Here is a 57,671-nt window from a genome sequence, read left to right as displayed (position 1 = left end):
GTTGTATTCAAAATTTCTTCTAATCTAGATACTTGTTGAGCATTAAAATAAATGCCCATATCATCAACTACCAAGGATATTGGAACCACAAGATTTGAACCTAACCCTACAGAACGAACAAATCCATCCTCCATTCTTAAGACCGGTAAGCCTTGCTTTTCTGCAAAACTAATCAAATCTTCACTACCTTGACTCCAAATAAGTAATTTAGCATGGTCTTGAATATCCTTTTTTTTCTGCAATGCTTTTAATGATGAAGTAAAGTGCAAGTTAGTTTTAGGAAAATTAAAAAAAGGTTTAATGACAGCTCTTTTCCACAAAGACATTCCTACACAATATAAATTACCGCTTAATTTTTGACTTATACTTTTAGCTAAGCTCAGATACTCAATAACATCAAAAATCGATCCCTTTTGACCTGAATAAGGTGAAAGATATCGACTATATTGTAAATATGCTGCAGCAAACATCTGTAAAATAGATCTATCTTCTCGTCTATTTTGTTCTTTTAAATCAACAATATTAGGATTTCTATCATCAGTATTTCCCCATCCTGCATACCAAGGAATACCAAATGTGATGACTTCTTTGCCTAACATTAACCCCTCAAATCCCATTTGAGAAGTGACACAATAAACTTTATTAACTTGTTCAAGTAATGTAATAGGGTTGATATCTTCCGTTATAATTCTTACTTGATTTTGATAGTCACTTAATTTCGTCAAATACCCTTTTTTCTTCCCACTTAACACATCTGGATGTGTTTTAACCCAAACTTCGCAATGAGGATTCTCTTTAATTGCAGCATCTAACATTTGATTAAAATTATTTTCATCAGCTTGACCATATTTTACAGCCATATCACCATAAGTCTGATCAATAACAAGTACAGCAGATATATTTTCTTTTTTTTCTATAATATTATTATCTAACGTTTGATTATATTTGGATAATTTATTTTGAATAATAAGCATTAATGCTTTTTCTGCTTCTTTTAATAAATAAGAATCAATCGTATTATCTAATATTAATTTTTCTAATCGAGAGGGTTTAGTTGTATCATAATAAATACCAATATCATCACAAATTATTGAAAAAGGTGGATAACCCTCAACACCTAATCCCAATGATCTTAAAAACCCATCTTCTATGGCAATATAAGGAATATTATTATTTTTAGCGTAATTTCTTGCTTTTTCAGAAGATGGTCTCAGTCCCCATCCAACGATTGCTGTAACATCATCTTTTTTAGATAAAAAAGACTTCAATTTAATTCCCTTATATTCAGGTAACAAATTGATTATATTAGGTATTTTTTTTATACCTCGAGAAAATGTTAAAGCGTAATCAGTCATAAAATAATCGAGATTTTTTATTGTAAAATAATAAGAATATTACAAAGTACAAGTAATAATAAGGCTATTCAGTATATAATATTTATCAAAGCTATACGAGATAAACATAATCCACATGATAATAGCCATAATATTACACCAATTTTTTATTATGTTGTTCTCTTATAAGTAAGATTCATATTATAAATTATTAAAATCATAAGAAAGATGAATAGAAGAGAACTTTACAAATTTTTGCAAAAGTTAGAGAGGATCTTACCGCTTAATGTATAAAGGATTTTTATGGAAAAGAATAGTTGTATTAAACCTATTCTAGATAGGATAGAGCTCGAATTATCCATTTTAAAAACATTTATCCTTAATAAAAATAAGGGTATTAAATTCTGGTTGAGAGATTTAACCTCAAGCACTGCTTTTCATTGCAAGAAATTCCCTAATTGGTTAAAAGTTTTATTATCTGGAGTACTATCGCTAATAATACTGTCACAATTGAACTTTATTGTACAGATTATTGGAGATAAAACAGTTACAGATAAAACTGGATTTTGGACACTTTTTTCAATTCTAGTTTCCTCTCCCGTTGCTTTTACTATTTGGCACTTTCGTGATCAAAATGCCACTCAACAAATTGAAAATGCTCGTAAAGATACTAACCTGAAAGAATTCCAAAAACTGGCAGAATGGGTAAGTGGTGCTCACCTGATTGAAGACAAATTTATTGAAAAAACTCCAAGCACTAGCACTGCTCATCAAGAAAAGGAAATAGAAATAACACGAGAATATACAGATATTCCTCGAGGTCTTTCTATTCCTACTTACAGCAAAAAAGATGGTGCTGTTGGGCTACAAATTGCAGCGGTTTATAACTTACTGCCATTTTATCGTGGTGAATATGGTGAAAGCTTTAAAAAACCTGCATTGAATTTATTAACTTCGGCTTGGTTAGCTTTACAACAAAAGGAATTAGAAAAATTATCAGTAATTCATCTTCAAGAGGATGAAAGTAATCTATGCCAAATAATAGCAAAACTTCAAAATAATGCGCGGTCACCACTTGGTATAGCTATTACCCGAGTATTACTTTCTCTAAACCTCAACGGTGAATTATGTTTACTTGAACATCCAGAAATTTTTCCTAATTTAGTACTAGCTGGTATGGATTTTCACTTAGAAGGACTAGATAAAAAAGTGCTAGATTTATTTCAATCAAACTTTAATTATAAAAGCATTAATTTAGTTGGAGCTACTCTTGTAAAAGCTAATCTTCAAGGGGCTTTACTAATGGGAGCTCAATTGCAATATGCTGATCTTGATAATGCTAACTTTAAAAAATCTACACTTATTGGTGTAAATCTAAAAATGGCTAGTCTACAAAATACTAATTTTCAAAATTCTGATCTGAGATGGAGTCAGTTCGAAAAAGATGAATATGATTTAGAATATACTAAATTTTTGGAAACCGCTGACTTTACGGGAGCCAAAAACCTCGATAAAGCCATTGGCTTACCACCAGAAATTATTGCGAAATATGGTAAACCTAAGACAAACTAATCAAATCCAAAGCCTAGCTCATTGCTAGGCTTTGCTCTTCTTCATCAACTATTGCAAATCAATGTCACAATCTCACCGCTTGTATCATATTATTCAACAACAAAAATTAATTTGTATTTAAAAAATAAATAATTAATCAAAAAATACCCAATAAGAGAATTTCAATATTTTAGTTTCGATGTAGAGGGACTAAAAAAGCAGGAAATGATTTTGATGGTATCACCTTATTTTATTTGCCTAATCCAAATAATCTAACCTCAACCATTATGTCTTCAGCAATTTTACATGATTGGGTTGAGCAAACACCTGATACGCATATTTTCTAATCGATGAAGCTTATGCAAAATATGTTATCGCTCCAAACTTTGAGAGTGCAGTTCAATGGGTAAAGCAAGGCTTATACGATAATTTAATCGTTGCCTGTATTTTCTTTAAAATATTTGCACTCACGGAAATGCATGTAGATAAAGAATAGATAAAAAATAAGCCTAGAAGATATTTCTAGGCTTGACTTTATTGTTTATTCGCTATTAGGCTTGTTCAATAGAAAGGTCTTTAACTGGTGTATCTGCGGTTACTTTCTTAACCGATTCAATCCCTTTTTGGCAAGATTGCTTTGTTTTATAACCTTCACCACCTGTTGCGATGATCATATGATTTGCTGCTTTTAATCTCCAGCGAAATTCGCCTCTTGCATCTTTGTATATTTCGAAATACATAAAATGTCCCTCTAATATAGAATATAATAAATAACGTTAAGACTTTGCTTAACAAGGTTAAAGATTACTCAAAAATCATCTAGTAAATCAAGCTATTTATCAATATTTTAGTCAATTATTACAAATCAATCACACAATCTAACCGCTTGTATTACTTCCCAATACAAAACGAGCTAAAGATATTGCCAAGTAGATCGTCGGAGGTAAATTGCCCTGTGATTTCGCTTAATGCATTTTGCACGAGGCGTAATTCTTCCGCCAAAAGTTCGCCGGCATGGAATTGGGTTAATTGAATATGCCCTCGTGCTAAATGTTCAGCGGCAGTATCTAGTGCAACAAGGTGGCGACGGCGAGCAAGGAATCCACCCTCCGTTGAGCTTTGGTAGCCCATTGATTTTTTAAGATGATCACGCAGTAAATCCACACCGACTTTTGTTTGAGCCGATAAGCGAATCATACTAAATTCTGGCATTTCTGTTAGCCCTTCCGTTTCACCTGTCAAATCCACTTTATTGCGAATAACGGTTACAGGAATATTTTTTGGAAGTCGAGCTAAAAAATCTGCCCACTCTTGTTGAAAATTATCGGCTTGCGATTCTGCACTGTCGATCATCAGCAACACGTGATCCGCTTGTTCGATCTCATCCCACGCACGTTTGATCCCGATCTTTTCCACTTCATCACTGGCTTCTCGCAAACCTGCCGTGTCAATAATATGCAAAGGCATTCCATCAATATGAATATGTTCGTGCAACACATCACGGGTTGTCCCTGCAATATCGGTCACGATTGCTGCCTCACGCCCTGCTAACGCATTAAGTAGGCTTGATTTGCCGGCGTTTGGTTTACCTGCAATTACCACTTTCATCCCTTCACGCAAAATTGAGCCTTGTTTCGCTTCCTTTCTTACGCCATCAAGCTGACCGATAATTTCATTCAATTTACGCTCAATTTTACCATCTGCGAGGAAATCAATTTCTTCATCAGGGAAATCGATCGAGGCTTCAACGTAGGTGCGTAGGTAGATCACAGAATCAACCAATTCATTCACCTTATGGGAAAACTCTCCTTGTAATGATTTTAAGGCAGAGCGAGCCGCTTGTTCAGAAGTTGCATCAATTAAGTCTGCAATCGCTTCCGCTTGTGCTAAATCCAATTTATCATTTAAAAAGGCTTGTTCAGAAAATTCACCTGCACGTGCAATACGAATGCCTTTAATTTTTAAAATACGGTTGAGTAGAATATCTAAAATAACTTGCCCACCGTGTCCTTGTAGTTCAAGCACATCTTCCCCTGTAAACGAGTTCGGGGCTTTAAAATAGAGGGCAATACCTTGGTCTAAAACGGTTCCATCTTCATCTTTAAAAGGTAAATAATCCGCCATTCTCACTTTTGGCACTTTGCCTAATACCGCTTTTGCCGCTTCTGTCGCTAATGGACCTGATACACGTAAAATCCCGATTCCACCACGTCCGATCGGCGTAGCTTGTGCAACAATAGTTTCTGTTGTCATACTTATTATTCTCTTCAAAAAATTTGTATTATTGTACCTTATGTTATAAATCTATGTCACAAACTATACGAAGTATTACTTTTTAAAAAATTAACAATTGTTAAAAATTATATTATATTATTTCTTTCTAGTGAATACTTCATTAACTATTGAAAATATACTATTTATCACCATATAGGTGCATAATGTTGCCAACGTTAAAAGCAAGGTAGTGTATTTCGCTACTGTAAACTAACAAGTTTAGGAGATGATTATGACGAATATAGTAAAAAATGATGTGGTTGTTGCTCAACCTCGTAAAATTGAATTCTTATATGCAGGTGTAGAAACTCAAGATGGTGCAGGTGTAAAATTGACTCGTGTATTAACTCACCAATTGCAAGAACGTTTAGATCCATATTTGATGTTAGATAACTTCAAGAGTGATAACCCTGATGATTACATTGCTGGTTTCCCAAGCCATCCACACCGTGGATTCGAAACGATCACTTATATGATCACTGGTCGTATGCGTCACAGAGATAGTGCAGGTCACGAAGGCTTATTACAAAATGGCGGTGTGCAATGGATGACAGCTGCAAGAGGTGTTATTCACTCAGAAATCCCAGAGCAAGAAGATGGTGAAATGGATGGTTTCCAACTTTGGTTGAACTTACCTGCTAAAGATAAAATGAAAGATCCTTGGTATAGAGATTTCCAAAGTGCAGATTTACCTAAATTTGAAACGGAAAATGGTACGAAAGTAACTGTGATTGCAGGTGAATCTAATGGCGTTCAAGGCGCGGTTACTCGTGAAATTACTGAACCTAACTATTTAGATATTCACTTACCAGCAGGCGCAACATTTAGCCATAAAATTCCTGCAAACCACAATGGATTTATTTTCGTATACCAAGGAAGTGTAAATGTTGCAGGTCAAAATGTACCAATCAAAAATATGGCTATCTTAAAAAATGATGCAAATTCTGATGGTATTGTTGTTGAAGCAGACAAAAACCAAGATACTAAATTGATTCTTGTGACTGGTCGCCCATTAAAAGAACCTATCGTTCAATATGGTCCGTTCGTAATGAACAGTGAACAAGAAATCATCCAAGCGATGAGAGACTATCAAAGAGGTCAATTTGGTGAAAATGCGGCTTAATTAGATAAGTACCGTAGTTTGAAAAAAGAGTAAAGTGCAAGGATGCGTTTTACTCTTTTTTTATAAATAACGTTGAATTGAGAAAATAATAATGGCAGTAGGAAATATTTTTATTTTAATGGGTGTATCCAGTACAGGAAAAACAACGATTGGTACAGCTATTTCTCATCAATTAAATATTAAACTTATTGATGGTGACGATCTTCATCCTAGAGCAAATATCGTAAAAATGGGGAATGGAATACCACTAGATGATGCGGACAGATTACCATGGTTAGAGCGTATTAATGATGCAGCTTTTAGCTTAGAACAAAAAAATGAAGATGGCATTATTATCTGCTCAGCACTTAAAAAGCACTATCGAGATTTAATTCGCAAAGGTAACAAGAACATTACCTTTATCTTCTTACACGGCGAATTTGATTTAGTTTTAGAACGCATGAAACAACGTAAAGGACATTTCATGAAAACAGATATGCTCAAGAGTCAATTTGACACATTAGAAATCCCACAAGATGATGAAAAAGATGTGATCTTTATTGATATTAATGCATCTTTTGAACAAGTTACAGAGAATTGTCGCAAAATAATTCAACAAAAAAGACTTGATCTTAATAGTTGATAATTTCCCTTATCCCTACTAAGTATAAAGCGGTCAGATTATGCAAAACAATTGCATGATCTGACCGCTTGTTTATCCAATAACTTTAGCTATTCTTCTTGCTTTTTAGGTTGGAAGCCTGAAGGGATACCTTCCATATGTGGAAGATTATGTGCAATACCTTTATGGCAATCTATACAAGTTTTATTTTCTTGCCCTGCCATAGCATGCATTTTAGCTGCCACCCCTTTTTGTTGAGTGAAATCCATATCCGCAAAATTATGACAATTACGACACTCTTGAGAATTATTAGCTTGCATTCTTTCCCACTCTCGTTTCGCCATTTCTAAGCGATGTTCTTCAAATTTCTGTTTAGTATCCACTTTACCTGTCAAGTGTGCTAGAACCTCTGTTGAGGCTTGTATTTTACGCTTCCACTTTGGTAAAAATTCGTGTGGAACATGACAATCTGAACAAATAGCTTTAACGCCACTACGGTTAGAAAAATGCACAGATGCTTGATATTCAGGTACAACATCATTCATATGACAGCTTGAACAAAACTCCTCAGTATTTGTTTGTTCTAGAGCAACATTAAATCCACCCCAAAATAGTATTCCACCAATTGCTGAAATTAAAATAAGAAAACCAATTCCCATTCGACTTGGTCTTTTAAACCACGTCCAAAAACGCTTGAGTAACCGTAACATTATTTACCTCCGAATGACTTCGTTGGTTCAAATTCATTTTCAATGATTGGATCAACATCTGCTTGTGGAACATGACATTGTAAGCAAAAATAACGGCGTGGAGCGGTATCAGCTGAAACATTACCATCACGATCAGTAAAGTGTGTTGGGCTAATACGAGGTGCGCCAGTAACACGATAATTTTCGATACCGTGACAATTTAAACATTGATTGGTATTTTTTGTGACTTGATACCCTCTGATGCTATGAGGCACCATTGGAGGTTGGTTTACATAATTTAAGCCGATTCTTTCGTTATCTTTTGGCATATTATGGAAAGCAGGGGCTACCGCTTCTATACTATCCTCAAAGTCTGAAGGTACTTCCGTACTAGCAAAGATAACACTTGAAACCGCAACTAATAATAGGGCGATATATTTTTTCATTTTTCACTCCACTAAGCTTTTTAACTTAAAATTATGATTGATTTACAATAGGAATTTCTTTTTTAAATCTCGTTGTAAAACTAAAAACATTTTCTGCACAGACATCAATGCAACGTCCGCAACTAATACAATCTTTTGATAACACCAACTGGCTATCTTCTGGTTTTCCGTTCAAAGGTAAACGTAATACTTGGGGCTCTGGGCAAACATGGAAGCAATCCATACAGCGATCACACAACTTACGATCAACCACACCAACTTTCACAATGCTTTTTGATCCAATAACCGCATAGATTGCGCCAATTGGGCATAAATGCCCACACCAACCATGCTCAACAATTAATAAATCAAACAAGAAAATGGCCATCACAAGCCATAGGGTTGCACCTATTCCAAAAACAAAAATACGCCCAACAGCTGCAACAGGATTGATCCATTCCCACAATAGAGTACCTGATATCGCACTTCCTATGAGAATCATTACCAATAAACCATAGCGCAAATTACGAGGCAATTTTGCCGACTGACGAATTCCTAATTTACGACGAAACCAAGCTGCACAATCAGTAATAATATTGACTGGACAAACCCAACTACAAAAGGCTTTACTTGCTAATAACGCATAAATTAGTCCAACAATTCCCGCCCCCAATAATGTTTTCCATTCAGGTAAATAACCTGTTGCTAGACTTTCTGCAGTAATCAATGGATCACTCAATGGAACAAGATCAAATAATATACTTGAGCTGTAATTTCCTTTTAAAATCCAAATATTCCATGTTGGTCCAGACAAAAACATTAAGATAATACTTAATTGGCAAAGTCTACGCAAAATGAGAAATCGATAAGCTCGCCACCACCCTAATTTCTCTCTTGCTTCAATACCTGCATATTTAGGGGAATTAGCCATTATTGCAATCCCTCCGGTAAACGAGTTGGTAAAGTCAAAATGCCATCAGGATTTGATTCATCAAGTAACGAATGTCCTTCTTTCTCTTTTTCTTGCCAGCCAAAACGATAATGCTTACCTAACATACCTTTTGCTAAGTCCATTGGTAATACTTTAATTGCAGCTTCTTCTAACACGCAAGCCTCTTCACATTTGCCACAACCGGTACAAGCATCTGAATGCACAGTTGGAATAAACTTAGCATGTTTTCCAGAACGTTCATTACGTTGTAATTCAAGGGTAATCGCTTTATCAATCAATGGACAAACACGGTAGCAAACATCACATCTTAACCCTTGCCAATTCAAGCAAGTTTCTTGATCAAGTAGGACAGAAAGCCCCATCCTTGCATCATCAATATTGGTTAAATGAGGATCTAACGCACCACTTGGGCATGCCTTAACACAAGGAATATCAGGACACATTTCACAAGGTTTATCTCGTGCAATAAAATAAGGTGTTCCTGCTTCCATGGGGGAAAGTAACGATGCCAAATGCAACATATCGTAAGGACAAGCCTGCACACATTGCCCACACCGAACACAAGCAGAAGTAAATTCTTTATCGTCTGCTAATGCCCCTGGTGGACGTAATGCAACACCTTGTCTTGCAAGAGTTTGATGTTGTTGTAAGGCTAAAATAATCCCTACACCACAAACGCCTCCTGCTGTCCTTGTTACACTTTTTAAAAATTGACGACGGTTTGGATCAAGCTTCAATCGTTTTCCTTATTTACAAAATTATTCGGGAATCTGACCGCTTATTAACTATGTGGCAAATATATTTGCCACACAAACTGACTAAGCTTTCTCAACCTTAACGGCACATTTTTTGAAATCGGTTTCTTTAGAAATTGGATCTGTTGCGTCTAACGTTAATTTATTAGCTAACTGTCCTGCATCAAAGAACGTGGTAAAGATTAAACCTTCAGGGACTTTATTACGTCCACGAGTATCAATATGAGAAATCATTTCTCCACGACGGCTTGAGACCTTCACTTTATCGCCATGACGCAATCCTCGTTTCTTCGCATCAGTCGGATGCATCCACACCAAGTTATTAGGGAATGAACGGTGCAATTCTGGAACACGGCGAGTCATTGATCCTGTATGCCAATGTTCTAATACACGCCCTGTGGATAGCCATAAATCATATTCTTCATCAGGTGCTTCTGCTGGGGCTTCATAAGGTACAGCAAGAATGATTGCTTTCTTATCTGGATTACCGTAAAAAGCCACCTCTTCACCCTCTTTAACGTAAGGATCATAGCCCTCACGATAACGCCATAAGGTTTCTTTATTTTCAACAACAGGCCAACGCAAACCTCTTGCTTTGTGATATGACTCGAAATCAGCTAAATCATGTCCATGTCCACGTCCAAATGATGCGTATTCCTCAAATAATCCCTTTTGGATATAGAACCCAAAATCTTCGGCTTCATCATTGATATAACCTGCTTTATCTGTTGGCACTTGGAATTGATCCACTTGACCATTACGATATAACACATCATATAAAGTTTTGCCTTTATATTCAGGATTTGCTGCTAATACTTCTTCCGGCCACATTTCATCTGTGGTGAAATATTTAGAAAATTCTACCAACTGCCATAAATCTGATTTTGCTTCACCAGGAGCTTTCACTTGTTGATACCAAAACTGAGTACGACGTTCAGCATTACCATAAGCTCCTTCTTTTTCCACCCACATTGCTGTCGGTAAAATTAAATCAGCAGTTAAAGCTGAGACTGTTGGATACGGATCTGAAACTACAATAAAGTTACGTTCATCTCTCCAACCAGGTAATCGTTCTTCATTGATGTTTGGGCCTGCTTGCATATTGTTATTACACATGATCCAATATGCATTAAGAGTACCATCTTTTAAAGCACGATCTTGTGCAACTGCATGAAGCCCAACTTTAGTTTGAATCACACCACTTGGTAATTTCCATAATTTTTCTGCCGTTTCAACATGTTTTGGATTAGTGACAACTAAATCAGCTGGTAAACGATGAGCAAAAGTCCCAACTTCACGTGCTGTACCACATGCTGATGGTTGGCCGGTCAGAGAGAAAGGACCACAGCCAGGTTGAGAAATTTTGCCTGTTAATAAGTGAATATTGTAGATAAGGTGATTTGCCCACACCCCACGGGTATGTTGGTTGAATCCCATTGTCCAAAATGACACAATCTTAAGATTAGGATCAGCATACATTTTTGCTAATGATTCAAGCTGATCAACTGGTACACCTGATATTTCATGTGTTTTTTCAAGTGTATAAGGGGCCACTAATTTCTTAAATTCTTCAAAATCACTATCATACATTTTGCCAGCACTTTTTGCATTTTGAGCAGCTTGTTCTAGTGGATGACTATCACGCAATCCATAACCGATATCAGTTTCACCGCGTTTAAAATTCGTATGTTTTTGAATAAAGTCATGATCGATTGCATCATGCTGAATAAGATAATTAGCAATATAATTTAAAATCGCAAGGTCAGCTTGTGGCTTAAATAAAATACCTAAATCTGCTAATTCAAATGAACGGTGTTCGTAGGTTGAAAGTACCGCTACTTTTGAATCTTGTTTGGATAAACGACGATCAGAAATGCGTGACCATAGAATAGGATGCATTTCTGCCATATTTGATCCCCAAAGAACAAAAGCATCAGCATTTTCAATATCATCATAACAGCCCATCGGCTCATCAATACCGAAAGTACGTAAAAAGGCTACTGCTGCTGATGCCATACAATGACGAGCATTTGGATCGATATTATTTGAACGTAATCCAGCTTTAAATAATTTAGATTTAGCTATACCCTCAAAGATAGTTGATTGTCCTGAAGTAAACATTCCTACGCCATTAGGTCCTTGTTCTTTAATTGCTTTCTTAAACTTTTCAGCCATAATATTGAAAGCTTTATCCCAAGAAACTGGCGTAAAATCACCATTCTTATCATATTTACCGTCTTTCATTCGCAACATAGGCGCAGTTAAACGGTCTTTACCATACATAATTTTAGGTAGAAAATACCCTTTGATACAGTTTAATCCACGATTTACTTCTGCATCAGGATCCCCCTGTGAAGCAACAATACGTCCATTTTGAGTGCCAACAAGGACACTACATCCTGTTCCACAAAAGCGACACGGTGCCTTGTCCCATTTAATTGTATTCTCATCAGCATAAGCATTTCTGACAGGAATACTCATACCCGCAGCAGCGGCAGCAGCGACGACCGCATTCGCCTTAATGAATTCTCGGCGATTTAGTTTCATAATGTTCCCCACTAATAATAGGTAAATAAAAAATAATTAATGTTTTTCATCTTGATGGCTATAAATTAAAGAAACAACAATCACACCATCAATATCCTTAATACTCTCCATTTGCTCAACCAACTGAGGTTGAAAATCAGACTCTATTACAACAATTAACTTACCTTCTTCTGGTTTTTCCCCGTGAATTTCAGTATTTGGCATAGATAATAATGTAGCCTTGATCGAATCTAATTTTTCTGGCTTAGCCTGTACAACCAAACTACACAAATACCAATTCCCTGCTATTTTCGAGTGGTTAAGTTTGTCTGATACATTTCTCATAAATATAAAATCGTAATCACTTGAATCGAGCAACTTGATAAATAAGCTCCACAGCCATTACAAAGCTCCAAATTTAATAAAGGTTTGGCAACTTCTCCAATTGTTCATTTAAAATGGATAGGTCGTTGCTCACAACTATCCTCACAAAATACACACTCTTTTTTCCTTGTATTCTTACATCTTCTGTTTTTAGTGAGTATTAAAAAATACCCACATAAAAAATTTGGTCGTAGAATAGAATGTTCAAATTTATTGATCACAATAATTTAGGAAAATATGTGGTTAATTTGTATCCATTGTAACAATCCAATGGCAAGATAGATATGAAATACAAGGGGTTTAATTAGGCATTATTTGATAGGTATCAATAAATAAGCGGTTAGATTTAAACCTAACCGCTTATTTTTCTAAAAATTTTAATTTAGAAATTAACGTTGACGCGCTTTAAAACGAGGATTTGATTTACAAATTACGTATAATTTACCTTTACGACGTACAATTTTGCAATCAGGGTGACGAGTTTTAGCTGTTTTTAACGAATTTAAAATTTTCATTTGTTCCTCTACTTACTATTATTTTTTAGCTTTGATAGCCATGCCTTTAAAGCGTTCATTAAATTTACTTGCACGACCTTCATTATTCGTTTCACGACGTTTACCAGTGTAAACAGGGTGTGAAGCTGATGATGTATCTAATGGAAATAATGGGTATTCTTTACCATCTTCCCATACCATTGTTTTTGTCGTTTTTGCACAAGAACGAATAACCCAACCTTGTTGCACACTGCTGTCATAGAATAAAATTTCACGATAATTCTCAGGGTGAATTCCCTTTTTCATAAGTCCTCCGACTAAATAAATTCTGTAGCTAATAACCATAAATTAAAAGTGGACGTTATTTTGCCTGATAATTGATTTTATTTCTATCATTTTTTTATAACCTATGTCTTATTTTTAATCAAAAAACATCTGTAATAGAAAAAATGAATCATTTTAATCGATATTGTTACGGAAAAAATGTGGTAATCTTACGCAATCAGATATCTAACGATGAGAAAAAACTATGACTCAACAACCTTTTTTAATCGCACCTTCTATTCTTTCTGCAGATCTTGCAAGACTTGGTGATGATGTAAAGCAAGTTATTTCAGATGGGGCTGATGTCATCCATTTTGATGTAATGGATAACCATTATGTGCCTAATTTAACGTTTGGTCCTGCTGTTTGCCAATCATTACGAAACTACGGAATTACTGCTCCTATTGATGTGCATTTGATGGTTAAACCTGTTGATCGCATTATTCCTGATTTTGCTAAAGCTGGCGCCAGTGTCATTACTTTTCACCCAGAAGCAACTGAGCATATTGATCGTTCATTACAACTTATCCGTGAACATGGATGTAAATGTGGATTAGTGTTTAATCCAGCTACGCCATTAAGTTATCTTGACTATGTGATGGATAAAATCGATGTCATTTTACTGATGTCAGTAAATCCAGGTTTTGGTGGACAATCCTTCTTACCTTCGACTTTAACCAAGTTACAAGAGGCAAGACGCCGTATTGATGAAAGTGGATACAATATTCGTTTAGAAGTTGATGGTGGAGTTAAGATTAACAATATCGCGGAAATAGCTAAAGCGGGAGCCGATATGTTTGTTGCGGGATCTGCTATTTTTGATCAGCCTGACTATAAACTGGTAATTGATCAAATGCGTGCTGAACTTGCTTCTGTATAAGAATCAGGCTTTTACAAGCGGTTAGATCGACCTACTTTTTTTAAAAAATCCCCTAAGTTAGAAAGTTAACATCAGGGGATCTTTTATTGCTATATATTTATATGCTCAAAATATTGATTCATTTCAAAAGCTGGTTTTTGATCTTCTGATTTTCCAATAATTTTTGCAGGCACTCCTGCTGCAGTTGCATATTCAGGAATAGGATGTAATACAACGGAGTTGGCTCCAATTTTTGAATAACGTCCAATTTCAATATTACCTAAAATTTTCGCCCCGGATCCTATCATCACGCCTTCTCGAATTTTAGGATGACGATCACCATTCTCTTTCCCTGTGCCACCTAATGTAACGCCTTGAAGAATTGATACATCATTTTCAATAACCGAAGTTTCTCCAACAACAATACCTGTTGCATGATCAAGCATGATGCCACAACCAATTTTAGCAGCAGGATGAATATCCACATCAAAAGCAACTGAAATTTCATTTTGTAAATAAACAGCAAGTGCTTTTCTATTCTGATTCCATAAATAGTGTGTAACTCTATAGCTTTGTAAAGCATGAAAACCTTTTAAATACAGTAATGGAGTGCTCCATTTATCTACCGCAGGATCTCGAGTGCGAACAGCTTCAATATCACAAGCAGCACTATATATAATTTGTTCATCTGCATTGTAAGCTTCTTCTATAATTTCTTTTAAAGCAATCGCTGGCATAATTGGGTTAGATAATTTATTTGCTAGAATATAACTTAATGCTTCACCTAAATTATGATGTTTTAAAATTGTCGCATGGAAAAAACTCGCAAGCATTGGTTCACTTTCTACTAATAATTCAGCTTCCTTACGAATTGATGTCCAAATTTTTAAGAGCCTTTTTTCGCTCACTCTATTCTCCTTTCCGCTCACGACCGAGTAAATCTTTAACGACGTCACTTGCCTGCTTTCCACAAAATAACATTTTGTGGATCTGTTCGACAATTGGCATTTCTACCCCTTGCTTTTGAGCAAGCAAATAAGCTTCTTTGGTATTATAAAAACCTTCAACCACCTGTCCTATTTCTTCCATAGCATATTGAGTTGTTTTACCTTCCCCCAGCATTAAACCAAATCTACGATTACGAGATTGGTTATCTGTACAAGTTAAAACAAGATCACCAAGTCCTGCCATTCCCATAAATGTTGTTGGATTTGCACCCATTGCAACACCTAAACGACTAATTTCAGCTAAGCCTCGGGTAATCAATGCAGTTCTAGCATTAGCTCCAAATCCCATCCCATCAGAAATTCCTGCACCTATAGCAATCACATTCTTGATAGCTCCGCCTAACTGCACACCGATCATATCTGAATTTAAATACACACGGAAAGCTTTATCACAATGGATTCTTTGTTGCATCTCATCTGCAAATTGAGGATTATCAGAAGCAAGTGAAATCGCTGTTGGCATACCTTTAGCTAACTCTTTAGCAAAGGTTGGTCCTGAAAGTACAGCAAGCGGATGGTTATTACCTAAAATTTGCAAAGCAACTTCCTGAAGTAAACGCCCAGTATCTCTTTCTAGGCCTTTCGTTGCCCACATAATGCGATGTTCTGAAGTTAGATAAGGTTTAATATTATATAGAACCTCTGTAAAAACATGACTGGGTACCGCAATCAAAAGATCCTTTGCACAAGTTATTATTTCTTTTAAGTCATGCTTAATTTCTAAGGCTTCAGGGAATTGGATATCAGGAAGAAATTCTTGATTCTTTCTTTGCTCTTTTAGGATAGTCATTTTATGAGGATTATGTCCCCATAGGTAGGTTTTGTATCCATTGCGAGAAAGTGCAATTGCTAAAGACGTTCCGTAAGAACCGGCACCCAGAATTGAAATTGGTGCGGTATAAATGCTATTCATTTCTAGTCCTTATCCAAAACTAAAAAAATAGGTATGCAACTGCATACCTATTTCATATTGAAATAAATTAGTTTGCGAGAGGTGCTGGAGATTGTTCTTTCTCAGCTTCTGCTTTTTGTTGACGTTCTAAATAGTCAAAGAACAATGCATCAAAATTAACTGGAGAAAGGTTTAACGCTGGGAATGTTCCTCGATTCACTAAACTTGAAATTAACTCTCTAGCATAAGGGAATAATACCTCTGGGCATTTTGATGCCAAACAGTGAGCTAATTGCATATTATCTAAACCTTTGATAGTAAATACACCTGCTTGTTTGATTTCACAAATGAAAGCAACATCTTTGCTATCTTCCATTGTTGTTTCAACATTGATATGTAAAACAACTTCATATGTATCATCATTAACTTGTACAGTTTGAGTATCTAATTCAAAACCCAACTGAGGTTTCCACTCTTGAGTAAAAATAGTTGGTAAATTTGGTGCTTCGAATGAAATATCTTTAACATAGATACGTTGAATTTGCATTTCAAAAGGAACTTGTTCCTCTGCAGGTACTTCAACTTTGTTTTCTTCTTCAGCCATAATAAATCCTTAATAAATTATTTGTGTTTTTTAACTAATGGCAGATTTGCAGTACGCCAGCCTGCAATACCTTCTTTTAAGGCGTAAACTTTATTAAAACCTTGTTTAGCCAATACACTTGCGATAGATTGGGCAGTCATACCATTTCCATCGACAACAACAAGTGGTGTTTCTTTATATTTATCAATAGTGTGGGTTTTATTTTGTTTAATATCGCTTGGAAATAAATGCACACTTTCGATAATATGACCTGATCTGAATTCATCTTCAGAACGTACATCTAAGACAACAGCGTCTTCTTTATTGATAAGCTGAGTAATTTGAGCGTTATCAACGACTTTAATTTTACTCGTTGCACTTTTATAAAAATTAAAAATCACTGCAACAAATAAAGCAACCCATGCAACAACCATAACAACATGATTAGTAGCAAACTGTTGCACTTGTTGAACAAACGTTAGCTCTTCCATAATATAATTCCAGTAAAGATAAAAAACAAAAGAGGTAGAAAAATTACTACCTTACGTTGAAATATAGGGTAAGTGAAACTTACCCTACTTCTTTACTCTAAATTAACCTTGTTGTTGAGCAACCATAATTTCATCAAAAGATGAAGCTTTTTCTGTTACTTTAGCTTTCGCCAATACAGCATCAACAGCTTGTTCTTCTAATACAACATTACGAACATTATCTGTTAATTTAGGGTTTTTCGCATAGTATGCAACCACTTCTTCAGGTTGTTCATACGCTGAAGCTAATTCTGCGATAGTCTCTTTTACTCGATCTTCATCAACTTTAAGCTCATTAGATGAAATAACTGTTGAAAGTAATAAGCCAACTTGAACACGGCGTTTTGCTTCACCCTCAAATAACTCTGCGGGTAATTGTGCAGCCATTTCAGGTTTACCACCGAAACGTTGAATTGCTTGTTGACGAAGAACTTCAACTTCTTCAGTAACCGCAGAGGCAGGCACTTCAATATCATTCTCTTTAATTAATCCATTGATTACTTGGTTTTTAATACGTGCTGTTACCGCATTTTTTAATTCACGTTGCATATTTTTCTTAATTTCAGCACGTAATGTTGCAACATCTTTACCTGCACCAAATTTTTTAACAAAATCTTCTGTTAATTCTGGTAATACCATGTTTTCAACTTTTTTCAATGTAATTGCAAATTTAGCCGCTTTGCCTTTTAAGCTTTCTGATTGGTAATCTTCAGGGAAGGTAACATCAACATCAAATTGTTCACCTGCTTTATGACCAACAATACCATCTTCAAAACCAGGGATCATACGGCCTTGACCCATTAATAATACGAAGTCTGATGCTTTACCACCTTCAAACTCTTCACCATCTACTGTACCAACAAAATCAATAGTTACACGATCATCCGCTTTTGCTGCTTCTTGTGATTCAGACCATGTTGCTTGTTGTTTACGTAATACATCAACCATTTTGTCTAAATCCGCTTCTGTAATCTCAACAACTGGTTTTTCCACTTCAATATTTTCTAACCCTTTTAATTCTACTTCTGGGAATACTTCAAATACTGCGGTAAATTTAAAATCTTGACCAGGTTGGTAATTTTCTGGTGTAAATGTAGGACGACCTGCAATGTTTAACTTCTCACTAATAACAACATCAAAGAAACCACGTTGCATTTCTTCTGAAAGTGCATCTTGACGAGCTGATAAACCAAAACGTTGTTCAATAATGCTATGAGGCACTTTACCTTTACGGAAACCGTCGATACGTGCATTTTTAGCATAACCTTTTAATTGTTCACGGTATGTACCCTCAACTTTATCAGCAGATACAGTAATTGTTGCGCGGCGTTCTAAGCCTTGAGTTGTTTCAATAGAAAAAGACATTCTTAAACCTCAAATAAATTTAAAAGAATTCGGTATATAATATACAGATAAAAACATAGGACGAAATTGTAACGTTCTATCAATAAGATGTCGAGAGATAAGCATAATATTAAGAACGATTTATTGTTGAATTTATAACGAGCGGTAACTTTATACTTTCTTTTTGCAAATTAACCAACAATATGTTGTAAACCAAAATTTACAAAAAAGCCTCCAACAATAAGCCAAATGCAAATAATTCCTCCCAATAAAAATGGTCTAAATCCTGCATGTCTGATCGCACTGAAGCGAGTAGTTAATCCCAATGCAGCCATTGCCATCATTAAAAATATAGTATCAACATCTACTAAAAATGAGACAACTGATTGTGGCAAAAAAGAGAAAGAATTAAAAATAGCAACCACAATAAACCAAACAGCAAACCATGGAATATTAATTTTTTGTTTTTGATGAGTACTTTGACTCTCAGTTTTTTGTAATGAATAAGACAATAAAATGAGGAAAGGAGCAAGCATCATTACACGAATCATCTTAGTAATCACAGAGGTATCAGCAACAGTAGCATTAATATTACTTCCCGCCGCATAAACTTGAGCTACTTCATGAACAGAGGAACCAATATAAATACCAAATTGATGATCAGAAAGGTAATGATTAAGCACTGGATACATAATTGGATATAAGAACATACAAACCGTACCAAATATCACAATAAGAGCAATGGCAACAGAAACTTTGTGAGATTCCGATTTTAAGACCGGAGAAGTTGCCATAATAGCCGCTGCACCACAAATACTACATCCTGCGGCGGTAAGTTGCACAATTTGCTTATCAATTTTCAACCAACGAACACCTACCCAACAGGTAATAAAGAAAGTTGCAGTTAGCATAATAGCATCAACGATAATCGCATTTACACCAACAGAATTAATATCTTGTAAAGTGATTCGAAAACCGTATAACACGATACCGGAACGGAGTAAAAAACCTTTAGAAAGGTTAATTCCTTGAATAGTTTGGGCTTCTATCTTAGGGTAAATGGTATTCCCTAATAACATTCCAAATAAAATAGCAATGGTTAATGCACTTAGATTTAAATTTATCGCAATTGAGCTGTTTGAGGCAACAAAAGAAATAGCAGTTATTAAACCTACTATAATTAACCCAAATATAGTATTTTTAGTCAACATAAAGACCTCAAAAAAAAGGTATAACAGGAGTGCCTATTATACCTTTTTTTGAACAAACTTTAACTAAAAACGATATGTTGCATTTGCTCCGAAAGTGTTCGCATTAACACGATCACCATCAAATTTAGTACGGCTTCTTAAGTATTCTGCTCCCACTTCAAAATTTGAAGAAACAGCATATTTCACACCTATACCTAGTCCCAATCCATTGCCAGTATCTTCTTTATGAGACGAATACGTCCTATCTCTAACGACTTCTTTCACATCGCTTTCTAATTTTGCTACATTATAACTCACTTTCACATATGGAAGTAAATCAGGCAATACACGATAACCTTGTAGATAACTGAGGTTTGCTCTCCATTTCTCATCAAGACGAGCGTAGTTATCACCATTTCTTCTGTCTAATAACTTAGATTTATTAAATTTAATTTTCCCTTCTGCTAATCCAATAAAATTGTTGCCAAAATCAAAGCCATAATCTGCAACAATACCGACTCCCGTCGCTCTTTTAGCATCTTCGTATTTTGTTGTCGTTAAATCCAAACCAACACCAAAGCCTGTAAAAGTTGTGCCAACTGGTGCTGCAAATACAGATGTAGAAACTAAACCCGCAAGTAGTGTTAAACCTAATTTTTTCATTGTAAATCTCCTAAGTGGACAAAATTCAAATGAAGTCTACCCATAAGATTTAACTAATACAAGTCGGATCTTCACAAGATTGAATAATATTTTATAAACCAACTATTTTTTCCTTTTTTTAGCGATTTTCTTAACATTTTCTTTCTTTGCTTCTTTAAATACAGGTTTTGATTTTTTCCTGTTTTTCTTAGCGGTTTTTCCAGCTGATTTAGGCTTACGCAAATTGGTAATCAAATCAAAATCAATTTTTTTATCATCTAGATTAACACTCATGACCTGTACCTTAACAGGATCACCAAGGCGATAAATATTGCCATTTTTTCCAACTAAGCGTTGGCGATCACTATCAAAGTGATAATAACCATTATCCAAGTGAGAAATATGTACTAAACCATCAATCAACAAATCATTTAATTTTACGAATAATCCAAAGCCGGTGACGCTTGAAATCACACCATCAAAAACTTCGCCGATATGATCTTGCATATATTCACATTTCAACCAATCCGCTACATCTCTTGTCGCATCATCTGCTCTGCGTTCCGTTGCTGAACATTTTTCGCCAAACTGATCCATATCATCAAGTTTATAGTGATAACCACCACCGTCCGTATACTGACGAGTATTGCCTTTTCCTTTTTCAATTAAATACTTAATCGCTCGATGAACTAATAAATCAGGATAACGACGAATTGGCGAGGTAAAATGAGCATACTCCGTTAAGGCTAAGCCAAAATGCCCTTCATTATCGGGCGAGTAAATCGCTTGTTTTAATGATCGCAATAACATAGTTTGAATCAAGGTTTTATCGGGACGTTCTCTAACAATATCCAATAATTTGGCATAATCTTTTGGCGTTGGTTTTAATCCACCGTCTAAAAACAGTCCACATTCCTTCAAAAAGGTTTTGAAACTTGTTAATTTTTCTTCACTCGGTTGTGCGTGAACACGATATAACGAAGGTTCATTAGCCTTTTCGATAAATCGAGCCGAGGCAATATTGGCTAAAATCATACATTCTTCAATGATTTTATGTGCATCATTACGAATCACAGGCTCAATTCTTTCAATTCTACCTTGAGGATTGAAAATAAATTGATTCTCTATGGTTTCAAATTCAATCGCACCACGTTGCTGGCGAGCTTTAACTAATACTTTATACATATTATGTAGCTCATTTAAATGCGGAACTAATGGTTCATAACGTTCTTGTAATTCTTCATTACCTTCAAGAATTTGCCATACTTTTGTATAAGTTAAACGAGCGTGAGAATTCATCACGGCTTCGTAAAATTCGTACTCCTCCAACTGTCCTTTCGCCGATATACGCATTTCTGCCACAAGGCACAATCTATCAACCTGAGGATTGAGTGAACAAAGCCCATTTGAAAGTACTTCTGGCAACATTGGCACAACACGATTTGGGAAGTAAACAGAATTACCACGCTGTTGAGCTTCTAAATCAAGGGCAGTCTTTGGTCGCACGTAGTAACTTACGTCAGCAATCGCTACCCATAAACGCCAGCCATTTTCCTCTTTCTGACAGAATACGGCATCATCAAAATCTCTCGCACTTTCGCCATCAATGGTGACAAGCGGTAAGTTCCGCAGATCAATTCGCCCTTTTTTTGCTTCTTCTGGTACTTCTTCATTAAATTGGCGAATCTGTTTTTCTACACCTTCACTCCAAACGTGAGGAATATCGTGGTTTCTTAATGCAATTTCAATTTCCATCCCTGGTGCTAAATTATCCCCAAGAATTTCGGTAATAAATCCAACAGGACGCTTAAAATCAGCCTTACGAGGTTGTAATTCAACCACGACAACTTGCCCCATTCTCGCACCGAGGCGATGCTCTTCTGGAATTAAAATATCTTGCTGTAAACGGCTATCATCGGGTACGACATAATTAATCCCTGATTCTGTAAAAAAGCGTCCGACAACTTGTTTTTTACGCGCTTCAAGTACTCGCACAATACGCACTTCTTTACGTCCTCGGCGGTCTTTTCCGTTTGGTTGAGCTAAAACAAAATCGCCGTGCATAACACGCAACATTTGTCCATTCGGGATAAACCAATCGTCATCGCCCTCAACTTGTAGAAAGCCATAACCATCACGATGACCAATTACGCTCCCTTTCAATAAATCCATTTTTTCAGGTAACGCATAGCGACGACGTTTGGTAAACACCAACTGTCCATCATTTTCCATTGCACGTAAACGACGACGAATTGCCTCTTTACGCTCATCATCTTCAATCTGAAACTGAGCAAGCAATTCTTCTTTACTCATTGGCGCATCATATTCACGGATGGTTTGTAAAATAAAATCTCGACTTGGAACTGGATTTTCGTATTTTTCTTTTTCTTGTTGATAATTTGGATCTTGTATCATAGTGCTTCTTATTTGGAATAATATAAATATTATAATCTTGTAGTTAAAATAAAGTTAGATAGGGTATAACGGATGGGTACGTGACAGATAAACTAACATTGCTATTGTGTAGAACATTACATTTAAAATAAACCAATGCTCATAATTATTGCAACATAATAGCACACTTTTCCTTATTCCTAGAAATTTGCAAAATTTATTTAAAAAATGACCGCTTACCCATAAAGAAATCTGGACGTCTAGATTGCGATTTTTATCAATTTTAATTAGAATACACAGGAATTTCATTTTTTATGATGAGGAAACGATTAATGGTAGATTGGAGTGGTGAATATATTAGTCCCTATGCAGAGCATGGGAAGAAAAGCGAACAAGTCAAAAAAATTACAGTTTCTATCCCAATTAAAGTATTAGAAATTTTGACCAATGAACGCACTCGTCGTCAAATTCATAACCTTCGTCATGCAACAAACAGTGAATTATTGTGTGAGGCATTTTTACATGCATTTACTGGGCAACCTTTGCCAACCGACGAAGAGTTGATGAAATCAAGACCCGAAGAAGATGCTGAATAATCTTCAGCAAATAATTAGATTCATATATAGCAATAATAGCAAGTCTGTTTTAACCTCATTTTTATGAGGTTATTTTTTTAAGGAGAAAAAGTGAAACATCACCAACAAATTAAACGAGAAGTGCGTTGGGCTTTGTGGCTGACATTCATATACCTTATTGGCTGGGTTGGGTTTGCTTACTTTTTACCCTCTGAACGAGGATTACTGGGATTTCCTATTTGGTTTGAATTTAGTTGTATCTATTTATCTATCCTGTTTGTATTACTCACCATAGTTGTTATTAAAAATGTTTATAAAAATATTGATTTAGAGGACAAAGAATAAAATGAATATCTCAATCCTACTTCCTCTGATTGCCTATTTGTGTTTTGTTTTCGGTGTCGCTTTCTATGCTTATCGTAAACGACAACAAGGTAATTTTTTATCTGAGTATTATGTGGGTGGACGCTCTATGTCGGGATTTGTCCTCGCAATGACAATATCTGCCACTTACGTCGGAGCAAGTAGCTTTATTGGTGGGCCAGGAGCTGCTTACAAATATGGTTTGGGTTGGGTACTACTCGCTATGATACAGGTTCCTGCAGTAGTTCTATCCCTTGGTATTCTAGGTAAAAAATTTGCGATCATTGCCCGCAAAACAAACAGTATCACAATCAATGATATGCTATTTGCTCGTTATAAAAGCCCTGTGGTTGTCTGGCTATCGAGTTTAGCACTTTTGCTTTCGTTCTTTGCCATGATCGTTGTGCAATTTATTGGGGCGGGCAGATTACTTGAAACTACTCTCGGTATCTCTTATACCAGTGCTATTCTAATTTTTGCAGTAACTGTCGGAATTTACACCTTTATCGGTGGATTTAGAGCCGTTGTGTTAACTGACACCATACAAGGTTTAGTCATGCTAGTGGGTACGATATTACTACTGGGGGGGGTGATTTATGCAGCGGGTGGTGTTGAGAATGCAATTAATCAATTACAAAGCATCAATCCCCAACTTATTGAACCTTATGGTATAGATGAAAGACCATTAGACCTAACTTTTATGGCTTCATTTTGGGTGCTTGTCTGTTTTGGACTGATTGGGCTTCCTTCTTTAGCTGTGAGAAGTATGGCATATAAAGATAGTAAATCGTTACATAATGGGATGATTATAGGCACTATCGTAGTTGCAATCCTTATGCTTGGAATGCATCTTTCTGGTGCATTAGGCAGAGCCGTTGTGCCTGACTTAAAAGTTGTGGATCAAGTTATTCCAACCTTAATGTTAGAAGTTCTACCAACTGTGGTTGCGGGTATTTTCCTTGCTGCGCCAATGGCAGCAATTATGTCTTCCATTGATTCAATGCTAATTCAATCCTCTTCAACAATGATTAAGGATCTATACTTAGCTATCCGTCCTCAAGCGGCAAAAAATGAATCACGGATTAAATTCTTTTCAACACTAACTACTCTTTTACTCACGCTCTTTGCCCTTATTCTCGCATTCAATCCACCTGATATGTTGATTTGGTTAAATCTCTTATCACTTGGTGGACTAGAATCAACGTTCTTATGGGTTATCGTATTAGGCTTATATTGGGACAAAGCAAATGCAACAGGGGCGATTTGCTCAATGATTGCAGGGCTAGTGAGTTATGTTTTGATGGCAAGTTTTGGTATCAAATTCTTTAGTTTCCACACCATTGTGCCAGCATTACTTATTGGATTAGTTGGTTTCTTAATTGGAAATTTGTTTGGTAAGAAAAAAGATTAAGCAATATAAAAAATAGAGGCAACATAGTCAAAACTGTGTTGCCTCTATTTATTTTTTAAATTTATCTTGCTCTATTATTTATCGATATCCATCTTTTCTTCAGGTACAAGTGACACTAAACGACAATTCTTTGGCGTATGCTCAGAATCAATAATAGAAATAATATTATTTTCATCTACAGTATAAAGTGGTAAAAATTGCTTATTGTCCTCTTGGTACTTTTCAAATGTATAGTTATCTGTCAAGTTAGTTACTTTTATCCGAGCATTTTTAGAGATTAAACTCGCCAATTTTGCGTAAGTAACACCGTCACCAAATAACAAGTTTGAACGATAAGTGTGTTTATTGTTACGTTCAGTTTGATTATTATCCTCACTAAAACGTATCCGATAGATATTATTTTCATTAAATTCATGACGATAGTGAATTTCTGATAGCGTATTGAGTTCCTTATCTGTGCTAATTGCGAATAAATACCCAATACCAATTAAATCTAAGTAATTATCTGCATGTGTTGAAATTGGACTACCATAATAAGTACGTAAACCTAGCATCCTTGCTTTTGAAATTTCACTATAATTAGTGTTTGCCACAATAACATCAATATTTAGATCTTTTAATGATTTTGCGATAGTTAAAGCAACAGGGCTACTTCCAACAATAAGCACTCCATTATCAGCCACTTTACGCACGCCAAGCAATCCAGCCATAGCTTTAGAGCCTAGACCTTGAATCAGTACTGTTCCAATAATAATCAAGAAAACAAGAGGAATAAGTAGTTCACTCCCTTTTATATCATAGTCTTGCAATTGGATTGCAAATAATGAAGAAATAGCTGCTGCAACAATACCTCTAGGGCCAATCCAGCTTATCATCGCTTTTTCATTACAGGTTAAATTAGAACCAATAGATGATACCCAGACGGCAAATGGACGAACGATGAACATTGCAATAAAGAGTAACGCAATGCCAGAGAATCCAACACTCAATAAACTATTGAGATCCATTCGGGCAGCAAGCACGATAAATAATACTGAAATCAATAAAACTGTGAGTGATTCTTTAAACTCTAAAATGTGATCTTTAGGAAAGGCTTTCCAGTTTGCTAACGCTACACCGAGTACAGTTACCGTTAAAAGACCAGATTCATGGGCAAAGTGGTTGGAAATAGAAAATAAAAGCAACACATAGGCTAATACAAACACATTGCGTAAAAAGTCAGGGATAAAATGACGTTTAATCAAATTAGCAAGCACCCAAGCACCAGCCATACCTAATACGCCTGCAATCGCAATAATTTTTGCGAAGGTACCGATTTCACTCGCTTCACCGCCAGAAATAATATATTCATAAACTAAAACGACGGCAATTGCACCCATTGGGTCAATAATAATCCCTTCCCATTTTAGAATATTAGAAATATTATCATTAGGACGTACGCTACGCAGTAATGGCACAATCACCGTTGGCCCAGTTACACAAACCAGTGAACCGAATAGTAAAGCTATACGCCAATCCACATCGAAAAGGAAATAAGTAGCGATAGAAATCAAGACAATGGTAATCGCCATTCCCACAGAAACAAGTAACTGAACGACTCGCCCATGTTGTTTGATTTCATCAAACTCTAGGGTTAAAGCCCCTTCAAAAAGGATAATCGCTACCCCCAATGAAATAAACGGGAACAATAAATCCCCTAAGATTGCATCAGGATCAAGCCAGTTGAAAACTGGTCCGATTAAAATCCCAATTAATAACAAAAATAAAATAGAGGGTTGTTTTAAGTACCAAGCAAGCCATTGAGCTGCAATACCTAATCCCACAACCGCAGATAACATTAACGCGGTATCCATAAACATACTCCTATAAAATGCATATTGAGGAAATATAAAATAACGGCGAATACTATCACTCAATGTCCAAAGTACAAACAAAATTTATAGGTAAGTTCCTTATACGGTAATTTCCAGCAGATTGCCATCAGGATCAGCTACGACACTTTCATAATAACCATCGCCTGTTGTACGTGGACCATTCAAGCAAGGGTAACCATCGGCTTGCAAGCGTTGAGTCAATGCATCAACCTCTTGTTTACTGCCGACACTAAAAGCAAGATGGATATAGCCTTCATTCATCCCCCTATCTGCACGAGGCGTTAATTCTAGACGTGTCATTAATTCCAAACGGACGTCATGATCAGGAAAAGAAAGAAAATAGGATTGCAAACCAGTACGCGGATTATGATAGCGTTGATTAGCACTCGCACCGAAATAGCGTTCATAAAACGTTCGACTTTGTTCAAGATCGCGAACATACATTGCAATGTGGTTGATTTTTATCATCATAACTCCATAAAAATTTATCTCATTTGATACAATTTTACCACATTTTGAGCAGTTGAAATTAGATTGACTTCAGCTTGATTCAAGGTCTGCTCCAACGTTCCTACTTGACGAATAATAGGGAACACGGCATCAATACCATACTTATAAACGACCTCATAATCATCTCTTAGCGACCCCACAATAGCGATTGTGGGTTTGTTGTATCGTTTCGCAATTTTCGCTATACCAATTGGGGTTTTACCATGAATACTTTGTGCATCCATTCTTCCCTCTCCTGTGATCACTAGATCCGTATTTGCAATTTTTTCTGCTAAACTGACCGCTTCAATCACAATATCGACACCTGCTTTTAGTTCGACGTGAGGTAGTAATTGCAACCCACCCCCCATTCCGCCAGCGGCACCTGCTCCAGCTTTATCTCGGATATTGACCGATAACTCTTTTTCCACGATCTTAGAAAAATGTAAGAGCGCATTATCTAAAATAGTGACCATTTCTGCTGTCGCCCCTTTTTGTGGACCAAAAACAGCAGAGGCTCCATATTCACCACACAACGGATTATCGACATCACAAGCCACTTCAATTTTGATAGATTGAAGCCGTGAATCTAAATGAGATAGATCAACATGAGCAATGTTAGCTAATTGTTCTCCGCCCCAAGCAATCTCCTTTCCTTCAATATCTAGAAATTTAGCACCAAGAGCTTGCAACATTCCAACACCACCATCATTTGTTGCACTCCCGCCAATCCCTAGCAAGATTTTCTCTACACCTAAATCAAGAGCATATCGAATCAATTCTCCTGTGCCATAACTTGTTGTTTTCAAGGGATTACGTTGTTGAATTGGTACAAGATGCAATCCTGATGCCGCTGCCATTTCAATAATGGCAACTTTTCTATCACCTGACACACCCAAAAATCCAGTAATTTCCTGACCTAAAGGATCGGTAACATTTACCGGTAATAACTGACCTGATAAGGCATCAACTAAAGACTGTACTGTTCCCTCTCCGCCATCAGCCATAGGAACTTTAATACATTCAGCATTGGGTATCACTTTTTTGATGCCTTTCTCAATAGCATTAGCAACTTCAAGAGCAGTCAAACTTTCTTTAAAAGAATCTGGGGCAATAATTATTTTCAATTTAAATGTTCCTTGATATAGAATTTATACTCTTCCAGCCATAAAAAAACGTACACAAAACATACCTATAATTGTTGCAGTAATGCCACCTAAAGTATGTAGGCTAAATACACTTAGGGCATTAAGCCATTTTTCTTGTAAGAGTTTTTCACTGACTTCTGCAGAGAAAGAGGAAAAGGTAGTAAAACTACCTAAAAATCCTGTGATAAAAAGCAATTTTTGGCTTTCCTGTAAATTTAAACCGAGAGCAATCCCGATCAAAAAACACCCCAGCATATTTGCAAAAAATGTACCGAATCCGACCGCTTGTAACAAAGGATTAAGCCATACACCCAATTGCCAACGAGAAACTGCGCCAAGTACAGCACCAAGAGAAACTAATAATAAATTTGTCATATTAAATTAAAAATAAATGTGGAATAAGATTCATCACTAACATCGTTAAAACCGATTGTAACAAACGTGATGAGCCGAAAATAAATCCTCGATTTTTACCATTATCAAATTTTACTAATAAATTTGCCATTGCAGTCAATGAATAAACCTCGATTAATGTAAAAATCACCAAATAAAGATAAGCAGAAAAAAGTGAAACATAGTGTAACGTAGTAAACCAAGGTACGATAATACTGATAGCTAAGACAGGACTAATCTTCATTAACTGTTTAGCAGTTAAATTAATATGTTTTGAAAATGATGATTGTAAGATTACTGTCATTAACCCATTGATAAACAATGCTATTGGAATTTGTTCCGGTGCATTAAGTTTATTATCAAACAGATAAGGGAATATCACAAAAAATGAAGATGCAATACTTAATGGAATAAATAACATCAAATGCACAAAGACAAATTCTTTTGTGATTATTTCTTGAACCTGTTTCCAACGAAATTTAACTAAATTATTCACATTCTCCATTTGATAAAATGGTTTCGCCATAAATGCAAAAAGTGTTGCCTCTACGCAAAAACATAACCATATTAATGTGGAAATCTGTTCAAAATAAATAAAAGGCAGTGTCAGTAATGGTGCAACCATTGTGGACAAACTTGTTACTTTTAAAAACTTACCTTGTAATCGAGTTTTAGCGCTATATTCCCCGTCCGCTAAAGTAAGTAAAAAAGCCCTCGCATTGGTTGAAAATAAACAACTTCCTAAACCAAAACTCACCGTCGCAAACAGTAAAATACTATAACGATCAGCGGATAAAAAGAAAATATAGGCAATAACATCTAATAAGCACCCCAAAAGCATGATTTTAGCTAAACCATAACGGTCACCTAAAATTCCTCCCAAAATCGCAAGTGCTTGGTTACAAAAAAATAGTAACGATAAAGAAAATGTAATTTGCGTATTTGATAGTCCTTTTTGTTGTAAATAAACAAAAAAGACACTCTGTACTGAAAAAAAAGCTAAGGCAGAAATAAACCTCCGCCATAATAGTAAGTTTTCTAAGGACATAGATAAATATTAAGAAGAATGATCAATCAAATATAGCAAGATTCAATGAGTAAAAAATTTATGAAAACTTACCGCTTGTAATTCAGTCAGCCTTTAAATCTTTTTGGCGGATACCTAATAAAAATAGAACACCAAAATATATTACCGCTGCCATTACAATCAACCACAATAGCCAATGGATTTTTCCCCAAATAGAAAGGGATGCCCATTGAATCAATTCTGGTGAGAAATAAGAAACCATTGCCCCCATCAGACAGCCTGCAATTAAGAGCTTGAGCGTAAATAGTGCTGTTTTCACACTAATTTTATAAGTATTATTTTTAACCAGCCCTCGATACAACAAACTTGCATTCACTAATGCTGATAATGCGGAAGCCATGGCAAGCCCAATATACCCAAAAGGAATAGCCAACACGCCAAAACAGATATTACTTATCGCCGCAATTACACCGATTTTTACGGGTGTTTTGGTATTTTGATGAGCATAGAAACCATTGGCTAATACACTAATTAACATATAACTTATTAAGCCAAAACACATGACAAATAATGCTTTCCCAGATGCAATCACATCGACTAACTGGAATTTCCCGTGCATAAATAATGTCATAACCAAAGGCTCGGCTAGTACAGCGATACCAATCATTGCGGGAATACCTAGTAATAACACCATTCTCACGCCCCAATCCATTGTATTGGCAAAGACCTGAACACGATGCTCGCCTTCTAGATCTTTTTGTTTCGCGATACGAGAAAGGCTTGGTAATACCACCGTAGAAATTGCAATACCAAATAAGCCTAATGGAAACTCAATTAAGCGGTCAGCATAATAAAGCCAACTAATCGATCCTGTAATCAAGAAACTCGCAATCACTTGATTTAAAAGTAAATTAATTTGTGTAACGGACACACCAAACAAAGCTGGTATCATTAAGGTTCTGACTTTTTTTACCCCTTCATCATGCCATGCCCATTTCGGCTTAACTAATAATCCTTCTTTTTTTAGGTAAGGAATTTGGAACAAGAATTGTAATAATCCACCAAGAAAAACCCCTAAAGCCAATGCAATATCTGGATTATCAAAATAAGGGGCTGCACCGATGGCCATTGCTATAATCGCTACGTTGAGTAAAACAGGCGAAAATGCCATTACACCAAATTTACCTAGTGTATTTAATACCGCCCCCGATAAAGCAACAAAGGTAATAAACCATAAATAAGGAAAGGTGATTTTTAAAAGTAATGAAGCTTGAGTGAATTTTTCTGCATCTGCACCATCTTGTAACCAATCAATAAACCAACCTGTACCAAAAAGTGCGGCGACAATAGGGGAAGCAATTACGCCCACTAAAGTCACAATCGTAACCAATCCTCCTAAGGTTCCTGATACTTTTGCAATAAATTCTCGTGTCTTATTTATATCATCATCCGCATTATATTCGGCAAGGACGGGGACGAAGGCTTTGGAAAAAGCTCCTTCCGCAAATAATCGGCGAAGGAAGTTAGGAATACGATTGGCAAATAAAAATACATCGGCAGCAACACTGGTTCCTAACAGATTTGCGACTACAATATCTCGAATTAATCCTAATATGCGAGATAATAGCGTCATTGAACTGACCACCATTCCTGATTTTAATAATTTATTACTCACATTATTTCTCTTGATTAATGAAATTTTGATTCGGATTTTAGCAGTTTGTTATAGGAAAATCAGAAAAAAACTGCTAAAATCCCCCCCTATCTTTTACACAAGACCCGTTTCTTGCGTGAAACGATGTTATTTTCAAGCACGTGTCTCGTTGAAAATGAATCTTTAAACTATCGATAGCACATAAAAAGCTTAAGCTTTTTGTGTTTTTATTTTTACACAGATATTTTTAGGAGTTTGACCTTGGCTAATATCAAGTCAGCAAAAAAACGCGCGATTCAATCTGAAAAACGTCGCCAACACAACGCAAGCCAACGCTCTATGATGCGTACTTTCATCAAAAAAGTTTATGCAACTATCGCTACTGGTGATAAAGCAGCATCTGAAGCAGCTTTCGTTGAAATGCAAAAAATATTGGATCGTATGGCATCTAAAGGCCTTATCCATGCAAATAAAGCAGCTAACCACAAATCTAAATTAGCAGCACAAATCAAAAAATTAGCTTAATCCCTATTTTTATTGATTAAAAGAAAATTTGCAAATTTCTTAGAGAAACCGACCGCTTATATTTGAGCTGGTCGGTTTTTTTATTCTCTTCAATATTTCTTATTTTTAGATAGTATATTTACAAAACATAATAGTAATGATAATTGTTCTTATTTAAGGCGATTGATATAATTCAAACATCAACTATACAAATATTAATCTACATAAAGAGGACTATTTATTCATGCGCTATTCAACGTTATCTATAGCTATTATGGCTGGGATTTTTACCACTATTGCTAATGCAGATACATCTGATATGGCAACTTTAGATGATATTGTGGTGAGTGCTTCTGGTACAACACAAATTGCTAAGAATGCACCAGCTAGTGTAAGTATTGTTCAAGCTAGAGATATAGCTAATTCTCCCGTAACAAATGTTGCAGAAGCCATCAAATCTGTTCCTGGTGTAAATATCAGCGGTTCAAATGTTAACAGTGAAGATATCTCTATTAGAGGGTTGTCTGGGGATTACACATTAATGATGACTAATGGTAGAAGACAAAATACCCGAGAATCACGTCCAAATGGGAATGGCGGATTCGAGTCTGGTTTCTTACCTCCACTCGCTGCAATTCAACGAATTGAGGTTGTTCGTGGACCTATGTCATCCCTATATGGTTCGGATGCCATGGGTGGTGTGGTGAATGTGATCACTAAACCTATTGAAGATACATGGAATGGCGCACTATCTTTAGGTGGAATTGCTCGTCAGGGTAGTAATGGTGAGCAAGGGAACAGCAGTTTCTTTATTTCTGGTCCATTATTGGGTAATAAATTGGGGCTTCAAGTTTATGGAAGCGGTAATTTACGCCAAGAAGATGCTGAAGTATCTGGCAGCAATAAAGTAAAAAATAACGATATTACATCCAAATTAGTCTTTACACCGAATGACAACCATAAAGTTGAATTTGAAGTGGGTAAAACTAAGCAAGAAAAAACAGCCACTCCAGGGTTATCTCAAGAATTAACAACCAATCGTGCAGGAAGCATCACAAGAAATCTAAAACAAATCGTTAAAAATGATCGTAAACATTGGGTATTAACTTATTTTGGTACGAGTGATTTGTTTAATAGTGAATTAAGCGTTTACCAAGAAAAAGCGGTCCGTAAAACATGGAATGAACGATTAAACAGCTACGATTCTCGTCGTCCAGAAATTACCAATACCACCGTCGATGGCAAATTAATGATCCCCGTATACAACCATTTCATTGTATTAGGTGGACAATATCAGCATGCTAAATTAGAAGATGACAGTGTTGAAAATCTTGTCGCTCGTCGTCCTGTATTTATGACAAAAAAAGAAAAAGCTATTCAAAAAGCTTTATTCTTAGAAGATGAAATCAGCTTTACTCAAGACCTACTCCTCACATTAGGATTAAGAATGGATTCCCATGAAAATTATGGGACACATTGGAATCCTCGAGCCTATTTAGTTTATCACCTCACTCCAGAATTAACGATGAAAGGTGGCGTTGCCAAGGCTTTTAGAGCACCAACTATTCGCGAAATTAGCGAAGATTATATTACTTCTACCCAAGGTGGTGCTGGTGTTATCTACGGTAACCCAGATCTTAAACCAGAGACAAGTTGGAACCAAGAAATTGGAATTGAGTACTCTAATGGACAAGGAATTAGTGGTGGAATTACCTTATTTAATACTGAGTTTAAAAATAAACTTATCAGCTACCAAACATTTGGTACAAATGGTAGACCACGAGTAGATGATATCACTGGCGCTAACTTGTTTGTGTTTGACAATATTGGGAAAGCCAATATTAGAGGATTAGAATTAACAGGTAAGTTTGCTATTTTAGATAATCTAAACCTAGCATTGAACTACACTTACCAACGTTCAAAACGTAAAGAGGAGCAATTACAAGGTAGCCGATTCAACTATGATGGATACCCTCTTACTAATACACCGAAGCACCAATTTAATTCAAAAGCTGATTGGCAAGTTACATCAACTATTAATACTTTTATACGCTATAACTATGTGGGGAAACGTGTTTGGGCAGATCAACGTACTGGATATAGTGGAGGACCCGCTCGCTATGCTAGCGCCTACAGTACTATCGATTTAGGAGCAAATTATCAATTCGGTCCGAATGTATTATTTAATGTTGGGATCCTCAATCTAACTAATGAGAGAGGGGATAAAGTTGATGCGAGTACGGGAGGAAACTGGTCTCCTGTAGATAGTCGTCGTTACTGGGCAAACGTAAATCTTAGTTTCTAATAATGAAAATATACAAGAAAATTATCACAATCATCTTCGGATTGCTTATTTTGAGTAAGGTATTTGCTATGGAAAGCAGTTTATATAATATAAAACACGTTAATCAGGTCTTTAATAATAATTCATACCGATTATTTATTGCAGATCCTAAAAGCAATTTTAATGGAACAACACTCTATTTATTAGATGGCAATATGCATTTCCCAAAGGCACTAGAAGCGGTTAATTCTCACAAACCACTGCCTCGTATTGTTGCTATTGGTTATGTAGGTGAAGAACAATATTTTGTACCTGAAAGAACTAGAGATTACACACCAAAGGCTGAAGGGGAAGACTTTGCCAAGGGTGGAGGTGCTGATAATTTTCTTAATTTTATAGCAAATGAAGCTAAACCATTTATAGATACTCATTATAGTAAAACAGAACGAAACCTTTTCTTTGGACACTCTTTTGGAGGTTTATTTGGACTTTATACCCTATTCACTAAAGGGGGGCTGTTTGATGGCTATATTTTGGCAAGCCCATCGTTGTGGTGGGGAAATTCAAATTGGCTCAAAGATAAGGTTTTAACCTCTCGACCTCACTTTGTATTGCTTACATTAAGTGAATACGAAGCTTACCCAGAGCGAGATCCACAAGTAGATCCTGATCGTATTAAACGAATCCAATCACGCCGTTCAGATTTCACTGTTGAGCAACTTTATCAACAGCTACAAAACGAACAAATTTCATCAGAATTTGTCCTACTACCAAAAGTGAATCATGGCAGTAGTATTCCATTTGCGCTTAAACTCGCATTGGAAAAAGCACAATCTCAATAATAACAAACAATGGTGGGAATTATTTATATGTATTCAATAATTACGCTCTTTGTTTTATTAGTAATTCTTTCTATAAGCTCATTATTTATTGGTGTTTCTAATGTAGATATCGTGAGCTTATTCCATTTTGATCCTGAACAATGGAATATTGTTACCTTAAGTCGTATTCCCAGATTAATCAGCTTGCTTATTGCTGGAGCCAGTTTAAGTGTATGCGGATTAATCATGCAACAAATTAGTCAAAATCGTTTCGTCTCACCGACTATTGTTGGAACAATGGATAGTGCGAGATTAGGGATTTTACTCTCTATTATCTTATTTCCTAATGTTGCTATTTTAGGTAAAACTGTATTTGCCACTATTGTTGCTTTCTTTGGATCTTTACTTTTTATCTTAATATTACGCCATGTAAAATTTAAAAATATGATTTTTGTACCACTTGTTGGAATAATGATGGGTAATATTATTAGTTCCATTACCTTATTTATCGCAATTAAATTAGATATTTTACAAAATTTATCAGGTTGGCTACAAGGCGACTTTTCATTAATTATGCAAGGACGCTATGAATTATTATATCTTGGCTTACCTATCTTGGTAATTATTTATTTCTTCATCTCTCGTTTTGCTATTGTAGGAATGGGAAAAGATATTGCGAAGATGTTAGGGTTAAATTATCAAGGTACACTTTATTTTGGATTATTTATTGTTTCAATTATTACTTCTATAATTTTAGTCACTATCGGAATGATTCCTTTTATTGGGTTAATCATTCCTAATCTTATTACACTCTATTATGGTGATAATTTATCAAAGATATTACCACTCACTGCTATTTTAGGTGCATTATTTATTATTGTTTGTGATGTTTTTGGACGATTAATCATTTACCCATATGAAGTACCTATTAATACAACAGTAGGGGTATTAGGTAGTGGTATATTTTTATTCATTTTAGCCAAAAGGTATCGGAATAATGCTTAATTCAAATTATAAACGCTTATTATTCCTAACAATCATAACTGTAATATGTATTGGTTTATATCTTGGCTATCAACTACCTTCTCGTTGGCAATATGCCATTTATTATCGTAGTTTAACTTTAGCAGCTATCGTCCTAACTGGTATTGCGATTGCATTAAGTACCATGCTGTTCCAAATACTTATTAATAATCGAATATTAACACCAAGTGTATTAGGGCTAGATTCACTTTATGTATTACTCTATACCACTGTTGTTTTCTTATTCGGAGGAAAATTAGTTGATAATCTTGATGTTGTATCTAGATTCATCTATTCCAATATATTAATGCTATTTTTTGCATTGTTATTGTATAGATTTATTTTACGAAATAATTCATCTAATCTATATTTCTTATTATTAATAGGGATTATCTGCAATACATTTTTCCATAGTGTTTCATTATTTATGGAAGTGTTAATTGATCCTAATGAATATCAAATTATTCAAGACGTCAGTTTTGCAAGTTTTAGCCATATTAACACTACCATTCTCCCATTAGCTTTAGGCATTATTGTCATCCCTATTATTTATATATTTTTTAATATATCTATTTTAAATGTCCTTACACTTGGTAGAGATCAAGCTATTAGTTTAGGCGTTGATTACAATAAAATTAGTAAAAGACTATTAATCATTATTGCATTATTAGTTTCTGTATCCACCGCATTAGTGGGTCCAATAATGTTTCTAGGATTAATCGTTATGAATTTAACCTTCGAATTTATTCGAAGTAATCGTTATCAGATTTTACTACCTGCAAGTATGCTTATTGCAATTATTACGCTACTTGGTGGACAATTTATTATTTCTCAATTATTGAATTTTAGTACAAGTATTAGTGTAGTGATTAATTTTTTCGGTGGATTATATTTTCTTTATTTAATTTTGGGGCATAAAGTGAGATGAGTATTGAAATAATAAAAGTAAATAAAACATTATCAGGGAAAACTATTCTACATGATATTAACTGCATCATTCCCCAAGGTAAAATGACTGCTTTAATTGGTGCTAATGGTGTTGGTAAAAGTACATTGCTCTCCATTATTAGCCGTTTAGTATTAGCAGACAACGGTACGATAAAATTAAATGGTCATGATATGAAATCACTGAAAACCAGTGATATTGCGAAACAATTAACGATCCTCAAACAAAATAACCATTTTGATTTGAGATTAACCATTAAAGAGCTTGTTGCATTTGGGCGATATCCTTATAGCAAAGGAAGATTAACACAAGAGGATAATAAGCAAATTGATAAAGCTATTACTTTTATGGCGTTAAATGATATCCAAGATAAGTATATTGATGAGCTTAGTGGCGGGCAAAGACAACGAGCTTACATTGCCATGATATTAGCACAAGATACCGATTACATTTTACTTGATGAACCATTAAATAATTTGGACATGAAACACTCAGCACAAATTATGAAATATCTCAGACAACTTACCGATCAGTTTAATAAAACTATTGTTATTGTTATTCATGATATCAATTTCGCTGCATGCTATGCGGATTATATGATTGCCATGAAAGATGGTACCGTGATTAAACAAGATACAGTTAGCAATATTATGTCTAGTGATGTATTGCAGGAAATATACGATATGTATATTCCAATATATCCAATTGAAGATAAGCATATTGCATTTTATTTTTAATCTAACTATGGAGAAATTTATATGAAAAAACTCTTATTCACTCTATTAGCAAGTTCTTCTTTAATGTTAAATCCTGCTTTCGCAGCCGATTCTATTGATGTAACAAACTCTTTGGGTAATCAGCAAACACTGCCTATGCAACCTCAACGGATTGCAGCATTTGATTTAGGTGCCTTAGATACAGTCCGTGAATTAGGTAATAGTGAAAATATTGTAGCCGTTCCTAGTTCTACTCGCTTACCCGAATATTTGTCAGAATTCAATGATGCAAAATACCTCAATGTGGGGAGTTTAGTTGATCCTAATTTTGAAAAATTAAATGAAGCTGAACCTGATCTCAATATTATTTCTTCACGCCAATCAAAATTTACTGAACGCTTTGAAGAAATTGCGCCAAGTTATTTTAGCGGAATCACTATTGATAATTTTTACCCAAGCTTCAAACAAAATATCTTAAATATTGCAGTAATCTTAGATAAAAAAGATGTAGCTAATCAAAAGTTAGCTGATTTAGATAAGAAAATGGAACAAATTAAAGCGAAAGCTCAAGGCAAGACCGCATTAATTTTATTAATTAGTGAAAGTAAAGTCAGCACTTTTGGAGAAGCTTCTCGCTTTGGTATTATCTATCAGGGATTTGGATTCACTTCTGTTGATAACAATGTTGAAACGGCAACCCATGGTATGAATGTTGGATTTGAATATATTTTAGAAAAAAATCCTGATTATATCTTTGTTGTTGACCGTACAGCAGCAGTCACCAATACTAAAGATAATGCAGCAACTGTGCTAAATAACGATATTGTTAAACAAACAAAGGCTTATCAAAACGGACATATTATTTATCTAAACCCAGAAAATTGGTATTTAGCAATGGGTGGATTAAAATCAATGGAATCAATGAGCCAAGAAGTTGAAGATGCATTAAGTAAATAATATGAACAAATATATGTCATAAAATAGAAAATTTAAGGATTATTGGAATAAAATATGAGAGTTTCCTTTTTATCAGATTGAATTTTGACACTAATATTCTGAATTGGAAACTCTCTTTTTTATGCAATTTGCTAGATTAAATCCGAATTTATGCAATTAATTTACTTTTTCTGTATTTGCTGGTGTATTAGTCTCTGCATCTTTAGACTCTGATTTTAATTCAGTAGCAACATCTTGCATAACCTTTCCAGCACCATCCATTTTATCAGCAATAATCTCTTTTGCATCTTTTAGTGTAGAATTGAAAGAGTTTTTTACACCACTAAATGCTTCAGAAAATTTATTACGATTATCCTGTTCTACTTCTTTTGAAGTATCTTTTACTTTTTCAAATTGGGATTGAATTAACTGCTTCATTTCTTCCCATTGTTCTTTAGAAAATTTTTCGGCATTTGCAATTCCAACTTCCATTTTATTTTGCATTTCTAAGATCTGTGCTTGTGCTGAATTATTGATTTCTAATTCCTTCTCTTTTACTTCTTTTTGAAGATTTGCTATGCGTTCATCTGCTTGCTTTTGAATATCTGCTATTCTTGCTTCAGACGCTTTCTCTACTTTTGCAACTCTTTCATCTGCCTGTTTTTGAATTTCTATAATTCTTTTATTCTGAGATTGATATACCTGAGTAATTTGCTCCTCAGCAACTTGTTGTACTTTTGTTAATTGCTCATCAAAAACAGTTTTCATCTCAATAAGTTTTTCTTGTGATAATTTTAATTCAGCTTCAAGTTGCGATTTTCCATTATCGCATGCTACTAGTGAAACTCCTACAGCCAATAATAAAATTGTAAGTATAGATTTCTTTTTCATAATATATTATTCCTCTGTTTTACTCGGCTAAATAAAAGGCACAGATACCTGCTACCTGTGCCTTTTTAACTCGAAGTGAAAATTATTTACTTTCTGTCATATTTTGCATTGCATCTTTTGCTTCAGAAACAGCACCTTTCACTGTATCTTTCGCTTCTGTCATTTTATCTGTTGCCGCATCTTTAGCATTTGTCATACTATCTTTAGCATCTGCCATTTTATCTGTCGCTGCATCTTTCATTTCTGACATCTTATCTGCTGCCGCATCTTTAGCATTTGTCATACTATCTTTAGCATCTGCCATTTTATCTGTCGCTGCATCTTTCATTTCTGACATCTTATCTGCTGCCGCATCTTTAGCATCTGTCATACTGTCTTTGGCATCTGCCATTTTATCTGTCGCTGCATCTTTCATTTCTGACATCTTGTCTGTTGCCGCGTCTTTAGCATCTGTCATACTGTCTTTGGCATCTGCCATTTTATCTGTCGCTGCATCTTTCATTTCTGACATCTTATCTGCTGCCGCATCTTTAGCATTTGTCATACTATCTTTAGCATCTGCCATTTTATCTGTCGCTGCATCTTTCATTTCCGACATCTTGTCTGTTGCCGCGTCTTTAGCATCTGTCATACTGTCTTTGGCATCTGCCATTTTATCTGTCGCTGCATCTTTCATTTCTGACATCTTGTCTGTTGCCGCATTCTTCATTTCTGATATTTTATCTGCTGCTGCATCTTTTAACTCGCCAGCTTTCTCAACTACCGCATCTTTTGCTTCTACAGCAGCATCTTTGGCTTCCTCTACTTTATTAGCCACTGCGTCTTTAGTATCCACTGCAACCGCTTTAGCTTCTTCAATGGTTGCTGCTGCTGCATCTTTTACTTCTGTTGCTGTTTCTTTTGCTTGATCACAAGCTGCTAAAGTAAGTGATGTACCTAAAACTAACAAAGTTAATAGTGATTTTTTCATAAATAAAATTTCCTTTAATAATTAGGGGAGAATCCCCATTTTTAGTAAATAGTATGATAATAAAGTTCAATAAAATCACACTATAATTAAGTCAGTAATAAATATAACTAACTTGCAACTCTTGGATCTGCATAAACATGACTAATAGCATGACTATGTCCACCTGCACCCTTTCCATGAAAATAATACTTAGAATTTTTCCATTGTACAATAGGAAATGGCTCACTAGACTCATCAACTGATTTAGCTTGACTCATTTCAACAGTGATATGTTTTACCCTAGAATATGTTCCGACTAGCCCCTCAAATTGATAATGGCTCTGATATATTGTAGTCTTAACTTCTACAATATTATCATTTTCTTCCTTGCTAGATAGCAATTGAGAACCATGTTTTTCTTTCACCAAATCACGTTCAGAATGCTGAGCTATCACTCGCCCAAAAGGCTGAACAGAAGTAAAAATCTCTTCTGGATTTAATTCAATTTCAGAAGTTTGTTTCTTTCCTTCTTGCTCCTCCCCAAACTGACTTGAGTGTTTTTCTTTCACCAAGTCTCTATCTGTTTCCTGAACAACAACAGCACCAAATGGTGTGGCTGTAGAAGTATCATCTTTTACAATTGCCTCTTCATCTTGTTGTTGCTGTAAAATCTCATCAACAGATAGAAAGTTTGCTTTTTCCTCAGACTTAGATTTTTCATCAAATTTAATCCAGATCTTACCGCTTGCAAACTCGGGAGAAGCAACCGCTGCTGTAAGCGGCATTGCGGATTTAACAGTATCCTTACGCTCTCTACGACGTTGGCTACCCGCACGCAAATGACGAGGTAAACGACGACGGGAGTGTTCTCTGTCTTCCATTTTTTCCTCTACAACATTATCTGGAAGCATATTATCCTCAGATAATCTTACCTTTTCTTCTTTTACTGAGCCTTGTTTAACCAGTGATATAGGTTTAGATATTTCTACCTTATTATCAGTAACTGGTAATACTGTTTCTTGTAATATTGCTTGTTCATCTAAAGACTCAACACGCACTTTTTTACGAAGCTCTCGACGTTGACGACGTTCAGCAACCTTGGCCACTTCTCGCTGTTTCTTTTCTGGCACCTTAGAAACTTCCACAACCTCTTCAACAACTGCTTTACGATTTTTCTGCTCAACTTGTTGTGTTACTTTTATTTCTTGTGCTACCTGTACAGATTTTCGTGCTTGTTTTTCTGCTCGACTTGGTTTTTCTCTGCGTTGTTGTTGACGACGATCTCGTTGTAATTTCGACTTATTACGACCCTTTTTAACTGGCACCTTCTCTTCTTCTTTTTCAAATAGTCCTTTGAGTTTTTTCCATAAAAGACTAAATAATGAAGGTTTAGTTGGTATCACAGGCATTGGTGCTGGTTGCAAATTCAACTCTGTACTTTGTAATACAGATTCAGCCGTAATAACAGGTTCATTGCGTGTCACCAAAGCCTCATTCGAATGTATACATGTTGTCGAATGATCCTCTTCTTGTGCCTGATAACGTTTAGCCAAGTTGTAGCTTAAAATTGGTTGAACTTCATTATCGCGTAAACGATATACATTGAAATGTGGTGTATGCATACTTTCTGTCGGCACAACAACCACCTGAACATCATGACGTTTCTCAATATCGCTAATAGCCTTACGTTTTTCATTCAACAAGTATGAAGCAATTTCTACTGGAACAACAGTATGAACTTGAGCACTATTTTCTTTAATCGCTTCTTCTTCAAGGAGACGTAAAATAGAAAGAGCAATAGAATCATTATCACGTATTTTTCCAGTTCCTTGGCAACGAGGACAAACGTGGGATGAGGCTTCACTTAATGATGGGCTTAAACGTTGACGAGACATCTCAAGTAAGCCAAAACGAGAGATTCGTCCAAACTGGATACGAGCTCTATCTTGACGAGTTGCCTCTCTAATTCGATTTTCAACTTCACGTTGATGGCGAACTGGCGTCATATCAATAAAATCAATGACAATTAATCCACCTAAATCGCGTAAACGTAATTGGCGAGCAATCTCATCGGCTGCTTCTAAATTCGTATTTAATGCAGTTTCTTCAATATCACCACCACGCGTCGCTTTTGATGAATTAATATCAATTGCAGTAAGAGCTTCCGTTACATCAATAACGATTGATCCACCGGATGGCAGACGAACCTCACGCTGAAATGCAGATTCAATTTGAGATTCAATTTGATAGTGGCTAAATAATGGTACTTCACCATCGTATAAACGGACTCGATTAATAAAGTCAGGACGTACTAAGCGAATATGATTTTTTGCCTTATCAAGGATTTTTTTATTATCGATTAGAATCTCACCAATATCACGACGAAGGTAATCTCTAATTGCACGAACAATCACATCACTTTCTTGATGAATTAAGAATGGCGCAGGACGAGATTCTGCTGCTTTTTTAATAGCTTCCCAGTGGTGTAATAAAACCGTTAAATCCCACTGTAATTCTTCTGGAGATTTTCCTACACCAGCAGTACGAACAATTAAGCCTACATTATCAGGTACAGTTAAGGCATCTAAAGCTTCTTTTAACTCTAAACGTTCATCCCCTTCAATTCTTCTTGAAATACCACCTGCACGTGGATTATTTGGCATTAAAACCAAGTAACTTCCAGCAAGAGAAATAAAAGTTGTTAAGGCTGCACCTTTATTCCCACGTTCTTCTTTACCCACTTGAACAATAACTTCTTGTCCTTCTTGGATAATATCTTTGATACTCGGACGTCCTTGGAAAACATAGCCTTCAGGGAAATACTCTCGGGAGATTTCTTTTAACGGTAAAAAGCCATGACGGTCTGCACCATAGTCAACAAATGCAGCCTCTAAGCTAGGTTCTACACGTGTAATTTTCCCCTTGTAAATATTTGCTTTTTTCTGTTCATGTCCAGGACTTTCAATATCTAAGTCGAATAGGCGTTGCCCATCAACAAGTGCAACTCTTAACTCTTCTTTTTGAGTTGCATTAATTAACATTCTTTTCATTGTGTTTTCTCATTATTTTTTGTGTTAGCTTTTTCCATAGTGTTCTTTCTTTAATTTTTCTCCAATCTAGATGATGTCAATCTCACGACTGTCTATTTATATTTTATGAAAAGAAAGATCACTACCTTTTTATTGTGTTATGTCTTACGTCTAAAAATGAACTGCATAACAAAATTCATACTTGTTTTACCTACTACAAGCGGTCATTTTTTATCTATTTTTTGCAAAATTAGAAGATTGCTATTTTTTTGATAAAAAATCGGGATATTATGGCATTTTACAGAGGAAATAGAAAGGATTGAATGGATAAATCAAGCAAGCGATAACAATCTTGTTATGTCATATTAAACATTGTTATCGCTTGTATAACATAAGCGTGAGCTATTTAGAAATCAACATGTAAACCTAATACAAAATTTCTACCCATTTGTGGTACAAATGGTAGATAAGATGTATGAATATAAATTGTTTCATTAAGTAAATTATTAGCATTAACTGAAACTGTATAATTTAAATCATTCCATTTATTTGTATAGTCTACCCCTAAATTTACTAAATTGTACCCAGCTGTCTTACTTTCCCTAACATACACAGGTTCCAAAGGTGGATCATCATTATATAATCGACTTTTACGTTTTGATGACACTGATACAGATACTTTTTCTTGTTTGAAAACATGCGCATATTCCGCAAAAGCAGACCAATGCTCATTAAATTCACTATTTAAACGCAGACCTAAACGCGCAGGAGGCAAACGTGGAGGGGTTGTATCCGGTCTTTCAATTGTTTCTTGCCCTACAGCAACGTTTTCATAACAAGTATTATTTGGGTTTCCTTCACATGGTTTAGCAATTCTTTCGTAGATTTTATCTCCATAAATATTAGATAAATCTGACACTTTACCAGTAATAATATCCCCAAAAATAGTTACTTTATGTCGTGGTAAGAAATTATAACTTACTTCACCTTCTGCACCATAAAACTTGGCTTTAGATTGTGTATAACGGCGCATGAAAAGGTTTCCTTCTCGCCATAAATCCTCGGTATAAATATAATTATCAAAGCGATTATGATATACACTTAATTTATAGTTAACAGGACCTTCCATGCGATCGATACCAATTTCAAAATTATTGGATTTTTCTTTCATTAATTCTTTGTTACCAAACATAAACGAGCTTGTTGCCAAGTGTTTACCATGGTAATAAAGTTCCATTGGGCTAGGAATGCGTTCATTATGTGAATACATAAATGATAATCTATGCACATCATCAAAGAACCATTCAACTGATCCTGAATAAGAAACCGCCTTTTCTTTATATGCAGACAAATCTGGTTGCGCTAATGGCGGAGAAAAGAGAAAAAATGAAGATTGTTTGATATAAGGCTCTAAGCGCTTCATATCATAATGCACTGGTGTTTTTTGTTTTTCTGCACGAACACCTAACTCAAAAATAAAGTTATTCCAACGATATTGCTCAACGCCAAATAAACTAACCTGTTTATTTGTGTGTGGCACTAATGGATAACGTTCTCCCTGATTTCGTTCTGTTGGAATGAATGCACTCGCTTTTTGTGTTTGATATTGGAATCCCCATGTACCTGTTAAATTACCCAAAGGAGCATGATCAATTTCTATACGATAATTGACGCCTCTATTCTTAAAAAATGCAGGGGCCTTACCATCAACAGGTATACCTGATACCGCATGATCTGTAGTACCTAATGTTGGGCTATAATCTCTTTCTCTATGTTTATAATCAACGAGAGCCGCATTAATTCTAATTCTATCTATAGCTTTAAATGGTTGTTTCCATTCTCCTCGTAAATCCCAACGTTTTGATGTGAGCTCCACCCAAGGACCAGGATGATCATGATCGTAATCAAATCCAAATGGATTATTTTCATTAATGTCACCATTGTGAGAATGACTATCCCCACAGTGAAAATGCGGAGATTCAATAATATCTGTTGAATCCATCAAATGTGGGTATACGTATAAATATTCTCGTTGAACGTAACGGAATCCATATCGTGTTCCAGTTGAATCCGTAATATGTGCAGAACAGTTATCAAATGCATGATTATGCCCTGGTAACCCATATTTATCTTTACGCTGACTATATGACGCACCGATATAACCAGAATCACCCACTAAAGATAAACCTATAGTACCCACTTTGGATTTACTATGTGTATCAGGGACATGACGAACTGTTTTCCCTAAATTAATACTAGGAACCTTATAATTATCAGAATGACGAGTTAATCCTTCTACTCGCATTGCTACATGGTTACCACCTAATGTCACACCAGCCATACCTGCTCGCTCTTTACTTGCAGTATCTAAACGAACATCAACTTCTCCCTCATATCCTTTCTCAGGAATGTTTGTAGGTATACGTTTGTCAACCACATTAATAATTCCTGAAGGTGAAGCTGTAGAATATAAAAGTGTTGAAGCACCCCGTACCAGCTCAATTTGTTTTGCTAATAAACTATCAGCTGCTACAGCATGATCTGGAGAAACCGCAGCCATATCTACGACATCAGAACCATTCTGTAAAATTTTTACTCTTACTCCTTTTTGACCACGAATAATTGGAGCACTTGCTCCACCCCCAAATGGATCAGAATGAACCCCTAATTCACTTGCAAGTGCATTACCCAGAGTTGCTGAACGTGTTTTTAATTGTTTCTCAGAAACAATTTTATCACTTACTTTAAGGTGATCTCCTGTTGCAGAACCGGCATACTTAGGTTCAACATTAGCTTTAACTGAAACTTCTTCTAATTCCAATGTTGTTACATCTGCAATAGACCCAACAGAACAAAATGCAGATATTAGTAACGCAATATATTTTTTATTCATCTCTTAAGTATTTCCCAATAGTACACAGTATATAATCCCCCAATATACTGGAGAGCCATATCCAAAGTTGTTAAAATATAACAACAATACCCACAAAAAAAATGGGTGTTTATACTAAATTTTAACTGACTTAAAATCAATAAAAAATTTATGGATTTACATTGTAATTTAACGTTAAGTTCGATTCTGTTTGCTAAAGAAGTTAGTTAAAAATTACCAATAGTTAATACTAGTAGAAATTCTTTATAAAAAATACATGAGAGGGAAAATATGAAAAATCATCCGAACAAGTTACTAATTCAAGAGTATTTGACCTATACAAAAAACTGAGTCTCTAAAAAGATAGAAACTCAGTCATAACTGCTTCAAATATCTTACAATATTTCAGATTAAGTTTTTACGATCTATTAATAGTTTTGAGATACATTCATTATGCATTCTTATCACTCATCAAAATAGATGTTTCTTCCGGCATGTGAAGCTGTAGCTGATCATACGGAATTGACACTCCCGCCTTGTCGAACTCTATTTTGACTTTCTCAAGTAATTCAAACTGTACGGAAAAATACTCTCCATTTTTTACCCAAGGGCGTGTGAATATTTGCACACTACTTGCAGCTAAATTACCTACTGCAATAGTTGGAGCTGGATACTTAAGGACTCTTTCATTTTCATTTAAGATCCTTGCGATAATATCTTTCGCTGTTGCTATATCAGATTCATAGCTGATATCAAAAATCATATCTATACGGCGTGTTTCATTTTGAGAATAATTAGTAATACTATCCGCGAAGACCTTTCCATTAGGCACTAATATCGTCTTATTATCAGTAGTACGTAGCTCTAACATCAATAGCCCCATCTGTTCAACTACGCCACTTATTTCAGCCGCCTCAATAAAATCACCTTTTTTAAATGGCTTAAATATAAGAATCATAACTCCTGCAGCAAAATTTTGTAGTGAATTCTGTAGAGCCAAACCAATAGCTAATCCTGCTGCACCGATTAATGCAACTAATGAGCTAGTATTGATTCCCAACTGTGAAAGTGAGGCAATAACAACAATTAATAATAAAAGAAAATAACTCATAGAAGTTACAAAACTTTGTAACATTTCATCTTTACTAGAAGCGTAGGCAATTCTCCCAAATACTCTACTCACAACACGAGCTAAAAATTTACCAAAAATATAAATAAGAATGGCAACCAATATTTTAGTACCATAAGGAATTACCCATTGTTGCAATAAAGTACTCAAATCCATTGTGGTTATCTGTTTAATTACATTTTCCATCTCTTGGATATTTAAATTTTGTGCTACCTCAGCAACTTCGTTGACTGCTTGTTCATCTGCTAACGATGCAGTTGTCATCATATATCTCCTAAATTAAATCTTACATCAAAAGAACAGAGTGAATTCTAACATAATGTAATTTCCCGAAAAGAGCAAATTTATGATAGGATTCGTTCCGTTTTTCCATTTATTTACACCTATCACATGACAACTGAAAAAGTAATTAGTGCTAAAGTACAATTTATTACGATTAGTGAAGATGAGTCTGGACAAAGACTCGATAATTTCTTACTCGCAAAATTAAAAGGCGTTCCTAAAAGCCTAATCTATCGCATTGTTCGCAAAGGTGAAGTCCGTGTAAATAAGGGACGAGTCAAACCTGAATATAAATTACAAACCGAAGATATTGTACGTATTCCACCTGTAAGAGTATCAGAAAAAAATACACCGCCTATTTCAACAAAATTGAATAAAGTATCAGAACTAGAATCACAAATCTTATATGAAGATGAAGTATTATTAGTCATTAACAAACCTTCTGGTATTGCGGTACACGGTGGAAGTGGTTTAAGTTTTGGCGTGATTGAAGCATTAAGAGCTTTACGCCCTCAAGCTAGATTTTTGGAATTAGTGCATCGGATTGACCGTGATACTTCGGGCATTTTACTCGTCGCCAAAAAACGTTCAGCATTACGAAATTTACACGAACAACTAAGAGAGAAAACCGTACAAAAAGATTATTTAGCGTTAGTGCGTGGACAATGGCAATCACACACTAAAGCCATTAAAGCACCACTACTCAAAAATGAGTTAGCCAGTAGCGAGCGTATTGTGAGAGTGAGCGAAGAAGGTAAGCCATCAGAAACCCGATTTACCATTGAAGAACGCTATAAGACTGCAACCCTAATTAAAGCCTCTCCAGTTACAGGAAGAACGCATCAAATTCGTGTTCATACCCAATTTGCAGGCCATCCTATTGCCTTAGATGATAAATATGGTGATCGTGAATTTGATGCCAATATGCAAACATTAGGGCTAAATCGCCTATTTTTACACGCTCATTCCATCCGTTTTACTCATCCACGTACAGAAGAGGAAATGGTAATTACCGCGCCATTAGATAACCATCTAAAAAGCGTATTAACAAAACTCAGATCAGAAAAGTAACAAAGAAAAATCCCCTCTAATTTTGCAAAATTTAGAGGGGATCTTACCGCTTGTTTAATAGCACTTTATTTTTGAAATAACTTAAAAGTAACTTATCGTTCCGTATTAAAAAGAACCGAAAAATTTAAGACCTATAAAAATAATTAATAAAATCTATACCTAACTAAAGTGATAAATAAACCTGAATATAATTATTGGCTATTCGATTTAAAATAATCTTTATCATTAAAAATAGCTGTTCTAATCCTAAATATTTTATTCAATAATCTTATCAAGAATACTTTTTCCGAATAATTCAAGACTCTCCTTCGTTATTATATCACGTTTAAAAAGAGGTATTTTTGCATAATGATAGTGGCTAAATATCTGATCACTTTGAGATACATATTCTGACTCCTGAGATATTCTTGAACTCAAAAACTCATCATCTGAATATGTTGGCAATACTTTATTTAATACAACCGCATAAGGCTTTAATCCTTTTTTCTCCAAACTTTGTATTGCTCTTTCTGTTTCCGCAATAGCCAATTTCGATGCGTTTAGAACAAGAATAATACCGCATTTTTTAGGATCCTTAACCAAATTTGAAAAAGCGCTATATCTAAGATATCTTTCATCAAGGACTTCTATCAGCTGTCCTCTAATAAATCCATCTGGATCACTGAATCTATTTTTATCACCGCTTTCCAAATGGCCTAAAACTTTTTCACTCATACCGCCACGCTCTTGCATACTGAGCAAAGTTTTACTCCAATCTTTCAATTCTTTAGGCATAAAGAATAATCTTAAAGTATGACCTGTCGGTGCGGTGTCAATAATGACATAATCATATTCATCAGATTCTTTTGTCAGAATTGTAGTCAATCTTTCAAACAATGCGGCTTCCAAAGTTGAGGAACTATCGGCTATTTTTGCAAAGTAATCATCTATGCGATCATAGCTTGCAGCACCAACAAAGCCTCTCATATTTTTTGCAACATGATCTACATAAGCTTTTGCTTCAATAGAAGAATCAATCTCTACTATACTCAAATTTTCGTTTATTTTTGTTGTCGTATTTTTTAATTCAACATCAAATATATCGCTTAGATTATGCGCAGGATCTGTCGATACCAATAAAACTTTATTCTTTGCATTGGATAGTGCAACAGCCATAGAACTTGAAGTTGTACTTTTTCCAACACCACCTTTCCCTCCGACAAATAACACTTTGGGAAGTTTTTTATTAACCATATAAGATCCTTTTAGCAACAGCAACTACACGGAAAATTCTCAAAGAAGGAATGCTTTAATCCGACTTTTTGATGCCAACGATGAAACCGTGGCATAAGTGCAGGTAACATTTCTAACGTATAAAGAGAATACGGATTTTCTATACCATAAATTTCACTAAAAGCAATGATCATAAAAAAATCATCAATTTCAGCATTCTCTTTTAATATTGCACTTTTATGCATGCCAACATAAAACTGCTCAAGTTCTCTTGTAAATTTAATAATCCTTTTTATCATACTTTCCTCTTAAAAAATATTGCCTTGCAATAAGGCAAGGCAATATAAAATTTCTAAGCAGATACTTTCTTTTCAGATAAAACTTTATTAATAACTTTAAGTGAAGATAATACAACAAGTAAAGTCACAACAATTACAATAGCATTCAATACTGTAAGTAGATAATTTTCAGCCATGTAATAATCACCTAGTTTAATAAGTGCTCCCCAGAAACTCATGATAAGAATGAAGCTCATAGGAATAAGCACAACTAAGCTACCGCCAAATTTTTTAGATTTAAGTAAAATAACCGCTGTTACCATTAATGTGAGGCTGGCTAATAATTGGTTTGTTGCTCCAAATAAAGGCCAGATTGCAACTTGACCATCACTCACTCCATTCATTGAAATTGCAAAAGAAGATGCAACCGCAACGATAGTAGAAACCCATTTTCCTCTTAAGAAGCTAATATCGTACATATCACCCCATTCTTGGATGATATATCGTTGAAGACGGATACCTGCATCCATAGTAGTAGCAGCAAAAAGGATAACCATAAGAGAAAGTAAAGTTGAACTTGCTCCTTGTGGAATACCAAGTCCTTCAAAGATGATGGCACCACCACCAGAAACAAAACTTGCTGTACCACCTTTATAAAGGTCAGCCCAACTATCTATATTTAGATCTGCATTTACTAGACTTAATCCAGCAACGCAAGCAATAATAGTTGCTAGAGCTAAAGATCCTTCACCCATAGAACCTAAATATCCAACAAAACGAACATCCTGCATTTTATTAACTTGTTTTGAAGTTGTACCAGAACTTACTATTCCGTGGAAACCACTTATCGCACCACAAGCAACCGTAATGAATAGCACAGGGATTACCATTTGCCATCCACCTGGATTATCTGTAATAGCAGGAATAATGCTTGGTGCAGAAATACTTGGGTGAACAATAATGATACTTGCATAAAGCAAGATTAAACCAACGAATAATTGGATACCATTGACATAATCTCTAGGTTGAAGCAATGCCCATACTGGAAGTATGGAGGCGATACCTGCATAGATATAGAGTAATATTACCCACTGAGCATCTTGGCTAAAGCCAAACAATGAATCAGGTAAACTAACAGGGAAAGCTACGCCAAGAGGAACAAGGGCATAAAGTGCAATAACAGCAACAATCGTTACAGGAACAAGTTTCATTTTAAATCTATACATCGCTTGTCCCATTAAGAGTGCAATCACTACCGCCCCCCAGGCTGGAATAATAGTACTTGTATGCTCAACACTTTCTTTAGCAATAATTACACCAAATGCACCATTTACCATTAATAAAACTAAGAAGATAACAACCATAAATAGTTGACCGACCTTGTTACCAACAAAGCGAGTACATATAGTCCCTATACTCTTACCTTCATTTTTTACACTTGCCCATAACGCTGACATATCATGAATACCAGCAAAGGCAACTGTACCAATGACAACCCATAGGAATGCAGGAAGCCATCCCCACTGTACAGCAATAGCTGGACCAACGATCGGTGCTGCACCAGCAACAGCAGTAAAGTGATGCCCCCAAAGCACAAATTTATTTGCTGGAACAAAATCTACATCATCTCGATATTCATGAGCTGGAGTAACGAAATTATCATCAAGCTCTAACACTTTCGATGAATATAAACGAGAATAGATAAACCAGCCAAATGCAAAAGCAATAAAGCCAATTAGCATAAGCCATACGGCATTCATAAAAGCTCCTTTTATAATTAATATTTTGATATATGTGTATATTTATTTAGAGAAACACAAAAATACCCTAAATACCGTACCAATTTCACAAGAACTAATGTTACTATTTGGGCGTGCTCAAACTACACCTAAAATTATATTTTTTCAAGCTTATTGAATAATTTTTAATCAAAAAATTAATAGAAAAAGTACCTCATATTACCAAATCAAATCTTGACTTAAACTATATAATAGTTGACTACTTAAAAAACTTAACAATTAAGTAACTTAAAACGCCCTAAGTTTGATTCTTTTATTAGCTGTATCATAAAATTGAAGTTCATGAAACCGTATAATATGTGAAAGTGTAATACTCATTTAAACCGTATTTTAAATTTTAGCAAGAATGAGTCATGTATAATCATGGTAGATTGAATAGGAATTGTTAAAATTTGTTTATATTTATTAATCAATAAGAGGGGAAGAATAGTTAATTAGGATCAGTTTAACTTATATTGAACAACTCGAATTTTTTATATATTCCTTTCATATTAAATGCTCGGATTATGATTAAGCAAAAAACCAAAACTACATATCTAGGTATCAAAATCTAGGCAATAATATTTATATCTAAAAATCTTAAAAATTATCCACAGATATCAAGCTCCTCCTTAAGCTCTCGTCGTAAATGATTTTCCTTAGTTTCTACAGTCTCCTCCTTTTTCTATTTTTCATTCAGAAAATACTAATTTATAACTGATGTAACTCCATTTGGAATCCCCTAGTTGTACAACTAAGTACTTCCCATTAAAAACCAAAATACCCGCTACAACTTGAATTACATTTTTTTCATATAGGTCTTTTAACTTCAACATTAGTATTTGATTCAGCTAGTATTTTATTTTGATTTCCCTTTAAAGTTTGATCCCAAGACCAATAAGCTTGATATAAAGATTTTGTATGTTCTGAAATAATAATCAATGTAGAGTTATTAAGAGAACATCTCATACCTACTTAATACCATTCCTGTTTGTAGCTTATCAATCGAGCTGACCATAATAACCTCTTTAATTAAAAAATAAGAAAAAACCTTAACTGAAAATCAATAGAATTTTATCTCAAATTCTTTTTGTAACGCTTCAATATCAGTGACTTTATCAAAACCATCAAACTTCGCAGGTTGGTTAATGTTTTCATTTTTACCAATGGCTTGACTAGCAAAAACTAAACCCGTTTGATCGATTACTGCATCTTGATAAAAATCGACAATATTTGGTTTAGTCATCTTTTTCACTAATTCGATAACCTGATCTTTGCGATCAAACTTCTCATTATCTCGTGCAAAATCTGAGACAAATTGGCTGAATTCTTGTGAAAGTGATTCAGGTTTAAATTGTAAAACTTCCAATAAACTACTGCGATATTTCTCAAATTCTTCATCTGACATTGCTTTTAGTTTCGCTAACGTATCACCAAAGAAACGTTGATTATGTTCCATCACATTAGCCGTTGAAACAGTTGGCGTTTGTACTAAAAATTGTAGCCCAGAGGTTTTACCGATTCGGGTATTCGTCGCCTGTACCACATAACCTAACTGTTTATCCGTTCTTAAATCATCAAAATACCAACGTGAAATGATATTTTTTAACAGTAAAGATCGGCTAAGTCCATCTAACTCCTCATATCCCTTCGGAAAATAAGCAATGCTTAGCGCATTATCTTCGTGAGGAATCGTTTTGATATAACTTAATTTACGTGTACTTTGGTTAATATCGAGGTATCGACCCAGATCTAATTTTGAATGATCGTTTTTTATAACCTCTTCAGCTGAATTTATGATGCCTTTCACTTGGTCATCTGAAAGATTTCCTACGGATAATGCACTAATGCCCGTCGTTTTCGTCAATAATTTTTCACGTAATTGTGCAATATCTTGTAATGTGATCGTTTCAATCGTTGCACGCTGTTTATCTACTTCAAAATAAGGATAATTTGCAAAACTTCGTAATGATCTAACCGCTTGATTTAAGGCACTCTGTGCATCTAATCCATCTAAAGACTCTATATAACGCTGTTTCGCTTGGCGTAAATTATCCTCTGTTAAATCAAATTGACTAAATTGTTGTAGCGTATCGCTGACTAATTTAGCTAAGTGTTGCGTATAACCACTGGCACTGATATTGAGTCCATTTTCACTTGTGGAAACACTTGCACTCATTCCTGCCACTGATGCTTGAAAGTCTAATTTATTTTGCGATAAATCATTCATATAGCCGAGTAAAACGGCACTCATACTTTGTTTCAAATCATCAATTTCAGGTGAAATATCAAATGCCATAGACATAATTGCTTTTGGCTCATTAGCAAAATATTGGCTCGGCATCGCATAAATCACTTCGCCTTGGCTACGCTCAATCGCTTTTGGAATTTCACGAGATTCAACATCTTTATTAACTGAAAAATCGGTCGCAAAATAAGGGTTTAATTCAGGCAACTGCAACTGAGGATTATCGGAAAAATCTAACCATTGTTGTTTTTGTGCATCGCTGATTTTGCTCACGGCATACGGAGCCTCAAAATAGCGTGTTTTCTTATCCGTTGTTGCCTTATCGTCGATCACCATAATTCGTACGTTATCAACCGTCATTAAATCAAGTTTATCTTGAACAGCTTTGACATCCATATCTTCTGCGACATAAGCTTGATCGATAATATCCGCCAAAGGATAACTCAACATTTGTGACGTTAATCGTGCAACATATTGCCCACTTTTCTCGACTTGTAAATGTTCAAAGGCTTGCTTTAGACTTTCCTTCACTTCGCCAAAATAACTTTGCTGAATCCCGTCTTTTTTGATTTTTTCAATTTGTTGGAAGACTAGGGAAATGACTTTGTCTTTTTCCGCCAAGCCTTTGTCCGTTAATTCAATATAGAAGGAAAAATCCCCTCGATTTCGGCTCACATCAGCGGAAGAATCCGTTTGTACCCCACTATCAGAAAGCCCTTGTTTGATTAAATAATCTGATAGTGTACCCTCTGTATTATTCCCCAACACATAAGATAAATATTCGCCTGTTTTATGTTTAAATTCCGCCTTATCTTCTGGCATATCAAAGGACATAATCAGCATTTTTTGCGGGCGAACAGGCTTATATTGCACAAGAATACTTTTATCTTGATCTCTGAAAAATGGCATATCCATTTGAGGTGCGGGTAAATGTTTATTTTTCACTTTACCTAAATGTTCACTGGCTAATTGTGCTAATTTTTCAATAGGTTGGTTAGAATACAGTACTGCTTTCATCAGATTTGATGAATAATTACGTTGATAAAAGGAAACCAGTTCATCTTGCAATTTACTGCGTTCTTTGTCGGATAGTGTTTCTTTATTACCCACAGCGAATTTCGTGATCGGATGGTTTGGATTAGCGGTAGCTAAATTGACATCGTGAATTAAAAATCCATCATTAGATTTTGCTCGAACCATCTCCGCATTGACGGCATTGATCTCTTTTTTGGCATTATTTTCTGACAATAATGGCTCTGCAAACGTGTCAGCAAAGCGATCAACCGCTTCATCAAAAGCGTTATTATTCACTTCAAGATAGAAAATGGTGCGGTCAGATGCGGTGTAGGCATTGTTATAGCCCCCATTTTTATTGAGAAAAATATCTAGGCTATTGGTTTCTGGGAATTTTTTTGATCCCATTAAAATCATATGTTCAAGGTAGTGAGCTAAACCTTGTTGCTTGACTGGATCTTCCATTGAACCGATACCAATCCCCACAGACATTAAGGACTTATTGGCTTTTTCATCGGAAATCAGCAACACGTCCATTCCGTTGTCTAATTTAATTCCTTGATAAATCGCATTATCTGTTGGGCTTTTTTTAATTTCTGTTTGAATAACACTAAAGCCCGAATTTTGCTTGATTGTTTGAGTTTCCGTTGTCTTTACTGAGTTTGTTTCTTCTGCATAAACGAATGTAGAAGAAATTACACTCAATACGAGAGTGGCAGATAAAGAATAGCCAAAAAATTTATGCATTATTTATTGTCCTTTTTTATTTAACATCAGTTCAAACCAATCTTGAGTGCGCTGATGAATATCAGCATAATTAATATCACTTGATTGGGATAAAACACGCTGAATATAAATATCGTTAGAATCTAGTAATTTACTTCGACAATCTGCTTCCGTTGAGGTTTCATTCTTTTTCGGGTTTGGTTTGATATAGTCAAAGCCTTCCGTTACTGCCCATTTTAATTGGCTAAAACTCGCCAGATAATCAGTAAGATAGCATTGTAACTGTGCGATAGCTTCTGCTTGTGAGACCTCATTGAAAGATAAACAACCTGCCTGATCGTCCTTTCTGAAATAAAATTTGAAATCAATCTCTTGCTTTCCTGTGGCACAAAGCAATAAATAATAGACCCAAGCTTGAATAGTATCTTTATCTCTTAATCCACCCACTCGCCATTGTACAATTTCATTGCCAAATAAATTTGGAATATGTCCAATTAAGCGAATATCGTTCTCCCCAATTTTCAGTGAAAAATCAATTTCTAATAATTGATTTTCTTGCCCAATATAATGGCTAAGAGAATGTTTTAATTGGGTAATATCTGCTACAAGTTTATTTTTAGCTAAATCCGCAAAGTGACAAGCGGGTAGATTGCCTTTAAGTTTTTCATTTTCAAAGAATTGTGCTACTTCATCTTCATTCACATTGAGCAAATCGTCCAATAATAAATATTGATCTAAATGAGATAATTCAAAATGTTCCGATTCTGGAATAAGGGTTTCTTGATCGTCAAATCTCACACCAAGATGATACTGGAAGAAAAATTTAACAGGCGATTGAAGGTAAGCAATTAAATCCCTAATTTCAATTTCATTGGGTAAATCCTCTTCTTGTCTCACCAAGGTACTTAGGAAAGTAGATTTTTTTTGATCAGTATTTTGATATTTAGCCTCAATCCATTCTTTGTCGTAAGAGACATTGTTTCCGGTGAAATTTTTCGGGCTAAATACCGTCATAGGATGCTCACAAATGTTGAACGCATCACTATTTTGCAAATTCTGTACAATAAAATCTTGCAATTGAGAGACTAAAATTGATGGCGGTTTCTTATCACCACCAGTAAGTGATTGCCCAATATAACTGATATAGAGAATCTG

Annotated in this window: 50 protein-coding genes (2 of these 50 running past the window's edge); 15 read left to right on the top strand and 35 right to left on the bottom strand. The window is 35.3% G+C overall.

Going from position 1 to position 57,671, the window contains the following annotated elements; all coding sequences use genetic code 11:
* Nucleotides 1-1,355, bottom strand: the 5' portion of a protein-coding gene (locus tag A6A10_RS01100) for a capsular polysaccharide biosynthesis protein (RefSeq protein WP_121123200.1). Its footprint begins 709 nt before the window's first position; 1,355 of the gene's 2,064 nt are visible here — the first part of the coding sequence; its start codon is at nt 1,353-1,355; the stop codon falls past the left edge of the window.
* A gap of 282 nt (nt 1,356-1,637) precedes the next feature.
* Here A6A10_RS01100 and A6A10_RS01095 point away from each other — a divergent pair, with 282 nt between their 5' ends.
* Complete coding sequence (locus A6A10_RS01095) at nt 1,638-2,906, top strand: pentapeptide repeat-containing protein (RefSeq protein WP_121123198.1); 1,269 nt, start codon at nt 1,638-1,640, stop codon at nt 2,904-2,906.
* A 530-nt stretch (nt 2,907-3,436) separates the two neighbouring features.
* Here A6A10_RS01095 and A6A10_RS01090 read toward each other — a convergent pair.
* A complete protein-coding gene (locus A6A10_RS01090; protein WP_121123196.1) occupies nt 3,437-3,625 on the bottom strand; it encodes a YegP family protein in 189 nt (62 codons plus the stop codon).
* Nucleotides 3,626-3,776: 151 nt separating this feature from the next.
* Nucleotides 3,777-5,138: a tRNA uridine-5-carboxymethylaminomethyl(34) synthesis GTPase MnmE gene (mnmE, locus tag A6A10_RS01085; protein WP_121123194.1), complete on the bottom strand. Its 1,362-nt coding sequence runs from the start codon at nt 5,136-5,138 to the stop codon at nt 3,777-3,779.
* Between the two features lie 253 nt (nt 5,139-5,391).
* On the opposite strand from mnmE, the gene A6A10_RS01080 reads away from it, so the two are divergent.
* Entirely contained in the window at nt 5,392-6,282 is an 891-nt protein-coding gene (locus A6A10_RS01080) for a pirin family protein (RefSeq protein ID WP_121123192.1), read from the top strand.
* A 91-nt stretch (nt 6,283-6,373) separates the two neighbouring features.
* Entirely contained in the window at nt 6,374-6,904 is a 531-nt protein-coding gene (locus A6A10_RS01075) for a gluconokinase (RefSeq protein ID WP_121123190.1), read from the top strand.
* Between the two features lie 89 nt (nt 6,905-6,993).
* On the opposite strand, the gene A6A10_RS01070 is transcribed toward A6A10_RS01075, so the two are convergent.
* The 8 genes from A6A10_RS01070 to A6A10_RS01035 all read right to left on the bottom strand — a co-directional run bounded on the left by A6A10_RS01070 (nt 6,994) and on the right by A6A10_RS01035 (nt 13,414).
* A complete protein-coding gene (locus A6A10_RS01070) occupies nt 6,994-7,593 on the bottom strand; it encodes a cytochrome c3 family protein (RefSeq protein ID WP_121123188.1) in 600 nt (199 codons plus the stop codon).
* Entirely contained in the window at nt 7,593-8,018 is a 426-nt protein-coding gene (locus A6A10_RS01065) for a nitrate reductase cytochrome c-type subunit (protein WP_121123186.1), read from the bottom strand. Before A6A10_RS01065 ends, A6A10_RS01070 begins: the two co-directional genes overlap by 1 nt.
* A gap of 31 nt (nt 8,019-8,049) precedes the next feature.
* The gene (napH, locus tag A6A10_RS01060; RefSeq protein ID WP_121123184.1) at nt 8,050-8,928 is read right to left on the bottom strand and encodes a quinol dehydrogenase ferredoxin subunit NapH; all 879 of its coding nucleotides are present in this window, start codon (nt 8,926-8,928) and stop codon (nt 8,050-8,052) included.
* The gene (napG, locus tag A6A10_RS01055) at nt 8,928-9,686 is read right to left on the bottom strand and encodes a ferredoxin-type protein NapG (RefSeq protein WP_121123182.1); all 759 of its coding nucleotides are present in this window, start codon (nt 9,684-9,686) and stop codon (nt 8,928-8,930) included. The genes napH and napG overlap by 1 nt, the downstream gene beginning before the upstream one ends.
* Nucleotides 9,687-9,767: 81 nt before the next feature.
* Nucleotides 9,768-12,251 (bottom strand): nitrate reductase catalytic subunit NapA, encoded by a 2,484-nt coding sequence (gene napA / locus A6A10_RS01050; protein WP_121123180.1) that lies wholly within the window; start codon nt 12,249-12,251, stop codon nt 9,768-9,770.
* 36 nt (nt 12,252-12,287) lie between these two features.
* Nucleotides 12,288-12,575, bottom strand: coding sequence for a chaperone NapD (locus tag A6A10_RS01045; protein WP_121123179.1), 288 nt, complete (start codon nt 12,573-12,575; stop codon nt 12,288-12,290).
* A gap of 428 nt (nt 12,576-13,003) precedes the next feature.
* Complete coding sequence (ykgO, locus tag A6A10_RS01040) at nt 13,004-13,129, bottom strand: type B 50S ribosomal protein L36 (protein ID WP_121123177.1); 126 nt, start codon at nt 13,127-13,129, stop codon at nt 13,004-13,006.
* 18 nt (nt 13,130-13,147) lie between these two features.
* Nucleotides 13,148-13,414: a type B 50S ribosomal protein L31 gene (locus A6A10_RS01035; protein WP_121123174.1), complete on the bottom strand. Its 267-nt coding sequence runs from the start codon at nt 13,412-13,414 to the stop codon at nt 13,148-13,150.
* A gap of 223 nt (nt 13,415-13,637) precedes the next feature.
* On the opposite strand from A6A10_RS01035, the gene rpe reads away from it, so the two are divergent.
* Nucleotides 13,638-14,312 (top strand): ribulose-phosphate 3-epimerase, encoded by a 675-nt coding sequence (gene rpe / locus A6A10_RS01030; protein WP_121123172.1) that lies wholly within the window; start codon nt 13,638-13,640, stop codon nt 14,310-14,312.
* An 89-nt stretch (nt 14,313-14,401) separates the two neighbouring features.
* Here the strand turns inward: rpe and cysE are convergent, their stop codons facing one another.
* From cysE to rnr, 8 genes are all read right to left on the bottom strand, one after another.
* The gene (gene cysE, locus A6A10_RS01025) at nt 14,402-15,199 is read right to left on the bottom strand and encodes a serine O-acetyltransferase (protein WP_121123170.1); all 798 of its coding nucleotides are present in this window, start codon (nt 15,197-15,199) and stop codon (nt 14,402-14,404) included.
* A gap of 1 nt (nt 15,200) precedes the next feature.
* Entirely contained in the window at nt 15,201-16,211 is a 1,011-nt protein-coding gene (gene gpsA / locus A6A10_RS01020; protein ID WP_121123168.1) for an NAD(P)H-dependent glycerol-3-phosphate dehydrogenase, read from the bottom strand.
* Between the two features lie 67 nt (nt 16,212-16,278).
* Nucleotides 16,279-16,794, bottom strand: coding sequence for a protein-export chaperone SecB (gene secB, locus A6A10_RS01015; protein WP_121123166.1), 516 nt, complete (start codon nt 16,792-16,794; stop codon nt 16,279-16,281).
* A 17-nt stretch (nt 16,795-16,811) separates the two neighbouring features.
* Nucleotides 16,812-17,264 carry a rhodanese-like domain-containing protein gene (locus A6A10_RS01010; protein ID WP_121123164.1) on the bottom strand — a complete coding sequence of 151 codons (453 nt, stop codon included), beginning with the start codon at nt 17,262-17,264 and terminating at the stop codon, nt 16,812-16,814.
* A gap of 102 nt (nt 17,265-17,366) precedes the next feature.
* Complete coding sequence (tig, locus tag A6A10_RS01005; protein ID WP_121123162.1) at nt 17,367-18,668, bottom strand: trigger factor; 1,302 nt, start codon at nt 18,666-18,668, stop codon at nt 17,367-17,369.
* A 170-nt stretch (nt 18,669-18,838) separates the two neighbouring features.
* On the bottom strand, nt 18,839-19,858 hold the full coding sequence (locus A6A10_RS01000) for a YeiH family protein (RefSeq protein ID WP_121123160.1): 1,020 nt from the start codon (nt 19,856-19,858) through the stop codon (nt 18,839-18,841).
* Nucleotides 19,859-19,921: 63 nt separating this feature from the next.
* Nucleotides 19,922-20,500: a porin family protein gene (locus A6A10_RS00995; RefSeq protein ID WP_121123158.1), complete on the bottom strand. Its 579-nt coding sequence runs from the start codon at nt 20,498-20,500 to the stop codon at nt 19,922-19,924.
* A gap of 102 nt (nt 20,501-20,602) precedes the next feature.
* On the bottom strand, nt 20,603-22,894 hold the full coding sequence (gene rnr / locus A6A10_RS00990) for a ribonuclease R (RefSeq protein ID WP_121123156.1): 2,292 nt from the start codon (nt 22,892-22,894) through the stop codon (nt 20,603-20,605).
* 311 nt (nt 22,895-23,205) lie between these two features.
* On the opposite strand from rnr, the gene metJ reads away from it, so the two are divergent.
* The 3 genes from metJ (at nt 23,206) to panF (ending at nt 25,222) form a co-directional block, all read left to right on the top strand.
* Nucleotides 23,206-23,469, top strand: a complete 264-nt coding sequence (gene metJ, locus A6A10_RS00985; protein WP_121123154.1) for a met regulon transcriptional regulator MetJ — start codon at nt 23,206-23,208, stop codon at nt 23,467-23,469.
* Between the two features lie 90 nt (nt 23,470-23,559).
* The gene (locus A6A10_RS00980; protein WP_121123152.1) at nt 23,560-23,793 is read left to right on the top strand and encodes a YhdT family protein; all 234 of its coding nucleotides are present in this window, start codon (nt 23,560-23,562) and stop codon (nt 23,791-23,793) included.
* Between the two features lies 1 nt (nt 23,794).
* The gene (panF, locus tag A6A10_RS00975; RefSeq protein WP_121123150.1) at nt 23,795-25,222 is read left to right on the top strand and encodes a sodium/pantothenate symporter; all 1,428 of its coding nucleotides are present in this window, start codon (nt 23,795-23,797) and stop codon (nt 25,220-25,222) included.
* A gap of 74 nt (nt 25,223-25,296) precedes the next feature.
* Here the strand turns inward: panF and A6A10_RS00970 are convergent, their stop codons facing one another.
* The 6 genes from A6A10_RS00970 to murJ form a co-directional block, all read right to left on the bottom strand.
* A complete protein-coding gene (locus tag A6A10_RS00970) occupies nt 25,297-27,075 on the bottom strand; it encodes a cation:proton antiporter (protein ID WP_121123148.1) in 1,779 nt (592 codons plus the stop codon).
* A 99-nt stretch (nt 27,076-27,174) separates the two neighbouring features.
* On the bottom strand, nt 27,175-27,567 hold the full coding sequence (locus A6A10_RS00965; RefSeq protein WP_211327979.1) for a VOC family protein: 393 nt from the start codon (nt 27,565-27,567) through the stop codon (nt 27,175-27,177).
* 14 nt (nt 27,568-27,581) lie between these two features.
* Nucleotides 27,582-28,712: a glycerate kinase gene (locus A6A10_RS00960; protein ID WP_121123147.1), complete on the bottom strand. Its 1,131-nt coding sequence runs from the start codon at nt 28,710-28,712 to the stop codon at nt 27,582-27,584.
* 24 nt (nt 28,713-28,736) lie between these two features.
* The gene (locus tag A6A10_RS00955) at nt 28,737-29,108 is read right to left on the bottom strand and encodes a CrcB family protein (protein WP_121123145.1); all 372 of its coding nucleotides are present in this window, start codon (nt 29,106-29,108) and stop codon (nt 28,737-28,739) included.
* Between the two features lies 1 nt (nt 29,109).
* On the bottom strand, nt 29,110-30,174 hold the full coding sequence (locus A6A10_RS00950) for an MFS transporter (protein ID WP_121123143.1): 1,065 nt from the start codon (nt 30,172-30,174) through the stop codon (nt 29,110-29,112).
* Between the two features lie 82 nt (nt 30,175-30,256).
* Nucleotides 30,257-31,828, bottom strand: coding sequence for a murein biosynthesis integral membrane protein MurJ (murJ, locus tag A6A10_RS00945; RefSeq protein WP_121123141.1), 1,572 nt, complete (start codon nt 31,826-31,828; stop codon nt 30,257-30,259).
* A 240-nt stretch (nt 31,829-32,068) separates the two neighbouring features.
* Here murJ and rpsT point away from each other — a divergent pair, with 240 nt between their 5' ends.
* From rpsT to A6A10_RS00910, 7 genes are all read left to right on the top strand, one after another.
* Complete coding sequence (rpsT, locus tag A6A10_RS00940; RefSeq protein ID WP_121123139.1) at nt 32,069-32,332, top strand: 30S ribosomal protein S20; 264 nt, start codon at nt 32,069-32,071, stop codon at nt 32,330-32,332.
* Nucleotides 32,333-32,555: 223 nt separating this feature from the next.
* Nucleotides 32,556-34,616: a TonB-dependent receptor domain-containing protein gene (locus A6A10_RS00935; RefSeq protein ID WP_121123137.1), complete on the top strand. Its 2,061-nt coding sequence runs from the start codon at nt 32,556-32,558 to the stop codon at nt 34,614-34,616.
* A 68-nt stretch (nt 34,617-34,684) separates the two neighbouring features.
* Nucleotides 34,685-35,437: an alpha/beta hydrolase gene (locus tag A6A10_RS00930; protein WP_170143763.1), complete on the top strand. Its 753-nt coding sequence runs from the start codon at nt 34,685-34,687 to the stop codon at nt 35,435-35,437.
* 27 nt (nt 35,438-35,464) lie between these two features.
* A complete protein-coding gene (locus A6A10_RS00925) occupies nt 35,465-36,421 on the top strand; it encodes an ABC transporter permease (protein WP_147404747.1) in 957 nt (318 codons plus the stop codon).
* Nucleotides 36,414-37,367, top strand: coding sequence for an iron chelate uptake ABC transporter family permease subunit (locus A6A10_RS00920; RefSeq protein ID WP_121123131.1), 954 nt, complete (start codon nt 36,414-36,416; stop codon nt 37,365-37,367). The genes A6A10_RS00925 and A6A10_RS00920 overlap by 8 nt, the downstream gene beginning before the upstream one ends.
* Nucleotides 37,364-38,122, top strand: a complete 759-nt coding sequence (locus A6A10_RS00915; protein WP_121123129.1) for an iron ABC transporter ATP-binding protein — start codon at nt 37,364-37,366, stop codon at nt 38,120-38,122. Before A6A10_RS00920 ends, A6A10_RS00915 begins: the two co-directional genes overlap by 4 nt.
* 21 nt (nt 38,123-38,143) lie before the next feature.
* Nucleotides 38,144-39,058, top strand: coding sequence for a siderophore ABC transporter substrate-binding protein (locus tag A6A10_RS00910; protein WP_121123127.1), 915 nt, complete (start codon nt 38,144-38,146; stop codon nt 39,056-39,058).
* A gap of 156 nt (nt 39,059-39,214) precedes the next feature.
* Here the strand turns inward: A6A10_RS00910 and A6A10_RS00905 are convergent, their stop codons facing one another.
* The 5 genes from A6A10_RS00905 to A6A10_RS00885 form a co-directional block, all read right to left on the bottom strand.
* Nucleotides 39,215-39,928 (bottom strand): hypothetical protein, encoded by a 714-nt coding sequence (locus A6A10_RS00905; protein WP_121123125.1) that lies wholly within the window; start codon nt 39,926-39,928, stop codon nt 39,215-39,217.
* A gap of 82 nt (nt 39,929-40,010) precedes the next feature.
* Complete coding sequence (locus A6A10_RS00900) at nt 40,011-40,898, bottom strand: hypothetical protein (RefSeq protein ID WP_154399688.1); 888 nt, start codon at nt 40,896-40,898, stop codon at nt 40,011-40,013.
* 107 nt (nt 40,899-41,005) lie between these two features.
* The gene (gene rne / locus A6A10_RS00895; protein ID WP_121123121.1) at nt 41,006-43,927 is read right to left on the bottom strand and encodes a ribonuclease E; all 2,922 of its coding nucleotides are present in this window, start codon (nt 43,925-43,927) and stop codon (nt 41,006-41,008) included.
* 385 nt (nt 43,928-44,312) lie between these two features.
* Nucleotides 44,313-46,799, bottom strand: a complete 2,487-nt coding sequence (locus A6A10_RS00890) for a TonB-dependent receptor (RefSeq protein ID WP_121123119.1) — start codon at nt 46,797-46,799, stop codon at nt 44,313-44,315.
* 430 nt (nt 46,800-47,229) lie between these two features.
* Nucleotides 47,230-48,174 carry a mechanosensitive ion channel family protein gene (locus A6A10_RS00885; protein ID WP_418789096.1) on the bottom strand — a complete coding sequence of 315 codons (945 nt, stop codon included), beginning with the start codon at nt 48,172-48,174 and terminating at the stop codon, nt 47,230-47,232.
* A 123-nt stretch (nt 48,175-48,297) separates the two neighbouring features.
* On the opposite strand from A6A10_RS00885, the gene rluC reads away from it, so the two are divergent.
* On the top strand, nt 48,298-49,260 hold the full coding sequence (gene rluC, locus A6A10_RS00880; RefSeq protein ID WP_121123115.1) for a 23S rRNA pseudouridine(955/2504/2580) synthase RluC: 963 nt from the start codon (nt 48,298-48,300) through the stop codon (nt 49,258-49,260).
* Nucleotides 49,261-49,515: 255 nt separating this feature from the next.
* Here the strand turns inward: rluC and A6A10_RS00875 are convergent, their stop codons facing one another.
* From A6A10_RS00875 to recC, 5 genes are all read right to left on the bottom strand, one after another.
* Complete coding sequence (locus A6A10_RS00875) at nt 49,516-50,493, bottom strand: ArsA family ATPase (protein ID WP_121123113.1); 978 nt, start codon at nt 50,491-50,493, stop codon at nt 49,516-49,518.
* An 11-nt stretch (nt 50,494-50,504) separates the two neighbouring features.
* Nucleotides 50,505-50,771 (bottom strand): cory-CC-star protein, encoded by a 267-nt coding sequence (locus tag A6A10_RS00870; protein WP_121123111.1) that lies wholly within the window; start codon nt 50,769-50,771, stop codon nt 50,505-50,507.
* A 53-nt stretch (nt 50,772-50,824) separates the two neighbouring features.
* Entirely contained in the window at nt 50,825-52,510 is a 1,686-nt protein-coding gene (locus tag A6A10_RS00865; RefSeq protein WP_121123109.1) for a carbon starvation CstA family protein, read from the bottom strand.
* Between the two features lie 1,081 nt (nt 52,511-53,591).
* Complete coding sequence (gene ptrA, locus A6A10_RS00860; RefSeq protein WP_418789101.1) at nt 53,592-56,540, bottom strand: pitrilysin; 2,949 nt, start codon at nt 56,538-56,540, stop codon at nt 53,592-53,594.
* Nucleotides 56,541-57,671: the 3' portion of an exodeoxyribonuclease V subunit gamma gene (recC, locus tag A6A10_RS00855; protein ID WP_121123105.1), read on the bottom strand. The gene runs 2,154 nt beyond the window's last position; the window shows 1,131 of its 3,285 coding nt (coding positions 2,155-3,285); its start codon lies off the right edge, out of view; its stop codon occupies nt 56,541-56,543.

The organism is Otariodibacter oris (genome assembly GCF_009684715.1).
In the GTDB taxonomy this organism is placed as follows: domain Bacteria; phylum Pseudomonadota; class Gammaproteobacteria; order Enterobacterales; family Pasteurellaceae; genus Otariodibacter; species Otariodibacter oris.
Note: the sequence above shows the minus strand (reverse complement) of the source record. Positions and strands in the feature narration are given on the sequence as shown.

Bases quoted from the DNA above. Each gene is read 5' to 3' on its own strand.
- ykgO (WP_121123177.1), bottom strand. From the start codon at position 13,129: ATGAAAATTTTAAATTCGTTAAAAACAGCTAAAACTCGTCACCCTGAT.
- A6A10_RS00905 (WP_121123125.1), bottom strand. From the start codon at position 39,928: ATGAAAAAGAAATCTATACTTACAATTTTATTATTGGCTGTAGGAGTT.
- A6A10_RS00900 (WP_154399688.1), bottom strand. From the start codon at position 40,898: ATGAAAAAATCACTATTAACTTTGTTAGTTTTAGGTACATCACTTACT.
- A6A10_RS00930 (WP_170143763.1), top strand. From the start codon at position 34,685: ATGGAAAGCAGTTTATATAATATAAAACACGTTAATCAGGTCTTTAAT.
- A6A10_RS00925 (WP_147404747.1), top strand. From the start codon at position 35,465: ATGTATTCAATAATTACGCTCTTTGTTTTATTAGTAATTCTTTCTATA.
- A6A10_RS00920 (WP_121123131.1), top strand. From the start codon at position 36,414: ATGCTTAATTCAAATTATAAACGCTTATTATTCCTAACAATCATAACT.
- mnmE (WP_121123194.1), bottom strand. From the start codon at position 5,138: ATGACAACAGAAACTATTGTTGCACAAGCTACGCCGATCGGACGTGGT.
- A6A10_RS00870 (WP_121123111.1), bottom strand. From the start codon at position 50,771: ATGATAAAAAGGATTATTAAATTTACAAGAGAACTTGAGCAGTTTTAT.
- A6A10_RS00885 (WP_418789096.1), bottom strand. From the start codon at position 48,174: ATGATGACAACTGCATCGTTAGCAGATGAACAAGCAGTCAACGAAGTT.
- napA (WP_121123180.1), bottom strand. From the start codon at position 12,251: ATGAAACTAAATCGCCGAGAATTCATTAAGGCGAATGCGGTCGTCGCT.
- tig (WP_121123162.1), bottom strand. From the start codon at position 18,668: ATGTCTTTTTCTATTGAAACAACTCAAGGCTTAGAACGCCGCGCAACA.
- rpe (WP_121123172.1), top strand. From the start codon at position 13,638: ATGACTCAACAACCTTTTTTAATCGCACCTTCTATTCTTTCTGCAGAT.
- A6A10_RS01095 (WP_121123198.1), top strand. From the start codon at position 1,638: ATGGAAAAGAATAGTTGTATTAAACCTATTCTAGATAGGATAGAGCTC.
- A6A10_RS00915 (WP_121123129.1), top strand. From the start codon at position 37,364: ATGAGTATTGAAATAATAAAAGTAAATAAAACATTATCAGGGAAAACT.
- A6A10_RS01010 (WP_121123164.1), bottom strand. From the start codon at position 17,264: ATGGAAGAGCTAACGTTTGTTCAACAAGTGCAACAGTTTGCTACTAAT.
- rne (WP_121123121.1), bottom strand. From the start codon at position 43,927: ATGAAAAGAATGTTAATTAATGCAACTCAAAAAGAAGAGTTAAGAGTT.
- A6A10_RS00970 (WP_121123148.1), bottom strand. From the start codon at position 27,075: ATGGATACCGCGTTAATGTTATCTGCGGTTGTGGGATTAGGTATTGCA.
- A6A10_RS01070 (WP_121123188.1), bottom strand. From the start codon at position 7,593: ATGTTACGGTTACTCAAGCGTTTTTGGACGTGGTTTAAAAGACCAAGT.
- A6A10_RS01090 (WP_121123196.1), bottom strand. From the start codon at position 3,625: ATGTATTTCGAAATATACAAAGATGCAAGAGGCGAATTTCGCTGGAGA.
- gpsA (WP_121123168.1), bottom strand. From the start codon at position 16,211: ATGAATAGCATTTATACCGCACCAATTTCAATTCTGGGTGCCGGTTCT.
- napH (WP_121123184.1), bottom strand. From the start codon at position 8,928: ATGGCTAATTCCCCTAAATATGCAGGTATTGAAGCAAGAGAGAAATTA.
- A6A10_RS01035 (WP_121123174.1), bottom strand. From the start codon at position 13,414: ATGAAAAAGGGAATTCACCCTGAGAATTATCGTGAAATTTTATTCTAT.
- A6A10_RS01080 (WP_121123192.1), top strand. From the start codon at position 5,392: ATGACGAATATAGTAAAAAATGATGTGGTTGTTGCTCAACCTCGTAAA.
- A6A10_RS00935 (WP_121123137.1), top strand. From the start codon at position 32,556: ATGCGCTATTCAACGTTATCTATAGCTATTATGGCTGGGATTTTTACC.
- A6A10_RS01075 (WP_121123190.1), top strand. From the start codon at position 6,374: ATGGCAGTAGGAAATATTTTTATTTTAATGGGTGTATCCAGTACAGGA.
- A6A10_RS00865 (WP_121123109.1), bottom strand. From the start codon at position 52,510: ATGAATGCCGTATGGCTTATGCTAATTGGCTTTATTGCTTTTGCATTT.
- rluC (WP_121123115.1), top strand. From the start codon at position 48,298: ATGACAACTGAAAAAGTAATTAGTGCTAAAGTACAATTTATTACGATT.
- secB (WP_121123166.1), bottom strand. From the start codon at position 16,794: ATGGCTGAAGAAGAAAACAAAGTTGAAGTACCTGCAGAGGAACAAGTT.
- panF (WP_121123150.1), top strand. From the start codon at position 23,795: ATGAATATCTCAATCCTACTTCCTCTGATTGCCTATTTGTGTTTTGTT.
- A6A10_RS00890 (WP_121123119.1), bottom strand. From the start codon at position 46,799: ATGAATAAAAAATATATTGCGTTACTAATATCTGCATTTTGTTCTGTT.
- A6A10_RS00950 (WP_121123143.1), bottom strand. From the start codon at position 30,174: ATGTCCTTAGAAAACTTACTATTATGGCGGAGGTTTATTTCTGCCTTA.
- A6A10_RS00955 (WP_121123145.1), bottom strand. From the start codon at position 29,108: ATGACAAATTTATTATTAGTTTCTCTTGGTGCTGTACTTGGCGCAGTT.
- metJ (WP_121123154.1), top strand. From the start codon at position 23,206: ATGGTAGATTGGAGTGGTGAATATATTAGTCCCTATGCAGAGCATGGG.
- rnr (WP_121123156.1), bottom strand. From the start codon at position 22,894: ATGATACAAGATCCAAATTATCAACAAGAAAAAGAAAAATACGAAAAT.
- A6A10_RS01000 (WP_121123160.1), bottom strand. From the start codon at position 19,858: ATGTTGACTAAAAATACTATATTTGGGTTAATTATAGTAGGTTTAATA.
- A6A10_RS00910 (WP_121123127.1), top strand. From the start codon at position 38,144: ATGAAAAAACTCTTATTCACTCTATTAGCAAGTTCTTCTTTAATGTTA.
- A6A10_RS01065 (WP_121123186.1), bottom strand. From the start codon at position 8,018: ATGAAAAAATATATCGCCCTATTATTAGTTGCGGTTTCAAGTGTTATC.
- A6A10_RS00995 (WP_121123158.1), bottom strand. From the start codon at position 20,500: ATGAAAAAATTAGGTTTAACACTACTTGCGGGTTTAGTTTCTACATCT.
- A6A10_RS00965 (WP_211327979.1), bottom strand. From the start codon at position 27,567: ATGATGATAAAAATCAACCACATTGCAATGTATGTTCGCGATCTTGAA.
- A6A10_RS01045 (WP_121123179.1), bottom strand. From the start codon at position 12,575: ATGAGAAATGTATCAGACAAACTTAACCACTCGAAAATAGCAGGGAAT.
- A6A10_RS00875 (WP_121123113.1), bottom strand. From the start codon at position 50,493: ATGGTTAATAAAAAACTTCCCAAAGTGTTATTTGTCGGAGGGAAAGGT.